Origin of the sequence: Streptomyces sp. NPDC094034 (assembly GCF_040303865.1) — a bacterium.
Lineage (GTDB): Bacteria > Actinomycetota > Actinomycetes > Streptomycetales > Streptomycetaceae > Streptomyces.
Genome location: NZ_JBEOUD010000056.1, coordinates 1 through 46,316, shown reverse-complemented (window position 1 = coordinate 46,316; position 46,316 = coordinate 1). Strand labels below are relative to the sequence as shown.

Here is a 46,316-nt window from a genome sequence, read left to right as displayed (position 1 = left end):
AACATGCCCTGGGCCCGCTTCACGCCCTTCGGGCACCCGAGATCGTTGTGATAGCAAATCTGATCTTGTATGGACACGCGCTGTGGCGTCAGTGCGCCCTCGGCCCGGCCGCTCCTCGGGCCGGTTGTCAGACCCATGACCCAGACTTGAGGGTCCGACAGATCCATCGAGAGGAAGCCGGGATGACCACCACCACGTCCCTCACGTCGAGCACATCGGGTGAGTGCACCGCTGCGCGGGCCTATCTGCGCCTTCTGGCCACCGTACGCGCCGTGCTGGACGACCCGTCGCAGGCGTCCCTGGCGGCGCCGCTGCTCGCCGCCCCGATCGCCGAGGCGGACGAGGCGCTCGACGCGGCGGGCCTGGCGGGCAATGAGCGGGAGTTCCTCCATCTGGTGGCCGCGCAGGCGCTGGATCACCGGCCCCCCACATGACGACACGGCGGCGGACGCCCCCTACCTCCCGGGCGCCCGCCGTGTGTGCCGGCCCGCGGTCAGCCGCGCGTCAGCCGCAGTGTGACCAGTTCGAACGGACGCAGCGCCAGCTGGACCGATCCGTCGGCCACCACCGGTGGCTCGACCTCCGCCAGCGGACGCTCCAGCAGATCGGTCACGGCCGACCCCGTGACCCCGAACCCGAGGTCGACCCGTACCTTGGCCCGTGCGCCGGTCGACTCGTAGAGCCGTACGACCAGATCGCCGCTCTCGTCGTCGGCCAGCTTCACGGCACTGATGACGACGGCGTCGTTGTCGACGCTCACCAGCGGGGCCACCTCGGCGTCGCCGGGGATCCGGCGCTCCGGCAGGTTCACGCGGTAGCCCTCGCGGACCGCGTCACCGATCGACGCGCCGGGCGCCAGGGCGTGCCGGAAGCGGTGGACGCCCTGATCGGTCTCGGGGTCGGGGAAGCGCGGGGCGCGCAGCAGCGAGACCCGGACCGTCGTGGTCGTACCGTTGTCCGAGGAGCGGACCGTACGGGTCACGTCATGTCCGTACGTCGAGTCGTTGACCAGTGCGATGCCCCAGCCCGGCTCCTCCAGATGGACGAAGCGGTGGTTGCACGCCTCGAACTTGGCCGCTTCCCAGCTGGTGTTGGTGTGCGTGGCCCGGTACACATGGCCGAACTGCGTCTCCGAGGCGTACCGCTCGGCGTGGACATCCAGCGGGAAGGCCGCCTTGAGGAACTTCTCGGTCTCGTGCCAGTCGACCTCGGTGTCGATGTCGAGCCGCTTGACCCCGGGCGCGAGCGTGAGCAGCTGGGTGACCTTCGAGGAGCCGAAGCCGCGCACGACGCGGACACCGACCGCGCCGGCCGGCAGCGCGTCGGCCGGGGCGTCGCCCTCCTCGACCGGGGTGAGCGTGTCGAGGTCCGTCAGATCGGTGACGGTGTTCCGGTAGAACTCGTCCACGTCCCACGCGTCCCACTGGTTCGGGAAGTCGGGGTGGATCTGGAGGAGGTTGGCCGCCTCCCCGGGGGCGACGGTCTCGCGCTCCGCGCTGATGTCGTAGACCGACACCACCAGGCCCCGCTCGTCGATCTCCACCTCCAGCAGCCCGTTGCTCAGGACATACCCGCCGCCCTCGCGGGGCGACAGCTGCGCGCTGCCGCTGCCGCCGACCGGTCCCGCCGCGCCCGCCGGGACGCCGCCGCGCGCGTGCGGCGCGGAGTTGAACAGCAGGGTCGTCCCGCCCGACGGATCCCCCGCCAGGGCGCGCTGCGCGGTGTCCACAATCCCGTTCAGCTCGGCCGCGAGGGCCGCGTATGTCTTCTCCGCCTCGCGGTGCACCCAGGCGATGGAGGAGCCGGGCAGGATGTCATGGAACTGGTGGAGCAGTACGGTCTTCCAGATCCGGTCCAGCCGCTCGTACGGGTAGGGCGCGCCGGTGCGTACGGCGGCGGTCGCGGCCCACAGCTCCGCCTCGCGCAGCAGATGCTCGCTGCGCCGGTTGCCCTGCTTGGTCTTCGCCTGGCTGGTGAGGGTGGCGCGGTGCAGCTCCAGATACAGCTCGCCCACCCAGACCGGCGGGTTCGGGTACTCCGCCTCGGCCTTGGCGAAGAACTCCCCGGGTGTCTCCCACTCGACCGTCGCGGAGCCTTCGAGACTGCGCAGCCGGGCCGCCTTGGCGATCATCTCGCGGGTCGTGCCGCCGCCTCCGTCCCCCCAGCCGGTCGGCGCGAGGGAGTGCCTGGCGACGCCCTTCTCCTTGAAGTTCTTCGCGGCGTGCGCGATCTGCTCGCCCGTCATGGAGCAGTTGTAGGTGTCGACAGGCGGGAAGTGGGTGAAGATTCGGGTGCCGTCGATGCCCTCCCAGCGGAAGGTGTGGTGCGGGAATTTATTGATCGTGGACCAGCTGATCTTCTGGGTGAGCAGCCACTTGGACCCGGCGGCCTTGATGATCTGCGGCAGTCCCGCCGCGAAGCCGAAGGTGTCGGGCAGCCACGCCTCGTCGTTCTCGATGCCGAACTCGTCGAGGAAGAAGCGCTTGCCGTGCACGAACTGCCGGGCCATCGCCTCGGAGCCGGGCATATTGGTGTCGGACTCCACCCACATACCGCCGGCCGGTACGAACCTGCCGTCGGCCACCGCCCGCTTGACCTTGGCGTAGACCTCGGGCCGGTGCTCCTTGATCCAGGCGAACTGCTGCGCCTGCGACATCGCGAAGACGAACTCCGGCTCGTCCTCCAGGAGCGCGGTCATATTGGCGGTCGTACGGGCGACCTTGCGTACCGTCTCGCGCAGCGGCCACAGCCAGGCGGAGTCGATATGGGCGTGGCCGACCGCGCTGAGGCGGTGGGCGGTCGGCGGCGCGGGGGTCGCCAGCACCTCGGCGAGCCGTTCCCTGGCGGTCGCCGCGGTGCCGTTCACGTCCTGGAGGTCGACCGCGTCGAGCGCGCGGCTGATCGCGCGCAGGATCTCCCAGCGGCGGGCGCCGTCGACAGGAAGCTCGGCCATCAGCTCGCCCAGTACCTCCAGGTCCTGGATCAGCTGCCAGACGGTCTCGTCGAAGACCGCGAGATCCATCCGGGCCAGGGTGTACTGCGGCTCGCTGCCCGCGGTCTCCTTGTCACCGAGCCGGGTCGGCAGGAAGGGGTGGTAGTCGAGGATGACCGGGTTGGAAGCGGCCTCGACATGGAGCAGGACCTCTTCGCCGCCCGAGACGGGCGCTCCGATCCGCACCCACTGGTTGCGCGGGTTGAGGCCCTTCACCGGGGTGCCGTCGGGCCGGTAGACCAGGCCCTCGCACTGGAAGCCGGGCATGTTCTCGTCGAAGCCGAGGTCGAGGATCGCCTCGACCGTACGGCCCGCCCAGCTCTCGGGGACGGTCCCGGAGACCCGGAACCAACTGGTGCCCCAGGGCGCGCCCCACCGGTCGCCGGTCCTGACCGGCTCGGCCGGGCCCGCCAGGCCCTCCGCGACGGGTACGGGCTCGCCCGGCGCGTTCCAGACAGCGACGTCCAACGGTATCGATTCGGGGTATACGGCGGGCCGGATGCGCTCGTCGAGGACGCGCTTGAGACGGGCCTCCACCAGGCTGCGGTCGTCGTGCATGAAGGGGTGCTCCTGAGATGCGTGTGAGTGCGGGTTACCGGTCAGGTGTCAGGACTACTCGTACACGGGTCGGGGGAATCGGGCCATGGGGTGAGCGGCTGCCCGTTTCCCCCGGCACCGGACTCACCCGACTCGGCCGGCTCACCGGACCTGGTCCGGGTGAACGACCTCGGTGATGCCGCGGGCGGCCAGATGCTCCCTGTCCTCGGCGCGGCTCGCGAGGACGGCGGTGGGGCGGGCGCCGGCCTCGGTGAGCCGGGCGAAGGCCTCGAAGAACGCCCCGCCGGGACGGCAGGTGCTCCGCGCGGGCGCCCGCTCGCCGTGCCCGGTCGGGTGGTCCGCCGTCTCGTCGTCACCGATGTCGACCACCAGCGCGGTGGTGCGGGGCGCCGGGCGATACGCTCTGCCGCGCCGCTCCTCGACGATCCGGGCGATGGACCGCCCGGCGGGCTTGATCCGCCGGTCGTTCGTCAGCAGACCGAGGCCGTATTCCAGTTCGGGGAAGTCGGCGAGCGAACGCGACACATCGTGCGAGCACCACCAGGTGACGCCCCAGACATCGGTGCAGTCCAGCGCGTTGGCCACGGTCGCCTCGGTGAAGGCGGCGGCGTGTTCGGCCGGGATCAGCGGCGCCGGGGCGCCGACCTCCTGGAGCCAGACGGGCCGGTGTGGTTCCAGCGCCCATGCCTTGGACAGCTCGATCAGATAGGCGGCGTGATGCTCGGTGGCGGTGCCCGTCCTGCCGTGCCGCTGCGCGGTGCCGTTGAAGACCCAGGAGTGTACGGCGGTGACGGCGCCGATCCTGGCCGCGTGCGCGGGGGTGAAGGCGTGCTCGTCCTGGTACCAGGCGGCGTCGTACTCGGCGTGCAGATGGAGCTTGCCGGGCGCCCCCTCCTCGCAGGCGTCCAGCAGCCGCCGGAGCCAGTCGGCGGCCTGCCCCGGGGTGATGGGGTCGGGATCGGGGTGCGGCGGCCCGGAGAACTGGTTGATCTCGTTGCCGATGGTCATACCGAGGAAGTTCGGCCGGTCGGCGAGGGCGGCGGCGAGGGTACGGAGATACTCCGCCTGCCCGGCGACGACATCGTTGTCGGTGAAGATGTTCCGCCGGTGCCAGGTCTGGGTCCAGGCGGGCAGGAAGTCGAAGCTCGACAAGTGCCCCTGGAGCCCGTCGACATTGACGTCCAGACCGCGTTCGGCGGCGGCGTCGGCGAGCTGGACGAGCTGTTCGACGGCGCGGGGCCTGATCAGTGTCCGGTTGGGCTGGAAGAGCGGCCAGAGCGGGAAGACCCGGATGTGGTCCAGGCCGAGTTCCGCGATGGAGTCCAGGTCGGCGCGTACCTCGTCGAGATCGAAGTCCAGCCAGTGGTGGAACCAGCCCTGGCTGGGCGTGTAGTTGGCGCCGAAGCGGGGCGCGGGAGTGCTCATACGGGCAACGTTGTCCTGGTTCTGTGGCGCGTTGGTGCGTGGGACAGGGCAAAGACACGAGAGGTGCGAGGAGCGCGGGCGGGGGTACGGGATCCGCGGGCCGGGGCGGTCAGCCCTTCACCGCGCCTTCGCCGACGCCTCGGAAGAAGTAACGCTGGAGACAGGCGAAGAGCACGATGAGCGGTACGACTGCGATGACCGTACCCGCCGCGACCAGCCGTGGATCCTGGGCGAACGTGCCGTGCAGATAGTTCAGTCCGATGGTCAGGGTGAAGTTCTCCGGGTCGCTGAGGACGATCAGCGGCCAGAGGAAGTCGTCCCAGGCGCCCATGAAGGCGAAGATCGCCACCACCGCGAGGGTGCCCTTGACCGACGGCAGCGCGATCCGCAGGAACCGCTGCCAGGTGTTGGCCCCATCGACGAACGCCGCCTCCTCCACCTCTTGCGGGAGGTTGAGAAAGGCGTTGCGCATCAGCAGAACGTTCATCGCGCCGATCGATCCGGGCAGCAGTACCCCGAGCAGGGTGTTGTTCAGACCGAGATCACGCATGGTGGTGAACTGGGCGATGATGATGCCCTCGACGGGCACGAGCATGGCGAGGATGAACGCCAGGGTCGCGGCGCGGCGGCCCCGATAGCGCATCCGGGCCAGCGCGTAGCCGGCCAGCGCGGCGCCGACGCAGTTGGTGACCACATTGGCGGAGGCGACCTTGAGGGAGTTGAACGCGTAGTCCCAGACCGGGATGGTCCTGGCGACCCGGCCGAAGTTGTCCAGAGTGGGTTCGCTCGGGAGGAACTTCGGCGGGGAGCTGTAGATGTCCTCGTGCATGCCCTTGAGCGCGGTGGACAACTGCCATACGAACGGCCCGATCAGCACGGCCAGCATCATGAGCAGCAGGGCGTACCGCAGGGCGAGCTGCCAGGGCGCGATGCGCCGGCCGTCGGCGTGGACGGTCTTCGGGAAGCTCACGCGTCCTCCTTGCGGTCGGCGCGGAGCACCAGCAGCATCAGGGCGACGGTGACGACGAAGACCACCACGGAGATGGCGGAGGCGTAGCCGACCCGGCCGCTCAGTCCGGTCCCGACGCGCTGGACGAGCATCACCAGCGTGGTGTCCTCGCCTGCGGGACCACCGCTGGGCCCGGCCATCAGATAGACCTCGGAGAACACCTTGAAGGCGGCGACCGAGGACAGCGCCCCGACGAGGACCATGGTGGAGCGGACCGCCGGTACGGTGACGGTGAGGAAACGGCGGATGGCGCCCGCGCCGTCCACGGCCGCGGCCTCGTGCAGCTCGCGCGGTACGTTGGCGAGCGCGGCCAGATAAATGATCATGTAGTAGCCGAGGCCCTTCCAGACCGTGACGGCCATCGCGCTGAACAGCAGCAGCCACTGGTCGCTGAGGAAGCCGATCCTGCCGACCCCCACCGCTTCCAGCACCGCGTTGATCAGCCCCCGGTCGTCCAGCATCCACACCCAGATCAGCCCGACCACCACGATCGAGGCGACCACGGGGGTGTAGAAGGCGGAGCGGAAGAAGGCGATGCCGGGGATGTCGCGCTGGACGAGCATGGCGAGCAGCAGCGGCAGGATGATCAGCGCCGGGACGACCCCGACGACATACAGCGTGCTGTTGCGCAGGCCGATCCAGAACATCTCGTCCTGGATCAGTTCCCGGAAGTTGGCCAGCCCCACGAACTCGCCGGGGACCAGGGTCCGCCGGTCGGTGAAGGAGTTCACCAGCGTGCTGAGGAACGGGTAGAGGCTGAAGGCGCCGACGATCAGCAGCCCCGGCGCGGCGAACAGCCAGGGACTGGTGGGCAGTTGGCGTCTGATGGCGGTCGCGGGGCCGCGGCGGGGCCCACGGCCGGAGCCGGAGCCCCGGTGCGTGGTCCCCGCCGCGGCGGCGTCCGGCGGGAGCGCCCTGGGGGCGGTGGTGCTCTTCATGGTGCGGGGCTCGGCTCTCAGCTCTGCTTGAGCAGGGTGTCGCAGGCCTCGACCGCGCGGTCGAGCGCCTCCTGGGGGCTCTGCTTGCCCTGGAGCGCCTTGGCGACCTGGTTGCGCAGCTCGGTCTTCATCTGCTCGCTGAACAGGACAGGCGTGTAATTGACGGCCGTCTTCAGGGACTTGGCGGCCGCGACGCGTACGCGCGTCTCGTCGGTGCCGTCCTCCTTGGTGAAGTACGGGTCGTCCAGGGAGCCCTTGGTGCTCGGGAAGATGGCGACCTGCTTGGCGAACGACATCTGGCGGGTCGCGTCGGTCACGAAGTGGGCGAACGCCACGGCCGCGGGCTTCTGCTGGGTCTTCGCGTTCACCATGACGCCCATGACGTACATGTTGACCTTGCCGGTGCTGGTGACCTGGTCGGTGATCCCGATGTTCTTGTAGAGCGTCGGGGCCTTGGTCTTGAAGTTCGCCAGGTCCAGCGCGCTGCCCGGGTTCATGGCCACGGACTCGGTGAGGAACTTGGTCCCGGAGGACTCGGGCGTGGCGGTCAGCGCCTGCGGGTCGAGCGCCTTCTTGTCGAACAACTCCTTGTAGCGGGTGAGCAGTTCCACCCCCTTGGCGTCGTTGAAGGCGAAGCCGGTGCCTTCCGTGTTCATCAGCTGGACGCCGTAGCGGCCGAAGTCCTCGATGGTGGGCACCTGCGCGAGCGTGGCTATCTCGCCGTCGCTCTGCTCGGCCAGCTTGATCCCCTGGTCGAAGACCTCGTCATAGGTCGTCGGCGGCTTCTCGGGGTCGAGTCCGGCCTCCTCGAAGAGCCGCTTGTTGTAGAACATCGGGCCGGTGTTGAGATACCAGGGGAAGCCGAACGTACCGTCCATGCCCGGGAGTTGGTGGCTCTGCCACGCGCCCGGCAGATACTCGTCGCGGAACGAGGCCGCCGTCTCGTCCTTGTCGAGGTCGAGCGCGAGCCCGGCCTTCGCCAGCGGGGCCACCAGGTCCGGCGAGACATTGACGACATCCGGCAGTGTGCCGCCGGCGGCGTCGGCGCTCAGCTTGTCGGCGTAGCCCTCGGCCGGCCGGTCGACCCACTTCACCTCGGTGTCGGGGTACTTCTTCTCGAAGTCCTTGATGACTCCGTTGAAGTAGTCCTTGAAGTTGGCCTGGAGGTTCCAGGTCTGGAAGGTGATCTTGCCCTTGACGGGGCCCGAGGCGTCGGAGGAATCGTCACCCGAACCGCCGCTACAGGCGCTGAGGGGCAGAACGGAAGCGAGAACAGCGGCGACAGCGACTGCTCTTCGGGAGATGCGCACGGAGAACGGCTCCTTTGCTCGGACCAGGCGTGCGTACGGCCGGCCGGAGCTCCGGGCCACGGCCGTCGAATTTCAACAGACCCTGCAATGCGTTGGCGTGAAAGTCAACACATTCGTGCGACAAAGACCCATCCCCCTGGCATTACAGCAGGTCAGAATGATCCTTCGGCTTCCTTGCGGTATGCCACTAATGCGCTTTAGGATGCGAGGACTCAAGCGCATTAGTACGGGGTCCACATGGCTCGTCCGGTACGGCCGGAAGGCCTGCGATGCCCCCGTTGCGCACTCGGGAGCGGGCGCGCGGAACGCGACCGGGAACGCCGGGGGCGTGACCGGGAAGGCGAGAAGAGAGGCACACGGGTGGCAGCGAACCCGCCGTCGGACAGGGACACGCCCACGGCCAGACGTACTCCCCCGCGCCGTCCGACCATGAAGGACATCGCCCAGCGCGCCGGGGTCTCGGAGAGCGCGGTCTCCTTCGCGCTCAATGACCGCCCAGGAGTCTCCGAGGTGACCCGCGACCGGGTACGGCGCGTCGCCGAACAGCTGGGCTGGCGGCCCCGTACCGCGGCCCGCGCACTGTCGGGCGAGGGCTCGGCGACGGTCGGTCTGGTGCTGGCCCGTCCGGCGGCGACCCTCGGCGTCGACTCGTTCTTCCTCCAGCTGATCTCCGGTATCCAGGAGATCCTGTCGGAACGTCAACTCGGCCTGCTTTTCCAGGTGGTGGAGGATGTGCACGCCGAGTGCGCGGTCTACCGGCGGTGGTGGGCCGAGCACCGCGTGGACGGCGTACTGGTCGTGGACCCCAGGACCGACGACCCCCGCCCCGATCTCCTGGACGAGCTGGGACTCCCCGGTGTCGTCATCGGCGCGCTGCCCGCCGGCGACACGGGCCGCCATCCCGGTCTGTCGCAGGTACGTGCCGACGACGCGGGCGCGATGGCCGCCATCGTGGGCCGTCTTTACGCGTTGGGGCATCGCCGCATCGTCCATATCGCGGGGCTGCCCTCGCTCGCCCACACGGAGCGCCGTATCCGCTCGCTGCGGATCGAGGCCGACCGGCGCGGGCTGCCCGAGGCGCGCTCGCTGACCACGGACTACTCCGACACCCAGGGCGCGGCGGTGACCCGCCGGGTGCTGGAGGAGGACCGCCCGCCGACCGCCCTGATCTACGACAACGATGTGATGGCCGCCGCGGGGGCGGCGGTGACGACCGGGCTCGGCCTGCGCGTACCGGGCGATGTCTCGGTCATCTCCTGGGAGGACTCGGCCCTGTGCCGGCTGGTGCGCCCATGGCTCACCGCCCTCTCCCGTGACTCGGTGGCCTTCGGCCGGATCGCCGCGACGGAGTTGGCCGCGCTGCTCGACGGCGGCGGGGCCCGCACCGTACAAGTGCCGCTTCCCCGGCTGATCGAGCGGGAGAGCCTGGACCGGGCGCGGCCGTAACGCGACGGAAATACATCGGCGCACGACCATTGACACCCGAAGAGATCAAGTGATCTATTCACTTTATGAGTCGCAGTGAACTGTCACTGTCCGAGCATCTGGCGGACAGCATCGTCGAGATCATCCGTACCGAACGGCTGGTCCCCGGGGACGCCCTGGCGTCCTCGCGTGACCTCGCCCGCCGGTTCGACGTCACCACGCCCACGGTCCGCGAGGCCCTGCGCAGACTTGAGGCCACCGGCGTGGTGGAGTTCCGGCACGGCTCGGGGACCTATGTGGGGCCGGGCAGCGAGCGACGGCTGCTCGCCAACCCGCATCTGCCGCGCGGCAGTCGCGCGTCGGTGCTCGAACTCGTCGAGGCCCGACTGGTCCTGGAACCCGCCATCGCGGCCGCGGCGGCACGTACCCGAGTGCCGGAAGCGGTGGAGCGGTTGCGGACCGCGGCGGCCAACGCGCTGCATCCGCCGCGCGAGTCGCCGGGGGCCTGGGTGCACTTCCATGTCGCCCTGGCCGCGGCGAGCGGCAACGCGCTGCTGCGCGAGGCCGTCGAGGCGCTGCTCCAGGTCAGGGCGCGGGAGCAGGTCGAGATCCGGCATCGCTACAACGACCGGGCCCGGGACCACGCGGAGCATGTGGAGATCTTCGAGGCGGTACGGGACGGGGACGCGGACACGGCCGAGCGGCTGACCCGGGAACATCTGGGCTTCATCCGCGAGGCGGTCCTCGCCGCCGACTTCCCGGACGGCGGGACGGCTCACACCGACCCGGCGGCGACGACGGCGGACGGCGCCGCGACAGATCCGGAGATCCACCGATGAGCGCCGCCCGGCCACCGCGACTGGCCGAGATGACCACCGAGGAGGCGGCCACCGCCGTCACGGCGAGTCCTGTGGTGATCATCCCGGCCGGCGCGCTCGAACAACACGGTCCGGCGATGCCGTTGGCCACGGACACGATCCGGGCCGAGGGCGTGGCCGAGCGCGTGGCCGCCGCACTGGCCGGCCGCGCGGTGATCGGCCCCGCGCTGCCGGTCGGTGTCTCGCCGCACCATCTCGCCTTCGCCGGTACGGTCACACTCACCACCACGACCCTGGCCGCCGTGGTGCGCGAGTACGTCGAGAGCCTGTACCGGCACGGCTGGCGGAAGGTGCTCGTCATCACCGGCCACGGCGGCAACAACGCCACCCTGTCCACGGTGGCACAGGATCTGCTCACCACCCACCCCGATCTCCAGTTCGCCTGGACCCCCGTCACCCCGCTCGCGGCCGATGTCGTGTCCGGGATGGGGGTCAGCGAGGTGCACGGTCACAGCGGCGAGGCCGAGACCGCGCAGATGCTCCATCTCGCCCCCGAACTGGTGCACACCGACCGGCTCACCGCCGGTACGACCTCCACCGCCCAACTCGACCCGCTCTCCCGGCTCTCGCGGCACGGCGCCCACCCCGCGCTCGTGGTGCGCTACGACCGGCTCAGTCCCAATGGCATCCTCGGTGACCCGCGCCGGGCGACCACCGAGGACGGACAGGCGGTCGTCGACGCCGTCGTGGTCCGTGTGGTCGCCTTCGTCAAGGAGTGGCTGGACGCCTGAACCGGGCGCCCACGCCCGCCACTTCCCCGCAGACGGCACCGCGCCGCCCGCGCCACCGCAACGGCGCGCGTGGTGCCGCAGGCAGCACCCGCCCGCACCGCCGGGTCCGTACGACACCCCTCGCGCACCGCCCCCGCGCGTGAGCGCTCCACGTCAGCCCGCACGCCGCACGCGGTACGCGTCCCACCGCGCACCCCGGGCGTCCCCACACCTCAGGTGTTCACGCGTCGCGCGTCCGAGCCGCGACCTCCGCCCCGCCGCACGGGGCACCCCTGCCGAAATCCAGTGAGCCGTCCGCCCCAGGCGTCCGGCAGAAGGAGCCTGTCATGAACTCCCTCCAGCGGATGGCGACCGCCGCCGTGGGCCTCGTCCTGTGCCTCACGGCGACCGGAGCGACGACCGGGACCGCGACCGCGGCCACCGCCCCCGATCCGCGCGGCACGTCCAAGGCCGCCTGCCGGCTGCCCGCCCCTCAGCCCTCCGGCACCAGCGCGGCGCACACGATCAGCAGCGACGGCCGGGAGCGGACGTATCAGCTCCATCTCCCGGACGGCTACGCGAAGAAGCGCGACTGGCCGGTCGTCCTCGCCTTCCACGGCCGGGGCAACACCGGTGCGGGGACCGAGGAGTTCTCCAAGCTCTCCACCCTGCCGGCCGTCGTGGTCTACCCCAACGGGGTCATCGGCACCGGTGACGGCGACCGCCAGGCGTGGCAGGGCGCGCCGTACGCGGCGGCGGGGGTGGATGACGTCCGGTTCACCGAAGACCTCCTCGACCGGCTGGAGTCCACCCTCTGCGTGGACGAGCGGCGGGTGTACGCCACCGGGAAGTCCAACGGGGCGGGGTTCGTCTCCACCCTGCTCGCCTGCCGCATGGCGGACCGGATCGCCGCCATCGCGCCCGTCGCCGCCGCCCTCTACCCCACCGGTGAACCGTGCGAGCCGTCCCGTCCGATGCCCGTCATCGATTTCCACGGCACGGGTGACGTCACCATCCCGTACGCCAGGGACGCCGACCGCGGACTCCCCGCCATCCAGGACTGGGTGGCCCAGTGGGCCGAGCGCAACGGCTGCGACGCGCGCGCCCATGACCGGGTGACCGAGCCCGACATCACCGTCTCCCGCCGGCACGGCTGCGATCGCGGGGCCGAGGTACGGCATGTCGCGGTCACCGACGGCGGACACACCTGGCCCGGCGCCGACAGCTACAGCGGCGGCGGCCACACCACCCAGACCATCGAGGCGCACGAGGTCATGTGGCGGTTCCTGCGCCCGTTCCGTACCCCCGCGTCCCCCCGTCACTGAGACCCGCCCCGCCCCCGTCCCCGCCGATCGCAGGAACCGAGCAAGGAGCCCGCTCCCATGACCACGCCGACACCCGCACCACCTGACAGACCGTCCCCACCACCCGACGCGCGCGGCGAAGGGTCCGACGAGGGGACCCGACTCCCGCGCATCGTCCGCGCGATGGCCGTCATCGAGCGGGCGGGCAACGCGCTGCCCCACCCGTTCTGGCTGTTCTGGATCCTCTCCGGCCTGCTCGCGGTCATCAGCGCGATACTGGCCGCCGCCGATGTCTCCGTCGTCTCCCCCAGCGACCACAAGACCGTCACCGTGCGGAATCTGCTCAGCGGTGACGGGCTCGCCATGGCCGTCTCGACGATGATCGAGAACTTCGCGACCTTCCCTCCGATGGCCACCATCGTCGTGGTGATCATGGGCGTCGCCGTGGCCGAGCGCACCGGCTTCCTCGCGGCGCTGATGCGAGTCGGCGTCTCGCGGGTACCCGCCTCCTGGGTGGTGTTCGCCGTCGCCTTCGCCGGCACCGTCTCCCATGTCGCCTCCGCCGCCGCGTACATCATCCTCGTACCGCTGGGCGGGCTGGCCTTCCGGGCCGTGGGGCGCTCCCCGATCCTCGGTGTCGTCGTCGCGTACACCTCCATCGCCTCGGGGTACGACGCGAGCCCCGTCCCCACGCCCAACGACGCCATCTTCGCCGGGATCACCACCGCCGCGGCGCGGATCGTGGGCGGTGCGGACGCGTATGTGTCGCCGCTGAGCAACTGGTTCTTCAATATCGCCTCGTCCTTGCTGCTGGCCCTCGTCATCACGCTGGTGACGAAGTTCGTCCTGAGCAAGCGGCCCGATCTCGACGCGGATCCGGACGCCGATCTGGAGGACCTGGGCGCGCTCACCCTCAGCGCGCGGGAACGCTCGGCGCTGCGCGCGGCCGTACTCGCCCTGCTGGCGGCGCTCGTGGTGCTCGTCGCCGCCATGGTGCCCCAGTCGTCACCGCTGCGCGGTGCGGGCGGCGGCATCGTGGAGTCGCCGTTCCTGGACGGCATCGCGGCGGTCGTCGCGCTGGTCTTCGGACTGGTGGGCATCGTGTACGGATACCGCTCGGGCTCGGTCACGTCGGCGGGTGACGTACCGAGGCTGATGGGCCAGGGCATCATGCAGATGGCGCCGGTGCTGGTGCTGTTCTTCGCGATCGCCCAGTTCCTGGCGTACTTCGACTGGACGCGTATCGGTGATGTCCTCGCGGTCAGTGCGGCGGAGGCGCTGGAGCGGAGCGGGATGCCGATCGTCCTGGTGTTCCTGCTGATCCTCGTGCTGCTGACGCTGGTCAATGTCATGGTCACCAGCGGGTCGGCGATGTGGGCGATGTGCGCGCCCGTTCTTGTGCCGATGCTGATGCTGGTGAGCGTGCCCGCCGAGACGACCCAGGCGCTGTTCCGGATCGCCGACTCGGGATCGACCGCCATCACCCCGATGAGCCCGTACTTCGTGATGGCGCTGGGCTTCCTCCAGCGCTACCGCAAGAGCGCGGGGATCGGCACGCTGGCCTCGTACACGCTGCCGCTGGCCCTGACCATGACGGTCGCGTGGACCCTGCTGTTCCTCGTCTGGTGGGCGGTGGGCATTCCGCTCGGCCCGGGGGCTCCGGTGCGCTGAGTCCGCGCCGCCGGGCGGGGAGGGTACCGGCGCCCCTCCTCGCCCGGCGCTCCTCCCCGCCCGGCCGCCGTGCCGGCCGGCCCCGGTGGGTCAGTCCCAGCGGTAGCCGTCGCCCAACAGGAGCGTGTGCTCCAGCACATCCTCCATCGGGTCGTCGATCTGGCCGGTGTTGATCAGTGTGAACCGCGACCCGTTGTGCGAGTTGTGATGTGTCTCGTCCGCGCTCGCCGCGCCCACGGGCACCCCCGTCACCACCGCCGTCGCCGCGATGCCGACCGCCCACCGGGAGATGGTCCTCGTCGTGCCGTTCATCGTTGGCTCCTCACCTCGTGTCCCTCGAACAGCGGTACTTTCCATCCCGTTCATCTGTTGAGCAGCTCAAAAGGTCACGCGGTTGACCGGAGAATCTTCCGGCCCCGTGGCGGGAGCGGTTGTTGCGACGGGATGAAATACCCCGCGCCGTGGTTGACGGGGCATTTGGGCCGCTGCGACTCTCCCGGCATGTCCGTGGCACCCGTTCCTCCGGCCGAATCCACCGAATCCGATGAATCCGCGTACGACCGAATGCGGCTGCGCCAGTGGCGGCACGGTCTCGCCCGCTCCGCCGGGGTCGAACGCAGAGATCTGTTACGGCTGTTCGCGGCGGCGGCCGCCGGACCGCTCGCCGCGGCGGCGTCGGGCACGGCGCGGGCCGCCTCACGGGCGCCCGCGAACCCCGCGGCGCCGCCGGCACCCGGCGCGGCCCCCGGCATCGTGAAGCCGCTGCCGTCCGAGGTGTTCACCATCCGGGGCACCAACGCCGAGACCAACTTCGCGGCGCTGCGCACCACCGGGCCGTACACGCCCGCGAGCCACTTCTTCGTCCGTAACCACACCGTCACACCCCGGATCGACGCCGCCGACTGGACATTGCGGATCTGGGGGAGCGGACTGCGCGGCGGCGCGGTGGACTTCGGCTACGACGCTCTGCGCGCGCTCCCGTCCGTGACCCGTACCGCGTTCATCGAGTGCGCGGGCAACGGTCGCAGTTACTACGCCACCCAGCAGAACCAGCAGGTGTCGGGTACGGCCTGGACGCTGGGCGCCATCGGGGTCGGCCGGTGGCGCGGGGTGCGGCTCGCCGAGGTGCTGCGCCGCGCGGACCTGAGCCCCGACGCCGTCGACATCCTGCCGCGCGGGCTGGACGACGAGGTCATCAGCGAGGGAACGAATCTGGGGCGGGTACGTCGGCCGCTGCCGGTGGCGAAGGCGCTGGACGACGTACTGCTCGCGTACGAGCTGAACGGCGAGCCGCTGCCGCCCGACCACGGGTATCCGGTCCGGCTGATCGTTCCGTCCTGGGTGGGCATCGCGAACATCAAGTGGCTCGGTGACATCGAGGTGAGCGCCGAGCCGTTGTACAGCCCCTGGAACACCACGCTCTACCGGTTGTTCGGCGCGGGCTATCCGCCCGAGGGCAGTGCGCCGCTGACCCGGCAGACCCTCAAGAGCGCCTTCGAACTCGCGGACGGCGCCACTGTCGCCGCCCATCGGCCGCGCCTGCTGACCGGGCGGTCCTGGTCGGGCGGCGCGCCGGTACGGTCGGTGGAGATCAGCACCGACGGCGGGACCCGGTGGAGGCGCGCGCGTCTGCACGACACGCCCCGGCGTGGCAGTTGGGTCCGCTGGTCCGCCGAGTGGACACCTGGCGGTCCTGGCCCCGCCCTGCTGCTGGCGCGCGCGACGGACAGTTCGGGTCACGTCCAGCCCGAGGTGGCTGTCCACAACACACAGGGGTATCTGTTCAACGCCGTGGTACGCCACCGCGTGACCGTCGTCTGACTCAGAGCGTGACCCGAGCGCCGGACGGCCGGCCGCGCGGAGGCGGCCGGCCGTCGTCAACAGCGCGCGAGGGCGCGGGAGATGTTACTGAACGGTATCGCGCTCACCTCGTTCCTCGTCCTTGGCACCTCGGCCGACCGGACGCCGGTCGAGGGAACGCCGCTCGGCGAGGCGCCGGTCGGCGGTGGCGATGGGTTCGGAGTCCCACCCGGAGTCGTCCGAGCCACCGCCCGGACTCGGGGCCCGTCGACGGAGGTTCGACGCGTCGGAGCGCGCGGCCTCGGCACGGATCATGGCGTTGAGCGCGGCGAAGGGGTCAAGCGGCATGGCTGTGTCCTCACGGTGAGAAGGTGCTGATGAAGGCGACTGCTCTGGTCCGAAAGGCACTTCAGGGCGCCGCGAGGCGCTGAAGGGCCGGACCTGTCAGCAGCGCAGCACCACACAGCGCGTGATGACCGGCGTGCGCGGCGGCCAGACCGGGGCGCACCGTCCGACGTACGGAACCGGCACCCGCTCACCGAACAGTCCGCTCTGGGTCAGGGGCTGTTGGGGCTCCCTGCCCGTACGCTCGTTCCTGGCCGGAGCGGACTGCTCGGACTCGGCGGTGTCCTGGTGTCCCTCGCCCGCCGGGTCCCGGGAACCGGACGCGGGCGGCAGGGACTCGGCGTCCCGCATCGCCGCCGAGGACGGCGCGATCGACATGCCCAGGAAGGCGATCAGCACCAGCACCGCCACCAGGGCGGCCCGGCGCGCGGCGGCGGCTCGGGCGACCGCGGCGCGGGGGGGAACGGACGTGGCACGCTTCATGGGCACGACCTCCTGGACAACGCACCTCTGCCCAGAAACACACGCGCGCCGTCCTGCTACCGGCGGAAACCGCTCACACGGGGGACGCGACCTACGCCGAGTCCCGCTCCTCGTCGGCGGTTCGTGCCTCGTCGGAGCGCGCTTTCGCCACGGAGAGGGACACCGTTCCCACCGGTACCTGCGGTCCGCTGCCCTCCCTCAGCCACCGTCTGAGCACCCGGTGCACCCGCTCGGCGCCCACGAGTTCACCGTTGTCGGGGACCGGCGCGGAGAGCACCAGCGGTGACAGCAGGAAGGGCCGCGACTGCTCGCCGCCGAGCCCGCCGTGCGAGCCGATCTGTTCCTCGAAGGCGTGCACGCGGCCCGTCGCCGGGTCGTACATCGAGTTGACCATGATGTCCGCGACATGGGGGAAGGAGTCGGTGCGCCGTACGGCGTCGGCCGCGCCGGGACCCATACCGGCGAGCGGACCGCTGTCGGTGAGCGCGTCGAGGGGCACCTCCGCCCCGCCGGGGCCGAGCACCACCGATCCGTGTTCCTCGCTCCGTACCAGCAGGAAGCCGATCCCCGGATGGCTGGCGAGGGTGCGCAGCAGCGCGGGATGGCGCCGGTCGATCTGCTCGCGGCTCATCCGCTCCGGCACATCGGGGAACGAGATCAGACCGAGGTTCCCGGACGCGAGCACGACCGGGTCCGAGCCGTGCGCGGGTTCCTCGCCCGCGCCCTCGGGATCCGGCCGGTGCAGAGCGCCGCGAACGGCGTGCCTGGCCGCCTCACGCGCCTCCGCGCCGCTCTTCGTACGCTCGGCCCGGCGCGACACGGGCAACCCGCAGCCGGCCCTGACCAAGTCCTTGAGGGTGAGTCCGTACGCGCCCTCGAAGGTCTCGCCGGGGCTCTGCCCATGGTCGGAGAGCAGCACGATCCGGTACGTACGGGGTGCGTGCTCGGCGGCCCTGGCGATCAGCCCCACCGAGCGGTCGAGCCGGGCGAGGACCCGCTCGGCGTCCCGGCTGTGCGGTCCCGAGTGGTGGGCCACCTCGTCGTACGCGACGAGGTCGGCGTAGACGGCGGTGCGTCCGGCCAGCATGTCGCCGATCACGGCCGCGACCACCACATCGCGCTCGACGACGGTCGCGAAGGCCCGGATGAACGGATAGAGCCCGCCCCTGCCGACCCGCGGCCGGTCGCCGCGCAGCCGCGCCCGGGTCGATTCACCGATCTCGCGGCCGACGTCGGCGACGAACGAGACCGCCGTACGAACCGCGTTGGCGGGGTCGGAGAAGTAGGCGAAGTAGCCGGCGCGGGAGCGGTTGGCCCTGCCGCGCCGCGCGGCCATCGACAGCACCAGCGCGAGCTGGTCGGCGCCGCCGCTGAAGAGATTGCCGCGGCTGGCGCCGTCGAGGGTGAGCAGGCCCCCGTCGTTGGTGCGGCCGATGGCACGGCGCTGGAGTTCGGCGGCGCTGGCGGGACGGTTGCTGACCATGATCCGGCCGGTGTCCTTCTCGTACCAGCGGAAGGCGGGGACATCGTGGTTGGAGCCGTGCAGGATGCCGAGCTGACTGGCACCGGTCTGGCTGGACCAGTCGGTGTGCCAGGGCGTGAGCCGGTGGGTCGGCCGGGGGCTGTCGGGCCGGTCGGCCGCCAGGCCGTCCGGAGACATGGCCAGGGCACCTGCCGGGTCGTCCGGCGCACCGCGCGCGGCGTCCGGGTCCGGTGGCGGCACGCCCAGCCAGTCGGCGACACGCGGCATCACCCCGGCGGCGACAGCGTCCAGCAGCACCTGGTGCCCGACCCCGTCGAGTTGCAGGAACACCGTCCCGGGCGGTCCGCCGCGCCCGCCGTCCTCGCCGCTCCTGCGCCGGCGCCGGTCCGCGAGACGGGAGAGCCGGCGCCGGTAGGCGTCGTCGTCGCCGACCGCGAGCGCCGTCGAGGTCGCGGAGGCCACGGCGGACATCACGGCCGCGACCACCACGGCCGTCTCCGGATTGACCGCTCCGCGCCCGTCGGGGATGAGCCGCAGCGCGATCAACAGCAGCGAGCCGTTCAGGAAGAACACCAGCAGACCGAGGACCAGCGCGGGGACGAGCAGCAGGGCGCGTACGAGCAGGGGCCAGACCAACGCGCTGAGCAGCCCGAACGCGCCCGCGCCCCAGGCCGCGGTGAGCGCGATCCTGGTGATGCTGTCCTGATTGTCCGACTGAAGCTGGAAGTCCGGCAGGATCCCGGCCAGCGCCAGCATCGTGAGCGTGGAAACCGCCCATACGATGATCACCCGCAGCAGGGCTCCGCCTGTCGTACGCCACCGCCCCTTGAACACGTCGCTCCGTCACCTCACGTCCAGGCCCGTACGCGCTCACGGGCTCGGGCCCGTCCGTCGGATCGGGCCGTCGGCCCAGCGTCGCACAGAGAGCCCCGGATTCACGCGGGGTGTCGGAGGTCTCACGGCGGGTCAGCAGCCGTCGTACCCCGCCGTCGGCATCGACAGCCTGCGGTGGACGTCGGCCTTCATGGCGGCGTCGTACAGCGGTTCGTCGAGTCCGACGGTCTCCAGCGGTACGCCTCTGCGCGCGCACTCCGCGGCGAAGTCGGGGACCGACCTGAACGCCCGTTCGAGAACGCGCTCGTTCGCCGCGACGAACAGATCCACCAGCCCCGCCTCGACATCCGCCCACAGTCCGCAGTGGTCGGGGCGCAGCCCGTACAGGAGCAGCAGCCGGCTGACGAGGTACCCCTTGTCCTCGGCCCAGCGCGCGCACATCGTGTGCTGGCCACGGGTGTCCACGAGAAAGGGGGCGCTGTCCAGCTCCTCCAGCGGCGTCAGGCTGGCGATCACGGCCACTCGTACCTCACGCATGCCTGCCCCCGCTCCCCGGCACTCGTCTCCGTCCGCAGACCCTACTGGGCGCACGCCCCCGCGAGGCAGGCGCGTGCCCGGCGGTCAACGGCGCGCGACCAGCGCATCCGGCTCCGCCCGCGCGGGCATCCGCCGTACGCTGAGTACCAGGGCCCGGGGCGGGAGCGCGGTCCATGGGCGGACGGAGCTGAGGTCGGGTTGGGAACTGTCATCACCTGGTGGGGCCATGCCACCTGCACGGTCGAGGACTCCGGGGTACGGGTGCTGACCGATCCGGTCTTCGTCCGCCGGCTTGCCCATCTGCGCCGCCGACGCGGCCAGGTGCCGCCGCCCGAGGCGTCCGTCGCCGATGCCGTGCTCGTCTCGCATCTGCACTCCGACCATCTCCATCTGCGCTCGCTGACCAGGCTCGCGCCCGGCACCCGGCTGATCGTGCCGCGCGGTGCCGAGCGCTCGGTGCCGGGGCTGCGCAGGCTGGACGCCCGCAGAAACCCCTCAGGGCTGCGGATCACCGAGGTCGCGCCGGGCGACGAGGTGGAGATCGGGGCGCTGCGGGTACGGGCCGTCCCCGCGCGCCACGACGGACGGCGGCTGCCGGTCGGACCGCACCGCTCCCCCGCTCTGGGCTTTGTGATCAGCGGCGCCTCACGGACGTACTTCGCCGGGGACACCGGGCTCTTCGACGACATGGCCGACGCCGTGGGCCCGGTGGATGTGGCGCTGCTGCCGGTGGGCGGCTGGGGGCCGCATCTGGGGCCCGAGCATCTGGACGCCGGGCGGGCGGCGCGGGCGCTGGCCGATCTGGCGCCGAGCGCGGCGGTACCGGTGCATTACGGTACGTACTGGCCGATCGGTCTGGACGGGGTCCGCCCACACGAGTTCTACGCGCCGGGCGACGAGTTCGTACGGCACGCGGCTCGGCTCGCGCCGAAGGTCACCGTCCATCTGCTGCGGCACGGCGAGAGCGCCCGGCCGGAGGTCGGCCTGTGATCGACCGGCTCATCACACAGCTCTCGGAGCTGCCACCCGAGTCGACACAGCAGGCCGTCGGCTATCCGTCCGTCTTTCTGCTGGTGGCGCTTGGCGCGCTGGTGCCGGTCGTGCCGACGGGGGCGGTGGTGAGCTCGGCGGCGGTGGTGGCTTTCCACCAGAGCGCGCCGCTCGCCATGCTCTATGTCTTCCTGGTGGCGTCGTGCGCGGCCTTCCTCGGTGACATATCCCTCTACTGGCTGGGGCGGCGCGGTGTCGGCTCCAGGAACGGATCGCGCTGGCTGGCGGCGATACGCAGGCACGCCCCGCCCGACCGGCTCGATCAGGCGCAGACGAAGCTGCGCGAGCACGGCGTGACGGTGCTGGTGCTCTCCCGGCTGGTGCCCGCCGGTCGGATTCCGGTGATGCTGGCCTGTCTGCTCGCCCAGTGGCCGCTGCGCCGGTTCGCGCGGGGCGATGTGCCGGCCTGTCTGGCCTGGGCGGCGACGTACCAACTGATCGGGGTGCTCGGCGGCTCGCTCTTCGACGAGGCCTGGGAGGGGGTGCTCGCCGCGGTGGTACTGACGCTGCTGCTCAGCGGCGCCCCGGCGCTCTGGCGCAGACTGCGCGGGCCGGGCCGCCCGGAGGGCCCCGAGAGCCCGGACGCGGAGGGCAGGCCGACGTAGGTCCGAACCGGCCCGAATCGCTCGTCCTGGTCCGCTCAGCGCAGTTCGTCGAAGACCGCCCCGAAATGGTCCAGCGCCCTGACGACATGCGGCAGTTCCAGCGGCGCCGCCGCGGTGAGGGACTTCAGCCGCTGTTCCGGGGTCGCCCCCAGCAGCGGTCCCGTCGACAGACGTACGCGCAGCGCCCCCAGTTCGTCCCCGAACCGGTGGCCGCCCGGTACCGGGACCTCCAGGCGACGACTCAGATGGTTCTCCAGCTCCATGGAGTCGGTGACGCCCAGCCCGGCCAACTGTCCGCGCAGCGGTCCGAGATCGGCGTAGAGATGCCGGCCCGCCCGTGGCACCACGGCGAGGGCCCCGGCGGCGAGGACCACCCGGTGGGCGGCGGCGGCCAGTTGCCCGTGCAGCGCGGCGGTGGCCCGCGTCCTGGCCGTGACGGCGTCCGGCTCGTCGAGCGCGTGGGCGGCGGCAGCGGCGACGGGCCCCGCGACCAGGGCCCCGAGCGCGGTGAGGATGTCGAGGGTCCTGGCGCGCAGCGCGCTGCCGGCGTCCGTGGCCGGGTAGCGTGCGACGGCCATCGGCCAGGCGGCCGGGAGCAGCGCGCCCGCCAGGTCGGAGAGGACGACGACCTCGTCAGGCCACATCTCGGCCGGACTGAGCAGCACCGTCTCGTGCGGCCGGTGCAGGGTGTCGCGCCAGGTCTCGTCGCTGACGATGTGCAGCCCCTCGCCGACCGCTGCCTCACAGGCCTCACGGACCAGTTCCGGCGGGGCGACCGCGGCGGTCGGGTCGTCGGCGACGGAGAGCAGCAGCACCCGTGGCCTGCCGCCCTCGGCCCGTACCCGCCGTACCGTCTCCAGCAGGGCGAACGGATCCGGTACGCCGCCCGCGTCCGCCGCGGCCGGCACATGGTAGGCGGGCCGGGCGAGCAGCCGGGTCTGCGGGGTCCAGGAGGCCGGGCACGGCCGGGGCATCAGGACGTCCCCGTCGTACGCGGCGAGCAGCGCGAACAGCAGGGGCTGCGCGGCGGGCGCGGCGACCACGTCGTGGGGAAGGGTGCGCAGACCGCGCCGCGACCAGTAGCCGGCCGCCGCCTCCCGCAGGACCGCGTCACCGCCGGGCGGCTGCGGCGCGGTGTGTCCGGCCGCCCCCGCGCACTCGACGACCAGTTCGGGCAGCGCGGGCAGCCCCGCGTCGGGGGCGGGCGGGCCGTACCGTACGGAGCCCCGGCCCTCGGGAGCCGTTCGCCGCATACCGTCACCTCCCGCAGTCGCCGTCCGCCAGGGTTCCTTGCCCTGACCCGTTATGTTCTGACCCCTTCACTGCATTTTGACCCCTTTATACGGAGGTTTGACGTACATCGCTCTCCCGGGTCCGTTCGGCCCGCTCCCCCGGCCGGTCTGCTTGAGGCGACGGCTCGCGGGGTACCCGCGTTCCATGTCAGAGACCTCTGGGAGCTACGGCCAGGCCGCCCCGGGCACCCGTGCCCGGATCGCGGCGCTGCTCGACAGCTGGGACGAGCGGGCCTTCCGTTCCGTCGCCGCCCGGCGCTGGCCCGGCGCGGGCCCGGTACTGCCCCGGCTGAGCCGGTCCGCCAACCACGGACTGCTCTGGTTCGGCGCGGCCGCGGGCATCGCCGTGCTGGGGCGCGGGGCGCGCTCGCGCCGGGCGGCCCTGCGGGGCGCGGCGTCGCTGGCGCTCGCCTCGGCCACCATCAACACCGTGGCCAAGCGGGCGGTACGACGCCAGCGGCCCCTGCTCGATGTCGTCCCGGTGATACGGCGGCTGAAACACCAGCCGTTCACCACCTCCTTCCCCTCGGGGCACGCGGCCTCGGCCGCTGCCTTCGCGACCGGGGTGGCGCTGGAGTCGAAGGGCTGGGGCGCCGTCGTGGCGCCGGTGGCCGCCGGCGTGGCCCTCTCCCGGGTCTATACGGGGGTGCATTATCCGAGCGATGTGCTGGTGGGCGCCGCGCTCGGGGTGGGCGCGGCCCTCGCGGTACGCGGGATCGTACCGACCCGTTCCCAACTGCCCTCGCCCGGACGCCCGTACGCCGAGGCGCCCGAGCTGCCCGGCGGCCGTGGTCTGGTGGTCGTGGTCAATCTGGCCTCGGGATCGTCGGACACCGCGGCACTGGTCCGGGACGCGCTGCCGCACGCGGACGTGGTGGAGTGCGCTCCGGAGACGGTGGACACGGAGCTGGCGAAGGCGGCGGACCGCTGTGTGGCCCTCGGCGTCCTCGGCGGCGACGGCACGGTCAACCGGGCGGCGTCGTTCGCCGTACGGCACGGACTGCCGCTGGCTGTCTTCCCCGGCGGCACGCTCAATCACTTCGCGTACGACCTGGGCATCGAGAGCGTCCAGGACACCTGCCGGGCACTGACGGCGGGCGACGCCGTACGGGTCGACCTGGGGCGCTTCACCCCCGGCCCCGGCGGGGCGGCGACGGGGTACTTCCTCAACACCTTCAGCCTGGGCGTCTACCCGGAGCTGGTACGGGTGCGGGAGCGCTGGGCGCCGCGCGTCGGCGACTGGCCCGCCGGAATCCTGGCCGCGCTGAAGGTGCTGCGCGGTGAACACCAGCTGGAAGCCGAGTTCGAGGGCCGGCACCGGGCGCTGTGGCTGCTGTTCGCGGGGAACGGCATCTACCAGCCGGTGGGACCGACCCCCGGCCACCGGCTCGATCTGGCCGACGGTCTGCTGGACGTACGGATCGTGCACGGCGGCAAGGCCCCGGGGCTCCGGCTGCTCGCCGCCGCGCTCGCCGGGCCGCTGAGCCGCTCGCCGGTGCACGCGGCGGAGCGGATGCGGCGGGTGCGCATCGCCCGGATCGCGCCGGGTACGCCCCTCGCGTTCGACGGTGAAGTGGCCGAGGCCCCCAGGGAATTGACACTGGACAAGGCGGAGGAGGCGCTGACGGTCTACCGGCCGAAGGCACTGCTGTAGCCGGCCGCTCCAGGGGGATCGCGGGTCATGCCCCGGAATCCCGGTGGACGGGCGGCAACGACGCGGCCGAGGATCACGCCATGGACACGCGCTACTTCCTGGAGACCTCGCGGCTGCGGCTGCGCTCGCTCACCGAGGACGATCTCGACCGGGTGGTCGCTCTCGACAATGACCCCGGCGTACGCCGGTTCATCGACGCCGGTCGGCCGGTCTCGCGCGACACGGTACGGACCGAGACGCTGCCGCGGCTCCTCGGGTGGGGGTTCTGGGCCGCGGAGGAGAGCGGCACGGGTAGCTGGCTGGGGTGGTTCTGTCTGGAGCCGGGCAGCGAACCGGGCTGGCGTACCGTCGAGTTGGGGTACCGGCTGCGCCGGGCGGCCTGGGGCCGGGGGTACGCCACCGAGGGGGCCCGCGCCCTGGTCCGCTCGGCGTTCACCGACCTCGGCACGGAGCGGGTGACGGCGCAGACCATGACGGTCAACACGGCCTCCCGGCGCGTACTGGAGAAGGCGGGGCTCACCTACGTCCGTACGTTCTTCGAGGAGTGGCCCGAGACGATCGAGGGGTCGGAACAGGGCGATGTGGCGTATGAGCTCACCCGGGAAGCCTGGAAAGGTTAGGCTCACCTAACCGACCGGGGAGGCAAGGGTGAGAGCGCAATCCGCCATCGAATCAACGGAGTTCGAACAGCCGGGCGGCGAGCAGCCGGAGTTCGACCATCTGGCCGGATCGGAGCGGACCTGAGAACGTCCGTATGGCAAGACACAGGTCTCATCATGCGACATGGCGGCGTACGGTGGCCGTACCACGTCACGAGAGGGAGCCCGCCATGCCGAAGGAGACCGCGGTCTACACCCATGGGCACCACGAGTCGGTACTGCGCTCGCACCGCTGGCGCACCGCCGCCAACTCCGCCGCGTACCTCCTCGCCGAACTGCGGCCGGGCCAGGACCTGCTGGATGTCGGCTGCGGCCCGGGAACCATCACCGCCGATCTGGCCGGGCTCGTCGCGCCGGGCACGGTCACGGCCGTCGACGCCGCCGAGGACGTCCTGGACAGGGCGCGGGAGGCGACGGCCTCCGCCGGCCGGGACAATGTCCGCTTCGCGGTCGCCGATGTCCACGCCCTGGACTTCCCCGACGACTCCTTCGACATCGTCCACGCCCATCAGGTCCTCCAGCATGTGGGCGATCCCGTACAGGCGCTGAGCGAGCTGCGCCGGGTGTGCCGGCCCGGTGGGATCGTGGCGGCGCGCGACGCGGACTACGGCTCGTTCACCTGGTTCCCCGACGTACCGGCGCTGGACGGCTGGCAGGAGCTCTACCGCCGGGTGGCGCGCGCCAACGGCGGCGAGCCGGACGCCGGGCGCCGGCTGCTGTCCTGGGCGCGGCGGGCCGGTTTCACCGACATCACCTCGACCGCCACCAGCTGGTGCTTCGCCACCCCCGACGAGCGCGCGTGGTGGAGCGGGCTGTGGGCGGACCGCACGACCGCCTCCGGCTATGCCGCTCTGGCGGTCGACGGCGGTCATACGACACACGAGCGGCTGGCCGGGATCGCCGGGGCGTGGCGAGAGTGGGGCGCCGCCGAGGACGGCTGGTTCATGGTCCCGCACGGGGAGATCCTCTGCCGGGTGTGAATCCGCGACACCCGACCCGGGGACGCCCGAGCCCGCGACACCCAAGCGCTCGACATACGCGCCCCGGACGTACGCGCCCACTCCCGGCCACCCGAATCGATCACGTGTCCCGGCCCGGCCAACTACCCTGATGCCCATGGAAATCCTGGGAACCACGTTGCGCATCTGCGTCGACGACCTGGAGACCTCGGTGGTGTTCTACGAACGCCTCACCGGAAGCCCCGCGCTCCGCTTCGAGCGCGGTGGGGTCTCCGTCGCCGCCGTCGGCTGCTTCCTCCTCATGACCGGCCCCGCGTCGGAAATCGATGTCCTGCGCAAGGTCACGGCGACGATCGCGGTCAAGGACGTCGACGAGGCGATCACGGTCCTCACCGGCGTCGGGGCGCATATCGTCGCGGGCCCGGTGCCGACGCCGGTGGGGCGCAATGTGATCGCCCTGCACCCCGACGGCTCGGTCTTCGAGTACGTCGACCGCAAAGCCGCCCCGACACCGGGCTGATCCACACACCGGGCTGATCCACCTGGCTGGTCGACAGGGCTGATCACACGGGCCGGTCAGCCCGACCGCTCAGCCCGTCCGCTCAGCCCGTGCGGTCAGCAGACGGCCGGGGCCCCTCGCCGGTGAAAGCCCCCACCACCAGATCGGCGAGCAGCGCCCCCGCCGTCCCGTCCGGGTCGAGGTCCGGGTCGTAGATGGTCACGTTGAGACCGACACAGCGCTCGGAGCTCACCAAGGTCCGCAGCAGTACGGAGAGTTCGTCCGGCAGCAGGCCACCCGCGTCCGGGCTGTCCACCGCGGGCATCACCTCGGGGTCGAGCACATCCGCGTCCAGATGGACCCAGAACCCGTCGGTGACCGGTGTCTCCAGCGTCTGGAGCACGGCTCCGGCCAGCTCGGCCGCGCCCCACTCCCGTAGCTCGCCGACCGTCACGGTGGGGATCCGCAGTCGCGCCAGCTCTTCGCGGTCCTCGTCGTAGTCCCGGATGCCGAAGAGCCGTACGTCCTCGTCCCGCAGATAGGGACGCAGTCCCTCCAGGTCACTCAGATCCCGCTGGCCCCGGCCGGTGCCGATCGCCAGTTCCTCACCGCCCGCCGCGCCGATGTTGTCGGAGTTGCCCGCGTGCCGGAAGTCGGCCGAGCCGTCGATGGCGGCGAGCCCGTATCGCCCCATGCGGCGCAGCGCGAGCGAGGCACCGAGCTGGATGGAGCAGTCACCGCCCAGCACGAGCGGGAAGTCCCCGGCCCTGACATGGTGTTCGATCCGGTCGGCGAGCCGGGGCGTGTACGCGGCGATCGCCGCCGCGTTGAAGACTCCGTCACCCTCCCGCCAGTCGCCGCGGTCGTAGCGCGGCGGCACGACGACCCCGCCCTCGAACGCGCCGAGCCGCTGGACGATCCGCTGCTCGCGCAGGGCTCCGGCGAGTTTGTAGCACCCCGGCACGACACCGGGGGCCGGGGGCCGCAGCCCCAGGTTGGAGGGCGCGTCGATCACCACGATTCTCCGCATGCGCACCATCCTCGCCGCCGTGGGGTCGATCCTCAAATGAGTTCGCGGACAGCGAGAACGGCGAGAAGGCGAGCCGCCGGACGGCCGCTCGGCGGGCCTACCCGGTGACCGCCCGCGCCGGATGGGACGGGTCCCGGTCCACCATCTCCGCGGTGATCGCCCAGCGTTCGTGGTCCCGCCACGCGCCGTCGACGTGGAGGAAGTCCGGCGAGTACCCCTCCAGCCGGAAGCCCGCGCGCCTGGCGAGCGCGAGGGACGCCGTGTTCCGGGGCCGCACATTGGCCTCCAGCCTGTGCAGCCCCAGCGGGCCGAACGCGTGCCGTACGACCAGCCCGAGCCCTTCCGTCAGCAGGCCCCGGCCGGCGGCGTGCGCGAAGGCGCCGTAACCGATCGCGCCACTGCGGAAGGCGCCGTGGACGATGTTGTTGATATTGACGAAGCCCGCGATCCCGCCGTCCTCCCGGGCACAGACGAGATAGCCCTCCCTGGTGGGGTCCTCGATGAACCGGCCCGCGTAGGCGGCGTACCCCTCCGCGTCGGTGGGCGGGAACAGCCAGGGGTTGTGCAGCTCCCGGCTTTCGCGGGAACGCGCGGTGAACTCGTCGGCGTCCTCGTGCCGGTACGCGCGGACGAACGTGCGGGATCCTTCGGCGATCCGTTCGGGAAGGTCGGGCATCGCGCCAGCCTAACGTGAGCGTGACCGGGACGGTCATGGTGGCTCGGAAGCGGGTTCACCAAACACTCCCGGCTTCCCGGCCCTGCGTGTTGATCATCACATCGGACGTGACTGTTCGCTGAGTTAGCGTTCCGCCCTGTGACTATGGTGACTTCCGCTTCTCCCCTTCCCCCCGTCCAGGACTCCCCGGCCGTGGCCGCGCTGACCCGTGCTCTCTTCGGCGAACGGTTCGAAGAGATCCACCAGCCGTGGCGAAAACTCTTCAGCACCGGGCCATTCCGCTTTCGTGAGGGGCTGACACCGCGGGAGCGTGCCGCGCTGTCCTATGAGCGGCTCCGGCTCGTCAATGACGCGATCGACAGCCCCGAGGATCTCGTCGTCGACGTGGAGCGGCTCAGCGCGCTCCACGAGTGGGCCGGCCCGGTGGACGCGGGATTAGCGACAGTGGCCAGCATTCACTACAACCTCTTCCTCGGCAGCCTCCTCGACCACAGTCCGGACGGGGAACGTGATCTGCGGGCCTTCACCGAACTGCGGCGTACCGGTACGTTCCTCTGTACCGAGGCCGGACACGGCAACAGCGCCTCCCAGTTGGAGACGACCGCCACGTTCGACCCGGCGACCGGCGGCTTCGTCCTGCACACACCGTCACCTGCCGCGGGCAAGTTCATGCCGAACACCAGCTCCACCGGCGGCCCCAAGAGCGGTGTCGTCGCGGCGCGGCTGATCACGGACGGCAAGGACCGGGGCGTCTTCCTGTTCCTCACCCCGCTCAGCGACGACGCGGGGGGCCCGCTGCCAGGGGTGGAGATACGCAGGCTGCCGCAGACGGCCACCAGCCCGGTGGACCACTGCGTCACCTCCTTCGAGAACGTCCGGCTGCCCCATGACGCGTTCCTCCAGTCCGGCCATGGCCGGCTCACCCGGGACGGTGTCTTCAGCAGCGTGATCGGCAGCCCCCGCAAGCGTTTCTTGCACTCCATAGGGCGGGTCACCGCCGGCAAGCTCTGCATGAGCGCCTACAGCCTCGGGGTGACCCGCCACGCGCTGGCCGTCGCCGTACGCCATTCCCACACCCGGCACACCTCCGGGGTCACCGCCGGCGGGAGCGTGCCGCTGTTCGCCCATCGCAGCCATCACACCCCGCTGGTCGACGCCCTCGCCACCACCTACGCCGCGACCCTGCTGCACCGCACGGCCGTACGGCAGTGGACCGAGGCGACGGAGGCGGAGCGTGAGGACGGCGAGCGGCTGGCGGCCGTCGCCAAGGGCTGGATCACCTGGCGGGCCCGCGCCGTCATGACGGAATGCCGCGAACGGTGCGGCGCCCAGGGGCTGTTCCTCGCCAACGGCATCGCCGGCCAGCTGACGGCCAATGAAGGGACCATCACCGCGGAGGGCGACAACCTGGTCATCTGGGTCAAGGCGGCCGGGGAGATGCTGCTCGGACACTTCACCCCGAAGGAGCCGAGCGCTCTCGCCCCCGGGGACCGGGATCTGACCGATCCGGCCTTCCTCCAGGACCTCCTGGCGGACATCGAGAGCGTCTGGCACCAGCGGGCCAGAACCCGGCTGCGCGCGGGCAAGGCCGGCGACCCGCTCAACCGGTGGAACGCGACGGTCACCCCCGCCCTCGAACTGGTCGACGCGCACGCCCACCGGCGAGCCGCCGAGGCGCTGCTGACCGCCGCGGGTGACGAGGCGGCCGAGCCGATGGCGCGGTATCTCCTGCACACCCTGCACCGGCTCTTCGCGCTGCGCCGGATCGCCGCGCACAGCGGGGATCTGCTCGCCGCGGGGCGGCTGACCGCCGACCAGGTGAGACGGCTGCCCGACGCGGCGGAGGACGCCGTCGTCGAGTTGGCTCCGCATGCCCCGGCGCTCACCCACGGCTTCGCGATCGCCGAGGAGCTCCTGCTCGACCACCCGATCAGCCACCCGGAGGCCATGGGCCGGGGTCCGGAGGGCCACCGGGACTGAGTGAGCGTCACCGACCGCCACCGTCACCCCGGACCGGCCTGACCTCCCGCCTCAGAGGAGGGCGGGTACGTCCAGGGTGAGGGTGGCACTCTCCGCGTCCAGTACGGCGGGCACGCCCAGCGGCACGGTCAGATTCGACTCGCCGTGGCCGAAGCCCAGTTCCTCCACGACCGGTACGCCCAGCCCGCCGAGCCGGTCCAGCAGCAGCGCTCTGACGTCCTCGTACGGTCCGCACTCCGCCCAGGAGCCGAGGCCGATCCCGGCGACGCCGTCCAGCCATCCGGAGCGCAGCAGTTGGGTGAGGATACGGTCGAGACGGTACGGCTCCTCGCCGACGTCCTCGATCATCAGCAGCCCGCCGGCCGCCGAGGGGCGCGCGTACGGGGTGGACAGCTCGGCGGCGAGCATGCTGACGCAGCCGCCGAGTGTGATGCCCGGAGCCCGGCCGGGAACCAGCCCCCGGGCGGTGTCCTGGCCGAGGGTGCGCACCGACTCGGGCTCGAAGAGCGTGGCGCGCAGCGACTCCTGAGTCCCGCTGTCCTTGAGGAAGGTCATGGCGGCGGTCATCGGACCGTGCAGGGTGACCAGGCCGAGCCGCCGGGCGAACGCCTCGTGCAGCGCGGTGATGTCGCTGTAGCCGACGAAGACCTTGGGACCCGCGGCCCGCATCGCGGTCCAGTCGAGCAGATCGGCCATGCGCTGGGCCCCGTAACCACCCCGGGCGCAGAGCACGGCCGAGACGGCCGGGTCGCACCAGGCCTCCTGGAGGTCGCGGGCGCGGTCCTCGTCCCGTCCGGCGAGATAGCCGAACCGGCTGTGGACGTCCAGGACATGGGGCGCGACCACGGGATCGAGGTCCCAGCCGCGCAGGATGTCCAGCCCGGCTTCGAGCCGCTCGGCGGGCACGGGGCCGCTGGGCGCCACGACGGCGACACGGGCACCTGGCCGCAGGCGCGCCGGCCTGGTCAGTGGGGTGAGCGTCATCCGCGGAACTCCAGCCGTGGGACGTCGGTGCGGTCGATACCGAAGGTCTGCGCGTACAGGGACAGTTCGGCCTCCAGCGCGCGGACCATCGTGTCGGCCCTTCGGAAGCCGTGGCCCTCGCCCTCGAAGGCGAGATACGCGTGCGGCACACCACGTCCGGCCATCCGGTCCAGGAACCGTTCGCACTGCGCGGGCGGACAGATCACATCGTCGAGCCCCTGCAACAGCAGGAACGGCGCGCTGACCCGGTCGGCGTGGTGCAGCGGCGAGCGGTCCCGGTAGCGACCGGGCACCTCGGCGAGCGGGCCGACCAGCGATTCGAGGTACTGGGACTCGAAGTCATGGGTCTCGTCGGTGGCCCAGCCGAGCAGATCGAGGATCGGATAGCTGATGGTGCCGCAGGCGTAGACATCGGTGGAGGTGAGGGAGGCGGCGGTGGTCCAGCCGCCCGCGCTGCCGCCGCGTACGGCGAGCCGGGACGGATCGGCGGTGCCCTCGGCGGCGAGCGCGGAGGCGACGGCCGCGCAGTCCTCCACATCGACCACGCCCCACTGCTCGCGCAGCCGGTCGCGGTAGGCCCTGCCGTAGCCGGTGGAGCCGCCGTAGTTGACCTCGGCGACGCCGATGCCGCGCGAGGTGAAGTAGGCGATCTCCAGATCGAGGACGAGCGGGGCGTGGCTGGTGGGCCCGCCATGGGCCCACACCACATAGGGCGGTAGCTCCTCGTGGGGCGCGCCGTGATCGGGACTGTGCGGCGGATAGATATGGGCGTGGATCTCGCGGTTGTCGGGACCGGAGAAGGTACGGATCCGGGGCTCCGGGTAGTAGGCGGGGTCCACCGGGTCCCGGTGCGCCGCGCCGATCACCCGGGCGTGCCCCGTGCCGGTGTCCAGTTCCACGATCTCGTACGCGCTGCGCGGACTGGCCGCGACGCCGATCACCCGGTCGCCCTGGACGGCGAGGGTGGCGGCCCACTCGGTCCACGGTCCGGCGGCGTCCACCACTTCGCCGGTCGCGGGGTCGAGGACGCCGAGCGCGGTGGAGCCCTTGCCGTGGATGACGGCGATCAGCCCGTTCTCCATGGGATGGAACCACTGGAGGCCGATCTTCCAGAGCGGTCCGCCGAACTCCTCCCCGCGGCCGGGGCAGAGGCTGGTGCCCGGGACGACGCCCGGCGCTCCCGCCGGCCGCAGGGCCTCGGGGCGGATGCGCTGTATCTCCCACCAGCCGCCGATGTCGGAGACGAAGAGCAGCGAGCCGTCCGGCGCCCAGTCGACCTGCGCGACCGATTCGTCGATGTCCCCGACGACCGGTCCGACGTCGGTGAAGGGGCCGCTCTCCGGCACCTCACCGAGCATCACCACCGTGCCGTCCCAGGGCATCCGCGGGTGGTCCCAGGCGATCCAGGCGACCCGGCGTCCGTCGGGCGAGAGCCGGGGCCCGGTGACGAAGCGGTGCCGGTCGTCGGTGAGCTCCCGTATGGCCGTACGGTCCTCGGCGGCCGAGCCGTCGAGCGGGACGGCCGCGATCACCCGTCGTACGTCGGTGGGCGCCTCGCCGGTGAACTCCTCCAGCACACACCAGACCTCACCGCGGTCGAGGAGCAGCCGCGGATCGGCCCAGCGCAGTCCGCCGCCGGTCGCGGACACCGGCGTGAGCGGCCGGGGCGCACCGCCGCCGTCCGGCTCGTACGCGTACAGCCGCTGGTCCGGGAAGTGGACGAAGACGATGAGCGGGCCGCCGTCGGGGCGGGTGACACCGGCCCAGGGCACCCCGCCGTACTCGATGACCCGGCTGCGGACGTTCCACGGAGCCGGCAGCGGCGACTCCTCGGTGCCGTCGGCCCGCCGCCGTACGAGCGCGCGCCGGCCGGCCTCGGCGGGACGCGGCTCCGTCCACCACACCTCGTCGCCGACCACCCCCACATACTCGGGGCGGCCGTCGTGCGAGGCGGCCAGCGCCGCGTCGATCGGTGACGGCCACGTTCCGTAGGCCCCCATGGACAGCATGAGTCACGCTCCTAAGCGGACTTCAGATAGTGGTCGAGGACACGGACGCCGAAGTGCAGCGCCGAGACGGGCACCCGCTCGTCCACGCCGTGGAAGAGCGCCTGGTAGTCGAAGCCGCGGGGCAGCTTGAGCGGCGAGAAGCCGTAGCCGGTGATGCCGAGCCGGGAGAACTGCTTGGCGTCGGTCCCGCCCGACATGCAGTACGGCACCACATGCCCGGCCGGGTCGAAGCGCTCGACGGCGGCACGCAGCTTGGCGAACGTCGGCGAGTCGACCGGCGACTGGAGCGCCACCTCCCGATGGTGGAACTCCCATTCCACGTCCGGTCCTGTGAGCTGGTCCAGGGTGGTACGGAACTCCTCCTCGCCGCCGGGCACCATCCGCCCGTCGACATAGGCGATGGCCTGGCCCGGGATCACATTGACCTTGTAACCGGCTTCCAGGACGGTCGGGTTGGCGCTGTTCCTTATGGTCGCCTCGACCAGCGCGGCGGCCGGGCCGAGCTTGCCGATCAGCCCGTCCGTGTCGAAGTCCTCGGCGTGGGGATCCGCGTCGATGCCGTGGAGCGCGGCGAGTTCGGCGAGGGCGGCCCGTACGGTCGGGGTGAGCCTGACCGGCCAGGGGTGGTCGCCGATCCTGGCGATGGCGGCGGCGAGCCTGCTGACCGCGTTGGAGCGGTTCACCTTGGAGCCGTGCCCGGCCCTGCCGTGGGCGGTGAGCTTCAGCCAGGCGGTGCCGCGCTCTCCGGCGGCGATCGGGTAGAGCGCCATGCCGTGCCCGGCGTGGAAGGTGAAGGCCCCGGATTCGCTGATGCCCTCCGTACACCCCTCGAACAGCTCCGGGTGCCGGTCGGCGAGGAATCCGGAGCCGTCCTCGGCGCTGGCCTCCTCGTCGGCGGTGTAGGCGAGCACGATGTCCCGGCGTGGCCGGATCCCGTGCCTGGCCCAGGCGCGGACGACCGACAGCACCATCGCGTCCATGTTCTTCATGTCGACCGCGCCGCGCCCCCACACCACGCCGTCAGCGACCTCGCCGGAGAACGGGTGCACGGTCCAGTCGGCGGGCTCGGCGGGCACCACGTCCAGATGGCCATGGACGAGGAGCGCGTCGGCCGAGGGGTCGGTGCCCTCGATCCTGGCCACCACATTGGTGCGCCCGGGGGTCCGCTCCAGCAGCGTGGGTTCGATCCCCGCGTCGGCGAGCCGTTCCGCGACATATTCGGCCGCCGGACGCTCGCGGCAGTCTCCGCCGCCCCGGTTGGTGGTGTCGATACGGATGAGGTCCGAGGTGAACGTGACGACCTCGTCGAGCGCGGCGGCGTCAGGGGCACCACCGGTGTCGAGGGGCGTCTTATCAGCCATGGGTGTCATATCAGCCATACTGCTCCTCCACGGCGGCCGAAACGATCGTGGTGACCGCTTTGAAGGTACGAATGGCCTCATACATCGTCCCGCTGGTGTACGCGGCCTTGCGTTCCCCGCTGGGAGCCACGCCCGGTACGACCGTGGCGACGTCGGAGAGATGGGCGGCGTCGAACTCCATCTCGACGGTGAACGGGCCACCGGTGACCGGTGCGTGACGTCCGGCGAGGGCCGTGGCCGCCTTGGCGGCCGCGCGGATGTCCGCGGCGGTACGGGCCGGCGTCCGGCAGACGGCCGCATACCGCGAGACATGGTCCTTGACGGCGACCTTGCGGGCGTCCGGCGCGTAGCCCTGCGCGTCCACGCAGGTCAGATCGTCGCCGGTGACCAGCACCACGGGGACCCCGTACTCCGCGGCGACATGCGCGTTGAGCAGCCCCTCGCTGGCCCGGGTGCCGTTCAGCCACACGCCGGTGAGGGAGTTGGCGAGATAGGTGTGCGCGAGCACCCCCTCCGTACCCGCACCCGTGTGGTAGCCGACGAAGGCGATGCCGTCGACATCTCCGTGCTGGACGCCCTCGACCATGGAGAGCGACTTATGACGGCCGGTCAGCATCTGGGCACGGTCGTCGAGCCGCTCCAGCAGCAGATTGCGCATGCTCCAGTGCGCCTCGTTGATCAGCACCTCGTCCGCGCCACCGTCGAGGAAGCCGAGCACGGCGGCATTGACATCGGAGGTGAACAGGGAGCGGCAGCGTTCCCACTGCGGCGTGCCGGGCAGCACATCGCCCGGCCAGGTCACCCCCGTGGCGCCCTCCATGTCGGCGCTGATCAGGATCTTCACCGGTACTCCGTTCTCCTTCGGGCGAGGTGGTCGTCGGCGGGACATTACACCCGTCGTACGACATGCAGCAGATACTGCTTGCGGTTGAGCGGATCATGGTCCGTTCTGGGCCGGGCCGGGATGGTGTCGCGGACTGCCTCGTAGTGGTCGAAGGACGCTTCGAGCACCCCTTCACCACTGGTCAGCGTAGGCAGCCGCAGTTCCAGCTCATGAACGCGGGCCGCCGGAATCTCCCCTTCCAGCAGATACGAGGATCCGTTCACGGCCGAGGTGCGCGGGACGGCCCGCAGCCGCCCCAGGACGGGCAGTACGGCGCCGAGCGCGTCCGCGGGGAGGTCGAGCCGGAAGCGGTGCATCGGCTCGTACACGGTGGTGCCCGCCCGTTCCAGCGCGCTCATCAGCACCAGCGGGGTCAGATGGCGGAAGTCGCCGCCGGTGCTCGACATGCTCTTGTCGAAGACACCGTGGGAGTGACTTTGCCGGGGGGCGTAGCCGGAATGGGTCATGGTGACCACGCAGTCGATGACCTGCCAGCCGTGAATGCCCTGCCGCAGCGACTCCTTCACGGTGTCCTCCACGGCTTTCATGAAGGCGTACGGCATCGACCCCAACTCGACCTCCAGCCGGAATTCCACGCCCGCACCGAAGGGCGCCGGATCGACACGCAGCCCGACGGTCGCGAGAAAAGGATTGGGGTCCTTTCCCATGATCTCGACGGCCGCTCCGCTGCCGGCGGGCCTTTCCACACAGATCGTCGTGGTCTCGCGGAATGTGACGTCGACCCCGAATTCATCCAGCAGCGTTGCCTGGATGACCTCCTTCTGCACCTCGCCATAGAGAGAGACGGAGATTTCCTGTCGGATCCGGTCCTGCCGGAGATTGATCAGCGGGTCCTGTTCCGCGAGTTGGCTGAGCGCGACATGGAGCGCGCCCTTGTCTTCGGCGCGGCGGGGGACGACGACTGTTTCCAGCGTCGGCGGGGAGAAGAAGCGGCGCCCCGCGGGAGTGGTGCGCGCGATTCCGATCTCGTCGCCGATCCGGATTTCGCCGAGGCCCCAGAGTTTCCCGATCCGCCCGGCGGAGACGGACGCGCTCCGGACGGCGGATCCGCGGTCGAACACACTGATCGCGGTGACCTTGTCCTCCTTGTCCCGTGCCTGCTTCGCTGTGGCACTCGCCGTATCACCCGTCGGTCCTGCCGTCGGTTCGCCCGTCGGTCCTGCCATCGGTTCTGCCGTCGGTTCTCCTGCCGCGTCGCCGGTCGAGTCGCCCGTCGGATCGCTCGGCGTGTCGCTCTCCGGGGGCCGGTGGAAGCGCAGCAGGTCTCGCGTCCTAACCGTGCCCGAGAACATCCGTACGTATGCGACCTTCTCCCCGGCGGGCCCCCGTTCCACCTTGAAGACCGTGCCCGAGACAGGCCCCTGCGGATCGCCCCCGGCCCTGGGCAGCAGTTCCCTGATCCCGGTGATGAGCGCGTCCACGCCCGCGCCGGTGATCGCCGAGCCGAAGTACACCGGGTGGACGAGCGCCCGTCCGGTCTGGACGGCCAGCTCTTCGCGCAGCCGGTGGTACGGAAGCGCCTTCTCGTCGTCCACGTATGCGGCCAGCAGGGCGTCATCATGGTCGGCGAGCAGTTCGGCGAGTCCCGAGATGAACGCGGCGTCGCCGGCGCCGTACGGCACGGGCAGCGCGTCGCGGGTGCCCAGACCGGTGGCCGTCCCCATCGCGATCAGCGAGGGGGAGAGCTTCTCGGAGATGCCACGCAGTACCTGTTCGTATCGCGCGCCGGTGCGGTCGATCTTGTTGACGAAGATCAGGGTGGGAATGCGCAGCCGCCGCAGCGTCCGCATGAGAACCCGGGTCTGTGCCTGAACGCCTTCGACGGCGGAGACGACCAGCACGGCGCCGTCGAGCACACCGAGGACCCGTTCCACTTCGGCGATGAAATCCGGGTGGCCGGGGGTGTCGATCAGATTGACCGTGGTGTGGTCGACCACGAATGACACGACGGCGGATTTGATGGTGATACCGCGCTGTCGTTCCAGCGTCAGGGAATCCGTCTGGGTACTGCCGTCATCGACACTGCCGATCTCGTCGATGACACCGGCGGTGAAGAGCAGCCGCTCGGTCAGACTTGTCTTACCGGCGTCGACATGCGCCAGAATTCCCAGGTTCAACGTACTCATGGAGCGTCATGTCCTCTAGATAGGCGATGGTGACCTTCTGGATGGGCATCGACGCTCGGCGCATAATCTTCTCCTTGATCAATCGGCTGTCGCGGGGAGTACAGCAGAAGCCGCCCCGGAAGAGCAACTCATTTCCGGGGCGGCTCAGGGCAGTCCCGCGATCCCCGGCGATCGGTCCGCGGATTCGGGGCTCAGGAAGCGTCGCGGTTCATTCGCGGGCGAGGATGTACCACCGCGACGGCAGCTCGATACGGGTGCCGTCCCGCAGCTGTTCCGTCTGGATCAGCGCGGTGTCCCCGTCCGCCAGGATCCGCAGCCCCGCCGCGCGCAGCAACTCCGGCACTTCCTCGTCCCCGGCGTCGGCCGGCCTGAGCCCGTGGTCGAAGACTCGCCGCAGCTTGGGGGGCGGGCCTCCCGGCTCCGCCGCGGCCTGCTGGAGGACCGCCTTGGAGGCGCTGGTCAGTTCCACGACGAACGCCCGGCCGCGCTCCCCCAGCAGCTCCGCCACCGCACGCGCCACCGCCGACCGGTCCTGGGGCTCGCTCTGGTGGATGACCGCGCGCATATAGACATTGGTGTCGCCCGTACGGTCCCGGAGCGCGCGCACCGCGTCGAGGTCCACCAGATCGATCTGCTCGAACTCCGCGGTCCCCGCGGTGTCGGCGTGCCGCGCGTGCTCGATCGCCGCGTGCGAGAGATCCACCCCGATCGCCCGCGCGAAGCGGGTGGCCAGATAGCGGGTCTGGGTGCCGTTGCCACAGCCGAGGTCCACCACGGGCAGGGTGGCGTCCGCGTACCGCAGCAGCAGTTCGCTGTCCGGTATGGAGGTGAACGACGGCTCGGAGTCCCAGATCGCCTCGCCCGGCGTGTCGGAGGTCGCCGCCCAGAATCCTTCCCATGACTCGCGGTAGCGCTGCGACACATCCATGTACGGTCTCCCCTGCTGCGGCCCGCCGGGGGCGGGCGGTGGAAGATCCGGATTACCGTCCCGGCGGGTCGGCGCGGAAGAGGGCGGACGCCTCTTTCCGGTCCCGTTCGCCGCTTTCAGCTTCCGTTCGGAACTTTGAGCTCCCGTTCGGAACTTCTGCTCCCGTTCGGTACTTTCAGCTTCGGTTCGACCGCGCCCGTACCTTTCGCGCGAGAGCCTGCTCGAACCAGACCGTCTTGCCGCGCGCCGAGCTGCTGGTGCCCCACTCCCGGGCCAGCGTGCTCACCACACGCAGTCCGCGCCCGAACTCGTCATCCCGGCCCGCGTCGAGCAGGGCGGCGGGGGCCGGCTCGTCGTCGATGACCTCGCACAGCAGCGCGTCCGTACGGACCAGCCGCAGCCCGACCCGCCGGGTTCGCGCGTGCTTCACGGCGTTGGTGACCAGTTCGCTGACCATCAGCTGGGCCGTCTCCACCGCGGCCGGCAGCTCCCAGTCGAGCAGCTTCCCGCGCACCAGTCGTCTGGCCCTGGCCACCTCGCGCGGGTCCAGGGCGAGGCGGAACTCCGCGACGTCCCCGTCCGGGATGCCGTTCAGCCTGGCCATCAGCAGCGCCACATCGTCCTTGCGCCCCTCATGGGTGTTGAGCGCGCGAATGATGGTGTCGCAGGCTTCGTCCATCGAGGCGGCGGGGTGCGCGGCCGAGGCGCAGAGCGCGGCCAGGCCGTCCCCGATGTCCACCCCGCGCACCTCGACGAGACCGTCGGTGCAGAGCACCAGCCGGTCACCGGGGCTCACTTCGACGGTCGCGGTCTCGAAGGCCACTCCGCCCACCCCTATGGGGGCGCCGGTCGGCAGATCGAGCACCTCGGCCCTGCCGTCCTCCGCGCGTACGAGCACGGGCGGGATATGCCCGGCGTTGGCGATCTGGAGCTCGGACCTGATCGGGTCGTACACCGCGTACAGACAGGTGGCCAGATACAGTTCGCCGAGCCGCCGCGCCAAGTCGTCGAGGTTGCGGAGCAGTTGGGCGGGCGGCAGCTCCATGGGCGCCATGGTCTGTACGGCGGTGCGCAACTGCCCCATCATCGCGGCCGAGTTGAGTCCGTGCCCCATCACATCACCGACGACCAGGGCGGTGCGCGAGCCCGGCAGTTTGACGGCGTCGAACCAGTCACCGCCGATCCGGCCGAGCCGGGTGCCCGGCAGATAGCGGGTGGCGATGTCGCATCCCGCCATATGCCGCGGAACCCGTGGCAGCATGCTGTCCTGGAGGGTCTCGGCGACATTCTCCTGGTACGTGTACATCCGGGCGTTGTCGAGCACGAGCCCGGCGCGGGCGGCGAGTTCCGCGCCGGTCGTCCGGTCCATGCCGTCGAACGGCTGCCGGTCGGGCCGCCGCATCAGCACCATGAAGCCGAGTACCACGTCACGCGCCTTCAGCGGGACGAGCAGCATCGAGCGGTGGTTGATGAGGGGGCGCAGATCGCGTTTCTCGAACTCGCCCGAGATCCGGTCGCCCGCCTCCTCGCTGAGCCGCGGGATGAGCACCGGCTCGCCGGTGACCATGCACTGGAAGAACGGTGTGTGCGCGGGGAAGGCTATGGCCTCGCCGACGGGCACCGTGTCGTCCCAGCGGCCCGGTTCGTCGTTGTGTTCGACCCAGACCCGGTGCCAGACGGTGGTCGCGTCGGGCGGGCCGTCAGGGAACCCCTCCCCGGCGAGTACCGCGGCGCGCAGATGCGTACCCGCGAAGTCGGCGAAGCGGGGCACGGCCGCGCTGGTGACCTCGCGGATGGTACGGGCCAGATCGAAGGACGAGCCGATCCGGCCGCTGACCTCGTTCAGGAACTCCAACCGCTCGCGCACCGCCGCGTATTCGAGGTCCAGCTCGGGACGGGGCGCGGCCCGCCGCCTGCGGTCCCCGTCGCCGTCCACCGGCTCCGTCACACCGCCGCGGCCCTCGGGCCGCCTCGGCACCCCCCAGTCGGGGGTGACGGGCACCCGGTCGTGATGGCTGAACTCCAGGGCCGGATAGCCGAGTTCGAGGACCTGCGCGACGATGCGATTGGATTCGGCCGGGCCCATGTTCGGCAGGATGTCCGGCAGCCGCCTGGCCAGCGCCCCGCCGTCGGGCAGTTCGGCGTGCAGGGCGAAGACCGGGGAGATCCGCCGGGTGTCGGCCCGGCCGTTCCCATCGTCCCGCGTGAACTGGGCCGTATCCGCGGCGAGTACGAGATGACGCCCGGGCTCCGGGCCGATCAGCGGATACGCCCACCACACCACGTCGAGCCGGTCGCGTCCACGCTCCGAGAGCGTCGCGCGCCCCGCGGTCGCGTAGGAGCCGCGGCCGTGCAGTTCCGGTCCGCTCCCGGTGTCGAGGTCGACGTCCTGGTCGAGGTCGATGCCGGTGTCGTCCATGCCGTGCGCCACGCCGCGTTCCGCCGCGGCGAGGGCACCGGCGACCGGCATCAGATCGGTGGCCGGCTGACCGACCGCCTCGTCCTTCGAGTGGCCGAAAAGTCTCCGTGCGCCGGTCGACCAGTGTGAGACCAGGCCGTCCCCGTCCACGACGACCACAGCGAGCGGAATCCGGCCGTCCGCGGCGGGCCGCTGCCGCGACAGTCCCGGCGGAACACCACTGTCCATGGGTGGGAGGCTCCTTCCCTGCCGCCAGGATCCGCGGCTCCGCCCTCCACGGTACGGCCCTGCGCGGGGGATGCGCCGGGCAATGAACTAATCGGTAGTGCGCCCGCGCACAACCCCCTATTGACTGAAATTCAGTCAGTCCTCGTGGCCGAGCAGGAGATCGCGTTCGGTGCGTCCCCCGCCCGCCACCTGGAGCACGGTGGCGACCGGCGGATAGCCCGCGGCGATCACGGTGTACTCACCCGACGAGAGATCCACGAACCGGAAGGTGCCGTCGGCCGCGGTGGTGAGTGTGTCCACCACATTGCCCGCCGCGTCGAGCAGGGTGACCCGGGCGTCCTCGACGGGACGGCCGCCCCCGGCGCGTACGGTACCGCGCAGCACCGCCCCGCCGGCCAGCTCGATGTCCTGCCGGGTCTCCCGCGACGCCTGCACACTGACCGGCAGCGCGGCCGGCCGGAAGGCGGGCGCGCTCGCGGCGAGGGTGTACTCGCCCGCCACCAGCTCCGAGATCACATACGAGCCCTCGCGCCCGCTGCGGGTGCTCGCCACCACCTCGCCCCGTACATCCGTGAGGGTCACGGCGGCGTCCCGTACCGGCGTGCCGTCCGCCGTGAGCACGGCCCCGGCGAGCCGCCCGGCGCCGCCGAGGACCACGTCCAGCTCGACGGGGCGTTCGCCGACGGTCACCGTGACGGCCTGGGGCTGATGCCCGCCGGCCGCCGCGATCATCACATACGACCCCGAGCCCGGCACGCTCAGCGCGTACCGTCCGTCCTGGCCGCTCGCACCGCGCCCGATCTGTTTGCCGTGGACATCGATGAGGGTGAGGGCGGCGCGGGGCACGGTGGAGCCGTCGTAGTGCTGCACCGTGCCGCAGACCGCGACACCCGAGATGTACGGGGCCGGTGCCGGCGCGGCGGGGATGCCGGGGGTGGAGGCGCTGCGCGCGGCGGGGACGGTGCCGGACTCGGCGGCCGGGACGTTCTGGGACACCAGTGGTTTCTCCTTGAGGAAGAAGGCGATCAACAGGCCGAGGACGAGCACCGGCACGAGATAGAGGAAGATCCGCGGCATGGCGTCCGCGTACGCCTGGATATAGCCGTCACGCAGCGCGGGCGGCAGCGCGTGGACCGCCTGCGGGGTGATGGACTCGACGTCGGGGAGGCCGCTGCCCGCGGGGACGCGGTCGGCGAGGGCGTCCGCGAGCCGATTGGCGAAGAGCGTGCCGAAGATGGCGGCTCCGACACTGCCGCCGATCTGCCGGAAGTAGTTGTTGGCGCTGGTGGCGGTGCCGAGGTCGGCGGGGGGTACGGCGTTTTGCACGGCGAGGATCAGTACGGGCATCACCAGCCCCATCCCGAGGCCGAGGATCGCCTGTGCGATCCCGCTCTCCAGCTGTGACGTGTCGACGTCCAGCCGGGACAGCAGCCACATCCCGGCCACCGAGAGCACCCCGCCGAGCACCGGATAGATCTTGTAGCGGCCGCTGCGGCTGATGAGCTGACCCGAGACGATGGAGGCGATGACGACCCCGCCCATCATGGGCAGCATCAGCAGACCGGACTCGGTGGCGCTGGCCCCGTCGACCATCTGGAGATAGGTCGGCAGATAGCTGGCGGCGCCGAACAGCGCCACGCCGACCACCGCCCCGATGAGGCTGGTGATGTTGAAGACGGAGTCGCGGAACAGCCGCAGCGGGATGATCGGTTCGACGGCGAAGTGCTCGACGACCAGGAAGAGCAGCGCCGCTCCGACGGCGCCCGCGGTCAGTCCGAGGATGACGCGGGAGCCCCAGGCGTACTCCGTACCGCCCCAACTGGTCAGCAGCACCAGACAGGTGGAGGCGGCGGCCAGCAGCAGCGCGCCCAGGACGTCGAGGCGGGCGCGTGCGGTGGGTTTGGGGAGCTTGAGGACGACGGTGACCACGGCGAGCGTGACCAGGCCGAAGGGCACATTGATGTAGAAGCACCAGCGCCAGGAGACATGGTCGGTGAAGAATCCGCCGAGCAGTGGACCGGCCACGGACGCGAGCCCGAAGGCCGCGCCGATCAGCCCCATGAAGCGGCCCCGCTCCCGGGGCGGCACGATATCCGCGATGATCGCCTGGACGCCGATCATGAGCCCGCCCGCACCGATGCCCTGGATGGCGCGGAAGGCGATGAGTTCGTCCATGGTGCGCGACCAGCCGGCCAGCGCGGAGCCGATGATGAACACGACGATGGCGAACTGGAAGACGCCCTTGCGGCCGAAGAGGTCGCCGAGCTTGCCGTAGATCGGCAGTCCGACCGTGGCCGTGAGCAGATACGCGGTGATCGCCCAGGACATCCGGTCCAGGCCCTGGAGTTCACCGACGATCTTGGGCAGCGCGGTGGCCACGATCATCTGTTCCAGCGCGGCCAGCAGCAGGGCGAGCATCAGCCCGACGAAGACCAGCCGCACCCGGCGGGGGCTGAGGGCCTCGGCGGGGGCGGCGCCGCCCGCGGGCGGGGGCGACGGAGGATCCGCGGCGGTGGGTGTGGCGAGTGACGCGGCCCGCGCGGCCTCGTCGGCATCTCTCCCGACACCGTTCCCGAAGCCATTCCCTACGCCGTTCCCGACGTCCTTCACCAGAGTGGTCCCGCCCACGTACTGCTCCCCTCGTCACACCTGCGCGGCGTCATTGTTCGCATTGCGCGCCAAGCAGGAGCAAGCGGGCCGCTCTCCCCTGAACGGGGTTGTGACGGGGGCGGGTTGACCGGTGGGGCTGACGCCGGGGCCGCTCATCAGGGGCTTTCCCGCGACGCGTCGTGCGGGGGCACGCTACGGCGCCGCGGGGAAATCCACTCGAAACGGTGACCCCCGGCAACTATCTGTCGGGCCGGCCTCAACCGGCCCGCATCCGGGGGGACATGTCCTACGCGGCGTCGCCCTTCTCGGTCTCCTTGGCGAGCCTGGCCAGGATCTCGTCGTAGATGCGGCCCAGGCCCTTGGGGGCGAAGGTCCGCTCGAAGAAGCCGCCGATGCCGCCCGCGCCGTCCCAGACGGTGGTCACGACGGCCTTCGACCTGCCCTCACCGGCCGGGGTGACGGTCCAGGTGGTGACCATGGAGGAGTTGCGGTCCTTCTCCACGAGCCGGCCGTCGTCGGGCTCGGTCACTTCCAGCAGACAGTCACGGACGCGCTTGCTGGTGGCCTGGAGCCGCCAGTGGACCAGGGTGCCCTCGCCGTCGCCGCCCTCCCGCACCTCGTACTCGCTGAAGTGCCCGGGCAGAAGCTTCGCGCGGGTGTTCTCGTAGTCGGCCAGAGTGTCGAACACCGTCTCCGGGTCCGCCGCGATGATTCGCTCCGTCGTGGCCTCGACCTGCGCCATGGCTCTTCCTCCAGCACTCGTTTTCCGGTGGGGTGCGGCCAGCCAACCACCCTCCGGCACGCCCGCCCAAATCGTGGTTGCGGCGATCAAGGGAACATGTGTTCTATTCTGTGGTCAGTGCTACCGAGGAGGCACCCATGCGCTGGGACAATCTGGTCGAGAACGTCTCGACGACCGGGCAGACCGGGCCGACCGGGGACATCGCGCTCTTCGGTACGGACGCCGTGACCACCCGTACCTTCGACACGCCCGAATTCCGCGGCATCACCTTCCACGAGATCCGTGCCCGTTCGATCGTGAACCGGGTGCCGGGCGCGTCCCGTATGCCGTTCGAATGGACGGTGAACCCGTACCGGGGCTGCACACACGCCTGTGTCTACTGTTTCGCCCGCAAGACCCACAGCTATCTGGACCTCGACACGGGGCTCGGCTTCGACTCCCAGATCGTGGTCAAGATCAACGCACCGGAGCTGGTGCGCCGCCAGCTGGGCTCCCGCCAGTGGCAGGGGGCCCATATCGCCATGGGCACGAATGTCGACTGCTACCAGCGGGCGGAGGGGCGCTACCGGCTGATGCCGGGGATCATCACGGCCCTGCGCGACCACGCGAACCCCTTCTCCATCCTCACCAAGGGCACGCTGATATTGCGCGATCTCGAACTGCTGCGGGAGGCCGCGGCCGTCACGGAAGTGGGCGTCTCGGTCTCCGTCGGCTTCGTCGACCAGGAGCTGTGGCGCACGGTCGAGCCGGGCACGCCCTCGCCCGAGCGCCGTCTCGACGTCGTACGGGCGATGAGTGACAACGGCATCGGCTGCGGGGTGCTGATGGCACCCGTGATCCCCTTCCTGGGCGACGGTCCCGACCAACTGCGCGCGACGGTACGCGCGATCGCCGCCGCCGGAGCCACCTCGGTGACCCCGCTCGTCCTGCATCTGCGGCCGGGCGCGCGCGAGTGGTTCATGGCCTGGCTGACGCGACACCATCCCCATCTGGTGGCGCGGTACGAGCGGCTGTACGCGGAGGGCGCGTACGCCCCCAAGTGGTACCAGCGCCGGATCACCCGGCAGGTGCACGAACTGGCCGACGAGTTCGGCATCGGTCCGGCGAGCCGGGGCGGGGCCCGGCGGATCACCGTGCCAAGGGATCCCGACCTTCCGGGTCTGCCGATCAGGCCGGTGGCGGATCCCGGACCGGGCGCCACGCAGCTCACGCTCCTGTAGCGGCCGGACCGCTCTCGCTCCTGTAGCGGCCGGACCACTCACGCCGCTGTAGCGGCCGGCGCGACCCGCCGCCCGACCTCTTCCGGGCGCGGAGAACCCCGTGGTCCGTTGTCAGTGCCGTCGGAGAGGATGAGCCCATGACAGAACTCACCCACGCACACTCCCCCGCCGGTGTCGCCCCGGGCAACGGCTACAGCCATGTCGTCTGGGGCACCGGCCGCTTCATCGCGGTCTCGGGCCAGTGCGCGTTCGACGAGGACGGCGCGATCGTGGGCGACGGCGATCCGGCCGCCCAGGCGCGCCAGGTGTTCGAGAATCTGCGCCGCTGTCTCGCCGCGGCGGGCGCCTCGTTCGACGATGTGGTCAAGCTGACGTATTTCGTCACCGATGTCGCGCATCTGCCGGCGATACGGGAGGCGCGGGACGCGGTGATCGACACATCGCGCCCGCCGGCGAGCTCGGCGGTCCAGGTGGCCGCGCTGTTCCGTCCCGAACTGCTGCTGGAGATAGAGGCGTTCGCGATCACCTCGGCCGCCGACGACGGTCCGGACCGGATCCGGTGACCTTTGTTGCCCCGGACAGGACCTAGATGAGTAAGTCCGAAGTTTTCGGGTGCATGAAGCGAGGGTCTCGTTAGTCCGTTTGTGACGACAGACCTCGAAACCCTCGCGATTGCACT

Annotated in this window: 38 protein-coding genes; 16 read left to right on the top strand and 22 right to left on the bottom strand. The window is 71.1% G+C overall.

What is annotated here, in order from left to right; all coding sequences use genetic code 11:
- Window positions 1-182 precede the first annotated feature (182 nt).
- Window positions 183-434, top strand: a complete 252-nt coding sequence (locus ABTZ59_RS33150; protein ID WP_351422670.1) for a hypothetical protein — start codon at window positions 183-185, stop codon at window positions 432-434.
- A gap of 59 nt (window positions 435-493) precedes the next feature.
- Here the strand turns inward: ABTZ59_RS33150 and ABTZ59_RS33145 are convergent, their stop codons facing one another.
- The 5 genes from ABTZ59_RS33145 to ABTZ59_RS33125 all read right to left on the bottom strand — a co-directional run bounded on the left by ABTZ59_RS33145 (window position 494) and on the right by ABTZ59_RS33125 (window position 8,232).
- Window positions 494-3,550, bottom strand: coding sequence for an alpha-mannosidase (locus tag ABTZ59_RS33145; protein ID WP_351422667.1), 3,057 nt, complete (start codon window positions 3,548-3,550; stop codon window positions 494-496).
- 141 nt (window positions 3,551-3,691) lie between these two features.
- The gene (locus ABTZ59_RS33140) at window positions 3,692-4,975 is read right to left on the bottom strand and encodes a glycoside hydrolase 5 family protein (protein ID WP_351422662.1); all 1,284 of its coding nucleotides are present in this window, start codon (window positions 4,973-4,975) and stop codon (window positions 3,692-3,694) included.
- Between the two features lie 109 nt (window positions 4,976-5,084).
- On the bottom strand, window positions 5,085-5,945 hold the full coding sequence (locus ABTZ59_RS33135; RefSeq protein ID WP_351422659.1) for a carbohydrate ABC transporter permease: 861 nt from the start codon (window positions 5,943-5,945) through the stop codon (window positions 5,085-5,087).
- Window positions 5,942-6,922, bottom strand: coding sequence for a carbohydrate ABC transporter permease (locus ABTZ59_RS33130; protein WP_351422655.1), 981 nt, complete (start codon window positions 6,920-6,922; stop codon window positions 5,942-5,944). Before ABTZ59_RS33130 ends, ABTZ59_RS33135 begins: the two co-directional genes overlap by 4 nt.
- Before the next feature lie 17 nt (window positions 6,923-6,939).
- Entirely contained in the window at window positions 6,940-8,232 is a 1,293-nt protein-coding gene (locus ABTZ59_RS33125; RefSeq protein ID WP_351422650.1) for an ABC transporter substrate-binding protein, read from the bottom strand.
- A gap of 429 nt (window positions 8,233-8,661) precedes the next feature.
- Between ABTZ59_RS33125 and ABTZ59_RS33120 the strand changes: the two genes are divergently transcribed.
- From ABTZ59_RS33120 to ABTZ59_RS33100, 5 genes are all read left to right on the top strand, one after another.
- Window positions 8,662-9,678: a LacI family DNA-binding transcriptional regulator gene (locus ABTZ59_RS33120; RefSeq protein WP_351422644.1), complete on the top strand. Its 1,017-nt coding sequence runs from the start codon at window positions 8,662-8,664 to the stop codon at window positions 9,676-9,678.
- Window positions 9,679-9,743: 65 nt separating this feature from the next.
- Window positions 9,744-10,496 carry a FadR/GntR family transcriptional regulator gene (locus tag ABTZ59_RS33115; protein WP_351422640.1) on the top strand — a complete coding sequence of 251 codons (753 nt, stop codon included), beginning with the start codon at window positions 9,744-9,746 and terminating at the stop codon, window positions 10,494-10,496.
- Complete coding sequence (locus ABTZ59_RS33110) at window positions 10,493-11,266, top strand: creatininase family protein (protein WP_351422635.1); 774 nt, start codon at window positions 10,493-10,495, stop codon at window positions 11,264-11,266. The genes ABTZ59_RS33115 and ABTZ59_RS33110 overlap by 4 nt, the downstream gene beginning before the upstream one ends.
- Before the next feature lie 326 nt (window positions 11,267-11,592).
- Window positions 11,593-12,570, top strand: a complete 978-nt coding sequence (locus ABTZ59_RS33105; RefSeq protein WP_351422632.1) for a CE1 family esterase — start codon at window positions 11,593-11,595, stop codon at window positions 12,568-12,570.
- 57 nt (window positions 12,571-12,627) lie between these two features.
- Window positions 12,628-14,220 carry an AbgT family transporter gene (locus ABTZ59_RS33100; protein ID WP_351422628.1) on the top strand — a complete coding sequence of 531 codons (1,593 nt, stop codon included), beginning with the start codon at window positions 12,628-12,630 and terminating at the stop codon, window positions 14,218-14,220.
- Window positions 14,221-14,310: 90 nt separating this feature from the next.
- On the opposite strand, the gene ABTZ59_RS33095 is transcribed toward ABTZ59_RS33100, so the two are convergent.
- Window positions 14,311-14,532 (bottom strand): hypothetical protein, encoded by a 222-nt coding sequence (locus ABTZ59_RS33095; RefSeq protein ID WP_249947624.1) that lies wholly within the window; start codon window positions 14,530-14,532, stop codon window positions 14,311-14,313.
- A gap of 195 nt (window positions 14,533-14,727) precedes the next feature.
- Here ABTZ59_RS33095 and ABTZ59_RS33090 point away from each other — a divergent pair, with 195 nt between their 5' ends.
- The gene (locus tag ABTZ59_RS33090) at window positions 14,728-16,041 is read left to right on the top strand and encodes a sulfite oxidase (protein WP_503003801.1); all 1,314 of its coding nucleotides are present in this window, start codon (window positions 14,728-14,730) and stop codon (window positions 16,039-16,041) included.
- 84 nt (window positions 16,042-16,125) lie between these two features.
- Here the strand turns inward: ABTZ59_RS33090 and ABTZ59_RS33085 are convergent, their stop codons facing one another.
- From ABTZ59_RS33085 to ABTZ59_RS33070, 4 genes are all read right to left on the bottom strand, one after another.
- A complete protein-coding gene (locus ABTZ59_RS33085) occupies window positions 16,126-16,368 on the bottom strand; it encodes a hypothetical protein (RefSeq protein WP_351422617.1) in 243 nt (80 codons plus the stop codon).
- Between the two features lie 96 nt (window positions 16,369-16,464).
- On the bottom strand, window positions 16,465-16,848 hold the full coding sequence (locus ABTZ59_RS33080; RefSeq protein WP_351422614.1) for a hypothetical protein: 384 nt from the start codon (window positions 16,846-16,848) through the stop codon (window positions 16,465-16,467).
- Between the two features lie 91 nt (window positions 16,849-16,939).
- Window positions 16,940-19,165, bottom strand: coding sequence for a phage holin family protein (locus ABTZ59_RS33075; RefSeq protein WP_351422611.1), 2,226 nt, complete (start codon window positions 19,163-19,165; stop codon window positions 16,940-16,942).
- Window positions 19,166-19,297: 132 nt separating this feature from the next.
- On the bottom strand, window positions 19,298-19,702 hold the full coding sequence (locus ABTZ59_RS33070; protein ID WP_351422608.1) for a hypothetical protein: 405 nt from the start codon (window positions 19,700-19,702) through the stop codon (window positions 19,298-19,300).
- A 198-nt stretch (window positions 19,703-19,900) separates the two neighbouring features.
- Between ABTZ59_RS33070 and ABTZ59_RS33065 the strand changes: the two genes are divergently transcribed.
- Both ABTZ59_RS33065 and ABTZ59_RS33060 read left to right on the top strand, forming a co-directional pair.
- Window positions 19,901-20,692 carry an MBL fold metallo-hydrolase gene (locus ABTZ59_RS33065; RefSeq protein ID WP_351422605.1) on the top strand — a complete coding sequence of 264 codons (792 nt, stop codon included), beginning with the start codon at window positions 19,901-19,903 and terminating at the stop codon, window positions 20,690-20,692.
- Window positions 20,692-21,357, top strand: coding sequence for a DedA family protein (locus tag ABTZ59_RS33060; RefSeq protein ID WP_351422678.1), 666 nt, complete (start codon window positions 20,692-20,694; stop codon window positions 21,355-21,357). Before ABTZ59_RS33065 ends, ABTZ59_RS33060 begins: the two co-directional genes overlap by 1 nt.
- Before the next feature lie 35 nt (window positions 21,358-21,392).
- On the opposite strand, the gene ABTZ59_RS33055 is transcribed toward ABTZ59_RS33060, so the two are convergent.
- Window positions 21,393-22,610, bottom strand: a complete 1,218-nt coding sequence (locus ABTZ59_RS33055; RefSeq protein WP_351422602.1) for an aminotransferase class I/II-fold pyridoxal phosphate-dependent enzyme — start codon at window positions 22,608-22,610, stop codon at window positions 21,393-21,395.
- Between the two features lie 184 nt (window positions 22,611-22,794).
- Between ABTZ59_RS33055 and ABTZ59_RS33050 the strand changes: the two genes are divergently transcribed.
- The 4 genes from ABTZ59_RS33050 to ABTZ59_RS33035 all read left to right on the top strand — a co-directional run bounded on the left by ABTZ59_RS33050 (window position 22,795) and on the right by ABTZ59_RS33035 (window position 26,441).
- Window positions 22,795-24,303 (top strand): bifunctional phosphatase PAP2/diacylglycerol kinase family protein, encoded by a 1,509-nt coding sequence (locus ABTZ59_RS33050; RefSeq protein WP_351422598.1) that lies wholly within the window; start codon window positions 22,795-22,797, stop codon window positions 24,301-24,303.
- 80 nt (window positions 24,304-24,383) lie between these two features.
- Window positions 24,384-24,923 carry a GNAT family N-acetyltransferase gene (locus ABTZ59_RS33045; RefSeq protein ID WP_351422595.1) on the top strand — a complete coding sequence of 180 codons (540 nt, stop codon included), beginning with the start codon at window positions 24,384-24,386 and terminating at the stop codon, window positions 24,921-24,923.
- Window positions 24,924-25,132: 209 nt separating this feature from the next.
- The gene (locus tag ABTZ59_RS33040; protein WP_351422590.1) at window positions 25,133-25,942 is read left to right on the top strand and encodes a methyltransferase domain-containing protein; all 810 of its coding nucleotides are present in this window, start codon (window positions 25,133-25,135) and stop codon (window positions 25,940-25,942) included.
- A gap of 136 nt (window positions 25,943-26,078) precedes the next feature.
- A complete protein-coding gene (locus ABTZ59_RS33035; RefSeq protein WP_351422587.1) occupies window positions 26,079-26,441 on the top strand; it encodes a VOC family protein in 363 nt (120 codons plus the stop codon).
- 82 nt (window positions 26,442-26,523) lie between these two features.
- On the opposite strand, the gene ABTZ59_RS33030 is transcribed toward ABTZ59_RS33035, so the two are convergent.
- Both ABTZ59_RS33030 and ABTZ59_RS33025 read right to left on the bottom strand, forming a co-directional pair.
- Complete coding sequence (locus tag ABTZ59_RS33030; protein ID WP_351422582.1) at window positions 26,524-27,450, bottom strand: arginase family protein; 927 nt, start codon at window positions 27,448-27,450, stop codon at window positions 26,524-26,526.
- A gap of 97 nt (window positions 27,451-27,547) precedes the next feature.
- Window positions 27,548-28,126, bottom strand: coding sequence for a GNAT family N-acetyltransferase (locus ABTZ59_RS33025; protein ID WP_351422579.1), 579 nt, complete (start codon window positions 28,124-28,126; stop codon window positions 27,548-27,550).
- A 144-nt stretch (window positions 28,127-28,270) separates the two neighbouring features.
- Between ABTZ59_RS33025 and ABTZ59_RS33020 the strand changes: the two genes are divergently transcribed.
- On the top strand, window positions 28,271-30,106 hold the full coding sequence (locus ABTZ59_RS33020; RefSeq protein WP_351422675.1) for an acyl-CoA dehydrogenase family protein: 1,836 nt from the start codon (window positions 28,271-28,273) through the stop codon (window positions 30,104-30,106).
- A gap of 51 nt (window positions 30,107-30,157) precedes the next feature.
- On the opposite strand, the gene ABTZ59_RS33015 is transcribed toward ABTZ59_RS33020, so the two are convergent.
- The 9 genes from ABTZ59_RS33015 to ABTZ59_RS32975 form a co-directional block, all read right to left on the bottom strand.
- Window positions 30,158-31,090 (bottom strand): S66 peptidase family protein, encoded by a 933-nt coding sequence (locus tag ABTZ59_RS33015; RefSeq protein ID WP_351422574.1) that lies wholly within the window; start codon window positions 31,088-31,090, stop codon window positions 30,158-30,160.
- On the bottom strand, window positions 31,087-33,099 hold the full coding sequence (locus ABTZ59_RS33010) for a S9 family peptidase (RefSeq protein WP_351422570.1): 2,013 nt from the start codon (window positions 33,097-33,099) through the stop codon (window positions 31,087-31,089). The genes ABTZ59_RS33015 and ABTZ59_RS33010 overlap by 4 nt, the downstream gene beginning before the upstream one ends.
- Before the next feature lie 11 nt (window positions 33,100-33,110).
- Complete coding sequence (locus ABTZ59_RS33005; protein ID WP_351422567.1) at window positions 33,111-34,460, bottom strand: M20/M25/M40 family metallo-hydrolase; 1,350 nt, start codon at window positions 34,458-34,460, stop codon at window positions 33,111-33,113.
- Window positions 34,461-34,470: 10 nt separating this feature from the next.
- Window positions 34,471-35,304, bottom strand: a complete 834-nt coding sequence (locus ABTZ59_RS33000; RefSeq protein ID WP_351422564.1) for a M55 family metallopeptidase — start codon at window positions 35,302-35,304, stop codon at window positions 34,471-34,473.
- Window positions 35,305-35,348: 44 nt separating this feature from the next.
- Window positions 35,349-37,490: a GTP-binding protein gene (locus ABTZ59_RS32995; RefSeq protein ID WP_351422560.1), complete on the bottom strand. Its 2,142-nt coding sequence runs from the start codon at window positions 37,488-37,490 to the stop codon at window positions 35,349-35,351.
- 208 nt (window positions 37,491-37,698) lie between these two features.
- Window positions 37,699-38,418 carry a class I SAM-dependent methyltransferase gene (locus tag ABTZ59_RS32990; protein WP_351422555.1) on the bottom strand — a complete coding sequence of 240 codons (720 nt, stop codon included), beginning with the start codon at window positions 38,416-38,418 and terminating at the stop codon, window positions 37,699-37,701.
- 175 nt (window positions 38,419-38,593) lie between these two features.
- On the bottom strand, window positions 38,594-41,065 hold the full coding sequence (locus tag ABTZ59_RS32985; protein WP_351422551.1) for an ATP-binding SpoIIE family protein phosphatase: 2,472 nt from the start codon (window positions 41,063-41,065) through the stop codon (window positions 38,594-38,596).
- 135 nt (window positions 41,066-41,200) lie between these two features.
- The gene (locus ABTZ59_RS32980) at window positions 41,201-43,693 is read right to left on the bottom strand and encodes an MFS transporter (RefSeq protein WP_351422549.1); all 2,493 of its coding nucleotides are present in this window, start codon (window positions 43,691-43,693) and stop codon (window positions 41,201-41,203) included.
- 268 nt (window positions 43,694-43,961) lie between these two features.
- The gene (locus tag ABTZ59_RS32975; protein WP_351422545.1) at window positions 43,962-44,417 is read right to left on the bottom strand and encodes an SRPBCC family protein; all 456 of its coding nucleotides are present in this window, start codon (window positions 44,415-44,417) and stop codon (window positions 43,962-43,964) included.
- Window positions 44,418-44,554: 137 nt separating this feature from the next.
- Here ABTZ59_RS32975 and ABTZ59_RS32970 point away from each other — a divergent pair, with 137 nt between their 5' ends.
- Complete coding sequence (locus ABTZ59_RS32970; protein ID WP_351422542.1) at window positions 44,555-45,637, top strand: Rv2578c family radical SAM protein; 1,083 nt, start codon at window positions 44,555-44,557, stop codon at window positions 45,635-45,637.
- 137 nt (window positions 45,638-45,774) lie between these two features.
- Window positions 45,775-46,200, top strand: coding sequence for a RidA family protein (locus tag ABTZ59_RS32965; protein ID WP_351422538.1), 426 nt, complete (start codon window positions 45,775-45,777; stop codon window positions 46,198-46,200).
- Window positions 46,201-46,316: the final 116 nt, after the last annotated feature.

Coding starts and splice junctions, on each gene's coding strand:
- ABTZ59_RS33105 (WP_351422632.1), top strand. CDS start 11,593: ATGAACTCCCTCCAGCGGATGGCGACCGCCGCCGTGGGCCTCGTCCTG.
- ABTZ59_RS33110 (WP_351422635.1), top strand. CDS start 10,493: ATGAGCGCCGCCCGGCCACCGCGACTGGCCGAGATGACCACCGAGGAG.
- ABTZ59_RS33015 (WP_351422574.1), bottom strand. CDS start 31,090: ATGACGCTCACCCCACTGACCAGGCCGGCGCGCCTGCGGCCAGGTGCC.
- ABTZ59_RS33020 (WP_351422675.1), top strand. CDS start 28,271: ATGGTGACTTCCGCTTCTCCCCTTCCCCCCGTCCAGGACTCCCCGGCC.
- ABTZ59_RS33115 (WP_351422640.1), top strand. CDS start 9,744: ATGAGTCGCAGTGAACTGTCACTGTCCGAGCATCTGGCGGACAGCATC.
- ABTZ59_RS32970 (WP_351422542.1), top strand. CDS start 44,555: ATGCGCTGGGACAATCTGGTCGAGAACGTCTCGACGACCGGGCAGACC.
- ABTZ59_RS32995 (WP_351422560.1), bottom strand. CDS start 37,490: ATGAGTACGTTGAACCTGGGAATTCTGGCGCATGTCGACGCCGGTAAG.
- ABTZ59_RS33085 (WP_351422617.1), bottom strand. CDS start 16,368: ATGCCGCTTGACCCCTTCGCCGCGCTCAACGCCATGATCCGTGCCGAG.
- ABTZ59_RS33005 (WP_351422567.1), bottom strand. CDS start 34,460: ATGGCTGATAAGACGCCCCTCGACACCGGTGGTGCCCCTGACGCCGCC.
- ABTZ59_RS33070 (WP_351422608.1), bottom strand. CDS start 19,702: ATGCGTGAGGTACGAGTGGCCGTGATCGCCAGCCTGACGCCGCTGGAG.
- ABTZ59_RS33025 (WP_351422579.1), bottom strand. CDS start 28,126: ATGCCCGACCTTCCCGAACGGATCGCCGAAGGATCCCGCACGTTCGTC.
- ABTZ59_RS33080 (WP_351422614.1), bottom strand. CDS start 16,848: ATGAAGCGTGCCACGTCCGTTCCCCCCCGCGCCGCGGTCGCCCGAGCC.
- ABTZ59_RS32965 (WP_351422538.1), top strand. CDS start 45,775: ATGACAGAACTCACCCACGCACACTCCCCCGCCGGTGTCGCCCCGGGC.
- ABTZ59_RS33040 (WP_351422590.1), top strand. CDS start 25,133: ATGCCGAAGGAGACCGCGGTCTACACCCATGGGCACCACGAGTCGGTA.
- ABTZ59_RS33030 (WP_351422582.1), bottom strand. CDS start 27,450: ATGCGGAGAATCGTGGTGATCGACGCGCCCTCCAACCTGGGGCTGCGG.
- ABTZ59_RS33130 (WP_351422655.1), bottom strand. CDS start 6,922: ATGAAGAGCACCACCGCCCCCAGGGCGCTCCCGCCGGACGCCGCCGCG.
- ABTZ59_RS33100 (WP_351422628.1), top strand. CDS start 12,628: ATGACCACGCCGACACCCGCACCACCTGACAGACCGTCCCCACCACCC.
- ABTZ59_RS33045 (WP_351422595.1), top strand. CDS start 24,384: ATGGACACGCGCTACTTCCTGGAGACCTCGCGGCTGCGGCTGCGCTCG.
- ABTZ59_RS33050 (WP_351422598.1), top strand. CDS start 22,795: ATGTCAGAGACCTCTGGGAGCTACGGCCAGGCCGCCCCGGGCACCCGT.
- ABTZ59_RS33055 (WP_351422602.1), bottom strand. CDS start 22,610: ATGCGGCGAACGGCTCCCGAGGGCCGGGGCTCCGTACGGTACGGCCCG.
- ABTZ59_RS33035 (WP_351422587.1), top strand. CDS start 26,079: ATGGAAATCCTGGGAACCACGTTGCGCATCTGCGTCGACGACCTGGAG.
- ABTZ59_RS32990 (WP_351422555.1), bottom strand. CDS start 38,418: ATGGATGTGTCGCAGCGCTACCGCGAGTCATGGGAAGGATTCTGGGCG.
- ABTZ59_RS33095 (WP_249947624.1), bottom strand. CDS start 14,532: ATGAACGGCACGACGAGGACCATCTCCCGGTGGGCGGTCGGCATCGCG.
- ABTZ59_RS33010 (WP_351422570.1), bottom strand. CDS start 33,099: ATGCTGTCCATGGGGGCCTACGGAACGTGGCCGTCACCGATCGACGCG.
- ABTZ59_RS33120 (WP_351422644.1), top strand. CDS start 8,662: ATGAAGGACATCGCCCAGCGCGCCGGGGTCTCGGAGAGCGCGGTCTCC.
- ABTZ59_RS33140 (WP_351422662.1), bottom strand. CDS start 4,975: ATGAGCACTCCCGCGCCCCGCTTCGGCGCCAACTACACGCCCAGCCAG.
- ABTZ59_RS33150 (WP_351422670.1), top strand. CDS start 183: ATGACCACCACCACGTCCCTCACGTCGAGCACATCGGGTGAGTGCACC.
- ABTZ59_RS33145 (WP_351422667.1), bottom strand. CDS start 3,550: ATGCACGACGACCGCAGCCTGGTGGAGGCCCGTCTCAAGCGCGTCCTC.
- ABTZ59_RS32975 (WP_351422545.1), bottom strand. CDS start 44,417: ATGGCGCAGGTCGAGGCCACGACGGAGCGAATCATCGCGGCGGACCCG.
- ABTZ59_RS32985 (WP_351422551.1), bottom strand. CDS start 41,065: ATGGACAGTGGTGTTCCGCCGGGACTGTCGCGGCAGCGGCCCGCCGCG.